We start from the raw sequence: 55,154 nt of genomic DNA, 5'->3' as shown, positions 1-55,154 counted from the left end.
ACACCCATGCCGAGGTCGAGGAAGTGGCTCGCGCCATGAACACCGACCCGCGGCGCCTCGCGGACCGTGCCCGCGAGCTCTCCGAGTTCAATCCGATGCTGGGCTTCCGCGGCTGCCGCATTGCGATCGCGTATCCCGAGATCGCGGAGATGCAGGCCCGCGCGATCTTCGAGGCGGCGGTGGAGGCGCAGAAGCGCACCGGCAAGGCCGTCGGACTCGAGGTGATGGTGCCGCTGATCGCGACCAAGACCGAGCTCGATCTCGTCAAGGCGCGGATCGACGCCACCGCCCAGGCGGTGATGCGCGAGACCAACACCAAGCTGGCCTACCAGGTGGGAACCATGATCGAGCTGCCGCGCGCCTGCCTGCTCGCGGGCCAGATCGCGGAGTCGGCCGAGTTCTTCTCGTTCGGTACCAACGACCTGACGCAGACCACCTACGGCATCAGCCGCGACGATGCGGCGAGCTTCCTCGGCCCCTACGTGGCGAAGGGGATCCTGTCGGTCGACCCCTTCATCTCCCTGGATCAGGAAGGCGTCGGCGAGCTCGTCAAGATCGGCGTCGCGCGCGGCCGCAAGACGCGGGCGAAGCTGAAGGTCGGCATCTGCGGCGAGCACGGCGGCGATCCCGCTTCCGTCGCCTTCTGCCACAATATCGGCCTCGACTACGTCTCCTGCTCGCCCTACCGCGTGCCGATCGCCCGCCTCGCAGCGGCGCAAGCCGCGCTCGGCAAGTCGGTCGCGAGCCAGGCGTAAGAAGAAGCGCAATTGAGTTGAGAGAGGCGGGGGCAAAACCCCGCCTCTTCCAATTTATGCACCGCACTTTCTACGCAGCGTTCGAGTTCGGGGTTGCGCTCGCCACACATTCGATGTCATCGCCCGGCCTCGAGCGGGCGATCCAGTACGCCGAACGGTCCTGATGGAATCGAGACGCCGCGGCGTACTGGATGCCCCGGTCGAGCCGGGGGCAATGACGGCGTTTGTTGTCGTAGCCAGGAACTCACACGTCCCATAGTGATACGTGCGCGCAAGAGTTTCTTCACCATTTGCGTTGACCGATTGTTTACCGCTTCACATCAGGCGGCATTTACCAACGCGCGTCATCGCTCCGTGAAAACACCTGTGTTCGCTTGAGTGTGCCTCGCACGCAACGCGGATTAACGCCCCGGCAACCTAAATTAGATACTCACAATAAAGATCGAATTGCACGGATGTACTGAGTTCGATCGGACCAGCGTAAGTGTAGCGTGAGCGTATCGATGTCTGTGTTGCGTAACCATCCGAAGGGCGCGCGGTTCGCGTCCTTCGGCATCGGTCTCTGCATCTTCGCATTGATGCCGAGAGAGACCGGCTATCAGGATATTGCCTCGTTGCTGGCGCGCCAACCCGGCGTCGCCGAGCGCTGGCAGAAGCAGGTGTTCTCCGCGGCCTCCTCGATCCAGCTCGCCACCTACAGCTTTTCACGCCCCATCGGCACGTCGATGCCGCAGAGCGCGATGGTCCGGCTTGCCAGCCTCGACGGCCGCGACGTCACCGGCGCGATCAACCGCAATCCTGCGCTCCAGGCGCCGCCGCGCTACCAGGCTTCCGACTTTCCCAGTGTCGACCGTTCCCTGAAGGGTGATCGTCTCACAATCGTCGCGCCCACGCAGGTTCCCGAGACGACCGCGCCGGCTGCAGAGCCGGCAAAGGAGGATCCCGCGACGTCGAACAGCTCGGTCTTCGGCGCCAAGTCCGCCGCGTTGCCGCAGGTGATGTCGCCGGAATCCGCCGCCGCGCTTGATCCCGAGCTCCAGGAGGCGCTGCGTGCCCCGCCGCTGTCGCAATATTCCAATCTGCCGCAGGCGAGCGATGCCGCGCGGGCACTCGCAGTGCCGCCGCTGGAAGCGTTGAAGCGGGCCGCGAGCCCGGCCGCGCCTGCGCGCGATCCCTTCAGCGTCAAGACCTCGAGCCTGTTCTTCGGCAGTTCCTCGCTCGGCGGCAATATCGAGACCATGGAGAGCTGGCAGCCCGGCGCCGAGCCGCTGATTGTGACGCCCGATCCCGACATGAAGGTGACGGCCGCGCTGAGCCCGCCGACGGCGGAGATCGCCAAGGATATCGAGAGCGGCGAGAGCGTCGCGCCGAAGGGCGAGGTCAACGCCGACAACCAGCGCGCCAGATCGCCGGCGGAGCGGCTCGCGCTCGACGACAAATCGCGGGCGAAATCGGAAAAGTGCCTTGCCGAAGCGGTCTATTTCGAAGCCCGGGGCGAAGCCGTCCGCGGTCAGATCGCGGTGGCGCAGGTGGTGATGAACCGTGTGTTCTCCGGCAAATATCCCGACAGCGTATGCGGCGCGGTCTACCAGAACAAGCACCGTCACCTGGCCTGCCAGTTCACATTCGCCTGCGACAACAATGCCGACGTGATCCGCGAGCCCGAGATGTGGGAGCGCGCCAGGAAGATCGCCAAGGCGATGCTGGACGGTCAGATCTGGCTGCCCGAGGTCGGCAAGTCCACGCACTATCACGCTTATTGGGTACGCCCGTCCTGGGTCGCCGAGATGAAGAAGATGTACAAGACCGGCGTGCACACCTTCTATCGTCCGCGCAAATGGGGCGACGGCAGCGAAGAGCCGAGCTGGGGCACGCCGGCGCAGACCGCCGCGCTGTCGGCCGAGCTCGCGCAGGAAGCCAAGAGCTCCGCCGAGATGGGTGAGCGGCGATAGCGCCTGCAAGTGATCGTCATGCCCGGGCTCGTCCCGGGCATCCACGTTCTTCGCAGCGCGGGACAAAGACGTGGATGGCCGGACAAGCCCGGCCATGACGCAAGACGCGCCATCACGCCTCGATGTCCAGCGCACAGTCGAAGTTCGGCGCCGAATGCGTCAGTGCGCCGGCCGAGGCGTAATCGACGCCGGTCGCGGCGATTGCGGCGATCGCGTCCAGCGTGACGCCGCCCGATGCCTCGAGCGCGAGGCGGCCCTCGTTGATCGCGACAGCCTCGCGCAGCGTCGCGAGGTCCATGTTGTCGAGCAGCACGGCGTCGGCCGTTCCGGTCGCCAGCACCTCGCGCAATTGCGCCAGCGTATCCACCTCGATCTCGATCTTGACCAAATGGCCGGCATGGGCTCGTGCGCGCTCCAGCACCGGACGGATGCCGCCGGCGACGGCGATGTGATTGTCCTTGATCAGGATGGCGTCGTCGAGCCCGAAGCGATGGTTGAAGCCGCCGCCGCAGCGCACCGCGTATTTCTCCAGCGCGCGCAATCCCGGCGTGGTCTTGCGCGTGCAGCAGATGCGCATCCTGGTGCCCTCGGTGCGCGCCACGTAGTCCGCCGTGAGCGTGGCGATGCCCGACAGGCGGCCGACGAAGTTCAGCGCGGTCCGCTCGGCGGTGAGAATGGCGCGCGCGGGGCCCGAGATCGTCATCACGTGCTGGCCGCGCGCAACCCGCGCGGCATCGCGGACATGTGCGCGCACGTCGATGTCGGGCGACAGCTTCTGCAAGGTCGCTAGCGCCAGCGGCAGGCCGGCGATCACCCCGGACTGGCGCGCGACGAGCACGGCTTGTGCGCGCGTCGCCTCCGGGACCGTCGCGAGCGAGGTGATGTCGCCGGCGCGGCCGAGGTCCTCGTCGAGCGCGCGCTCCACGGCCGTGTCGATCGCGAGCGGCGAGAGAAACGCATCGGGATAGAGCAGTGAGGTCGGGGTGATCATATGGCCTCCGTCAGGCGATCATGGGTTGCGAGCTCCGCGGGCGCGAATGCTCGGTCAGGCTCTCCGCGACCTCGCGCGCTGCGGCGAGGGTGGTCATCGTTCTCTGTGCCGGCCCGGGAGCCTCGGCCGGATGATCCGAACGGAAATGCGCGCCGCGGCTCTCGCGCCTCGTCCAGGCCGCCGCGGCAACGAGCAGAGCCGACGCCGCCATGTTGCGGAGGACGTTGTTTCCGGCCTCCCGCTCGAGCATGGCGAAGTGGTGCACCGCTTCCGCAAGCCCGTCACCGTCGCGCATCACCCCGACACGCGCGCTCATCATCGCACGGAGCCGCTTCACCGTTGCAGCGTCCAGCGGTCCGGCGCGTGACGCCACCCATGCGTCTGGTGAGCGGGCGGGCGAGGGAACAGCGCAACCGGCGATGTCGTCGGCGATGCGCGCGGCATAGACCACCGCCTCGAGCAGCGAATTCGAGGCGAGGCGGTTGGCGCCATGAGCGCCGGTCGCGGACACTTCGCCGCCAGCCCAGAGCCCGTCGATCGAGCTGCGGCCGCGCGCGTCCACCGCGATGCCACCCATGTGGTAATGCGCAGCCGGCGCGATCGGAATCGGTTGCGCAGCCGGATCGATACCGGCTGCGATGCAGCTCGCATGAACCGTCGGGAATTTTTCGGCAAAGCGCGCGCCCAGCGCCTGCCGCGCGTCGAGGAAGGCGCCGCGCCCGGCCGCGATCTCGGCGAACACGCCGCGGGCGACGATGTCGCGTGGCGCGAGCTCGGCGAGCGGGTGGTGCGCCGGCATGAAGCGCTCGCCGTTGCCGTTGATCAGCGTCGCCCCCTCGCCGCGCAGGGCTTCGGTGGCGAGTGGCGCGGGATCGCGGCCGACCATGATTGCGGTCGGGTGGAACTGCACGAATTCGGGGTCGGCGATGACGGCGCCGGCGCGGGCCGCGATCGCGAGGCCCAAGCCGCTCGCTTCAGAAGGATTGGTGGTGACGCCGTAGAGATGGCCGAGCCCGCCGGTCGCCAGCACGATCATGCGCGAGGCGAGCATGACCGGCGGTGCAGCGGGGTATCCGGCCTCGCGCAATTGAAGCCCGGTGACCGCGCCGTCCCCGGTCGACAATGCTTCGGCCACGAAGCCTTCCACCAGGCGGATCGAGACCGTGCGCCGCACCGCCTCGCTCAAGGCTGCGATGATGGCGGCGCCGGCGCCATCGCCGCGCACATGCACGATGCGCCGCGCGGAATGCGCAGCTTCCCGTCCGACGGCAAGCCTGCCTTCGAGGTCGCGATCGAACGGCACGCCATAGGCAAGAAGATCCTCGATGCGCGGCGCCGCCTCGCGCGCGATCCCGAGCGCGACGGCGTCGTCGACGAGGCCGCCGCCGACCGCGATTATATCGGCCGCGTGTGCCTCCGGCGTATCGCCTTCGGCCACCGCCGCGGCGATGCCGCCTTGTGCCCAGGCGGACGACGCGCCCTGTCCGAGCGGTGCCGCCGAGATCAAGGTCACCGGCCGCGGCGCCAGCTTCAGCGCGCAGAACAACCCGGCGAGGCCGCCGCCGACGATGACGACGTCGTCGGTGCAAGCGAGGTCGTGGATGCTGTGTTGCATGTTGTCTTGCTCTCAATTCTTCAGATTGATCATCCGCTCCACCGAGCGCCTGGCGCGCTCTGCCAGCGCGGGATCGATCATCACCTCCTCGCGCAGCGTCAGCAGGCTCTCCAGAATCTTGGCGAGCGTGATGCGCTTCATGTGCGGACAGAGATTGCAAGGGCGCAGCATCTCGACGTCAGGCAGCTCGGCCCTGACATTGTCGGCCATCGAGCATTCGGTGATCATGATTAGCCGCCGCGGCCGCTTTGCGCGGACCCAGTTGATCATGTGTGCGGTCGAACCGGTGAAGTCCGCCTCCGCCAGCACGTCCGGCGGACACTCCGGATGCGCGATGATCTGCACGGTTGGATCGGCCTGGCGATATTGGCGCAGCTCCTCGCCAGTGAAACGCTCATGCACCTCGCAGGCGCCCTTCCAGGCGATGATCTTCACGTCGGTCTTGGAGGCGACGTAGGTCGCCAGATAGCGGTCGGGCAGGAAGATCACGGTCGGCGCATTCAGGCTCTCCACCACCTCCACCGCGTTGGACGAGGTACAGCAGATGTCGACCTCCGCCTTCACCTCTGCCGAGGTGTTGACATAGGCGACGACGGGCACGCCGGGAAATTTTTCGCGGAGCAGCCGCACGTCCGCGCCGGTGATGCTGGCGGCAAGCGAGCAGCCGGCGCGCGAATCCGGGATCAAGACGGTCTTGTCCGGATTGAGCAGCTTCGCGGTCTCCGCCATGAAGTGCACGCCGCACTGGACGATGATGTCGGCCTTCACCTTGGTGGCTTCGACCGCGAGCTGCAGCGAGTCGCCGCCGATGTCGGCGACGCAGTGGAAGATCTCCGGCGCCTGGTAGTTGTGGGCGAGGATGACGGCGCCCCGCGCGCGCTTCAGCTCGTTGATCGCGTGAATCGTCGGCGCCATCAGCGGCCATTCCACCGGCGGGATCACGTGCTTGACGCGCTCATAGAGCGGCGCCGTGGCGCGTTCGATCGCCGGGGTCCACTCCAGGGAGGGCTCTGGCGATCTCGGTCCCGTGGGCACCGGCGCAGCGCGGGGCGGGGTGATGGGTTGGCCCCTCGGCCGATTGGTGAAGTCGTCGGGGCCGTAAATTCCAGAAATGGGCATCGAAGCCTCCCATGCGTGGCTTGTTATGCTCACATTGAGAATATACCTGGCCCGAGAAATCCGGCCGCAAGGCCGGTCCAGGTCAAATATGCTCAGCATGAGTAAATCAAAAATAGCACGGCACCCCGCGTGTGGCTAGGTGCTCCCTCACACATTCCCGTCAACAGGCCGCTAGTCGCATCACCTGAGGTCGCATTGAAACGCAATGCTCCCGCGGCAGCTCTTCGTGAAATGCAATCGTTTTTGATTTGGGATCTTCATGCAGATGCATTAAACGGGCTGTCCGCGGCTGCTGATTTGCGGGCCCGCCAAAGACAGACGAGGAAGACAATGTCGACACAGATCGGCGAGCTCGCTCCGGCCTCCCGTTCCTCCAACTGGCGTACCCCGGCCGTCATCATTCTCTGCGGCTGTGCGATCGGCATGCTTGGCTTCGGCCCGCGCTCGGCGCTCGGGTTCTTCGTGCAGCCGATGAGCCATGAATTCAGCTGGGGCCGCGACGTGTTCGGCCTCGCCATCGCCGTGCAGAATCTGTTGTGGGGACTAGGCCAGCCGTTCGCCGGTGCGGTGGCGGATCGCTTCGGCCTGTTTCGGGTGATGTGCGTCGGCGCGCTGCTCTATGCCGGCGGCCTGCTCCTGATGCGCTATTCCTCGACGCCGCTGTCGCTCAACATCGGCGCCGGCGTGATGATCGGCTTTGGTCTTGCCGGCTGCTCGTTCAACCTGGTGCTGTCGGCCTTCACCAAGCTCTTGCCGGCGGAGAAGCGCGGCCTTGCCCTCGGCGCAGGCACTGCCGCTGGCTCGTTCGGACAGTTCCTGTTCGCACCGATCGGCGTCGCGCTGATCGACAATTTCGGCTGGCAGCAGGCCCTCTCCGTGTTCGGTTTCCTGATGCTGCTGATCATCCCGCTATCGCTGGCGCTCTCGACGCCGCCTGTCGCAAGCACGGCCAATACGGCGCCTGCGGACGAGCAGACCATTACAAAGGCGCTCGCGGAGGCTTTCGGCCACCGCTCCTATGTGCTTTTGGTACTCGGCTTCTTCACCTGCGGCTTTCAGCTCGCCTTCATCACCGTGCATCTGCCGGCCTTCCTGGTCGATCGCGGCATCACCGCGCAAACCGGCGGCTGGGTGATCGCGGCGATCGGCCTGTTCAACATCATCGGATCGCTCAGCGTCGGCTATCTCCAGAACAGCTTGCCCAAGCGCTACATCCTCTCGACCATCTACTTCACGCGCGCGCTTGCGACGCTCGCCTTCATCTCGTTCCCGATCACGCCGTTCTCGGCGATCATGTTCGGCGCGATCTCCGGCCTGACCTGGCTGTCGACGGTGCCGCCGACCTCGGCGCTGGTGGCGCTGATGTTTGGCACTCGCTGGCTCGCCACGCTCTATGGTTTCGCGTTCGTCAGCCACCAGGTCGGTGGCTTCCTCGGAGTCTGGCTCGGGGGCATCGTATTCGAAGCGTACGGTTCCTACACACCGATCTGGTGGCTCTCGATCCTGTTCGGCGTGCTCTCGGCGCTGATCAATCTTCCGATTGTGGAGAAACCCGTCGAGCGAGCGGTTGCGCAGCCGGCCTGATCAGCTAAACAGTCCCGACAACAAGTCAGGGAGTTCAGTCGTGGCCACATTCAAGGCTGTCAGGATCGACAAGGCAGACAAGGGCACCACCGCACAGCTCACGCAGTTCGACGAAGCCGAGCTGATGGAGGGCGACGTCACCGTCCGGGTCGAATGGTCGACGCTGAACTACAAGGACGGCCTCGCGCTCACCGGCAAGGCGCCGGTGGTGCGCCGCTTCCCGATGATCGCCGGCATCGACTTCGCCGGCACGGTCGAGGCCTCCTCGCATCCGCAGTGGAAGGCCGGCGACAAGGTCGTCTGCACCGGCTGGGGCATGGGCGAAACCCATCTCGGCGCCTATGCCGAGAAGGCCCGCGTGAAGGGCGACTGGCTGGTCGCCCTGCCGCAAGGCCTGTCGGCGCGCGACGCCATGGCGATCGGGACAGCCGGCTTCACCGCGATGCTCTCGGTGCTGGCGCTCGAGAAGCACGGCATCTCGCCGAAAAGCGGCCCGGTCGTGGTGACGGGCGCTGCCGGCGGCGTCGGCTCCGTCGCGATCGCGGTGCTCGGCAAGCTCGGCTACCACGTCATCGCTTCGACCGGCCGCGCCGCGGAGGCCGACTACCTGAAGCAGCTGGGAGCCGCCGAGATCATCGACCGCAACGAACTGTCGGGTCCGGCAAAGCCCCTCGCCAAGGAGCGCTGGGCGGGCGGCGTCGACAGCGTCGGCTCGACCACCCTCGCCAACCTGCTCTCGATGACGAAGTATGGCGGGGCCATTGCGGCCTGCGGCCTCGCGGCCGGCATGGACCTGCCGTCCTCGGTGGCGCCGTTTATTTTGCGCGGAGTGTGCCTTCTCGGCATCGATTCCGTGATGTGCCCGATCGAGCCCAGGAAGGCGGCCTGGCAGCGCCTGGCAACCGATCTGGATCCGGCGAAACTGTCTGAAATAACTACAGAAATTTCCTTGTCCGAAGTTTCGGATTGGGGCGCCAAGATCCTGGCCGGCCAGGTCCGCGGCCGCGTCGTGGTAAAAATTGTCTGACGGCGTTCAGACTTTACCAACCAAGCTGCTTCAATCTCGCCATGGTTCGTATGGTAAGCAGCGGGTAAAGAGATAAGGCATCGCCCGCTGCGGGGGTTGGGTTCGGAGTTGAGCATGCTTGCGCGTATTGTGTTGGGGGCTGTCACGGCGGCAGCAACGTTTGCGCCGGCCATTGCGGGAAGCATGAACGCCGACGAGGCGCGCCGCTTCGTCGCCGGCAAGGTATTCGCCTTCACCTGTTTCGACGGCACGCGCGGTGCAGGGCGCATCCTCGACGATCTCGGCGCCGCCGGCGCGGTGCAATTCTCGGGCTCCGGCCCGGTCAAGCATCTCCGATTACCCGGCAACACGCTCCAGATCCGGGGCCAGAACGTTTGCGCCTCGATCAAGGGCATTCCGTTCGAGCCCTGTTTCAATCTGGAAAAGACCGACGATCGCAGCTTCCGCGGTTCGGTGTCGGGCATGGGCTTCGCCTATTGCGACTTCCGTCACCAGGGCGGCAATCAGATGCTGATGGCCCGCGCTGTCGCGCGCCCGCGCTCATTGCACAGGCCGGAGCACACCGGTTCGGTCGCCGCCTCGAACACCGAGGTAGCCGCGCGGGTCGAGACCCCGCGCGTCGAGAGCAGCCGGATCGAGCCGGTGAAGTCCGAGCCCGCGAAGACCGAGGCCCCGTTGGAGCTGCGCCGCTCGACCCAGTGAGCGGCCTGCACGAGGCAGCCCCGCCGCTCCTTCCGCGATCATCCATCGAACCCGAAGCCGCCGCGCCGTAGTCTTACGGACGGCAGCCTTCATGCCTTGGTAGCTGTTCGCGCCTCAGTTTGCGCGGGGCAGGGGGCGGTCCACGCAAGGGTTCGACGATGTCGCTCTACTTCTTTCGCATCAGCACCGGTCGCTATTCCGGTGCGGCCGACCAGCCGTTCGAATTCGAGGATCGCGCGGCAGCCTGGACCGAGATGACCGAAGTCTGCGCCAATCTGCTCGGCAGTATCGCACGCGGCCTGAAGCCGAATGCCAAGTGGTGCATGGAGCTGCTCGACGAGAACAAGCAACCGGTGTTTCGCGTCAGTCTCGTCGGCGAGACGATCGACTGAAAAGCGTCCTAGATCCGACCTGAAGCTGCAATCTGCAACTATGACGAGAGCATTTCCATCTGCGTCGATCATCGGCGCGCGCGAGCCGTAGTTTTACGTAGGTTCCTGTTAACGCCTGTTTGCAATTATGAGCGCAATCTCACGGGATAAGAACCAGCCAGCATCGTTGAACTGACCCCCGCCCGGTCGTCCGTCGTGACGTCTGAGGCGCAGGTGATGTGCGCGTTCACTATCGGGATTTGTCGTTATGTCGAAGTTGTCGATCGTCTTCAAGCTGCTGACCGTGCTGTCGGTGCTCGTGCTCTCGCTCGCCGGTGTCGGCGTGATGGCGATCGGCACGATGCAGAACATCAATGCCCATACGGTCGAAATCGCACAGGGCTGGTTGCCGAGCGTACGTGCGCTCGGGTCGATGCGCGCCGACATCAACGAGTTGCGCGTCGCGCTGCGTCTGCACCTGATGCAGGATACTGCCGAGGGCAAGGAAGCGGCTGAGAAGCGCCTGGCTGGCTTGCGCGAACGGATCGAGAAGACCCGCAAGATCTACGAGCCGCTGATCACGAGCGCCGAGGAGCGCGCGCTCTACGAGCAATGGACCAAGGCCTGGGCCGATTATCTGAATGGCGTGCAGGAGACCATGGCGCTGTCGCGCAAGAGCGTCGGCCGCTTCCCGACCGATGCCAACGAGATGTTGCAGACCAAGGTCGCGAAGATGGCCCAGGCCGCAGATCCCCTGCTCCAGAAGGGCATCGAAATGAACAATCAGGGCGCCGAGATGGAGACGAAGCAGGCGGCCGACAGCTACGCTACGATCTTCCGTGTGCTGGTCGGGATCATCGTGGCCTCCGTCGTGATCGCGATCGCCGCCGCCTACTATCTCGTGCGGGACGTCTCGCGCGGCATCGCCTCGATCATTCGGCCCATGCAGTCGCTCGGCGAGGGCGACCTCTCGGCCGAGGTGCCGCATCGCGGCGAGAAGACCGAGATCGGCGCGATGGCGGACGCGCTCCAGATCTTCAAGGACGCGCTGATCGCGAAGAAGGCTGCCGACGAGGCCGCGGCGCGCGACGCCGAAGCCAAGATCGAACGCGGCCGCCGCGTCGATGCCATCACCCGCAATTTCGAGACCATGATCGGCGAGGTCGTCCAGACCGTGTCGTCGGCCTCCACCGAGCTCGAGGCCTCAGCGGCCACGCTGAGCGGCACCGCGCAGCGCGGCAAGGAGCTCGCAACGGTCGTTGCGGCTGCGTCGGAGGAAGCCTCCACCAACGTCCAGGCGGTGGCGTCCGCCTCCGAGGAGCTGTCGTCCTCCATCACCGAGATCAGCCGCCGCGTGCAGGATTCGGCGCGGATGGCGGCGGAGGCCGTCGAGCAGGCGGCAAGGACCAACGAACGCGTCAACGCGCTGTCGCAGGCCGCCTCCCGCATCGGCGATGTCGTCGAACTCATCAACACCATCGCCGGCCAGACCAATCTGCTGGCGCTGAACGCGACGATCGAAGCGGCGCGCGCAGGGGAAGCCGGCCGCGGCTTTGCGGTGGTCGCCTCCGAGGTCAAGGCGCTGGCCGAGCAGACCGCGAAGGCGACCGGCGAGATCGGGGCGCAGGTGTCCGGGATTCAGGCCGCGACGCAGGAATCGGTCAGCGCCATCCAGGAGATCGGCGGTACCATCGAGCGTCTGTCCGAAGTGTCTGCCGCGATTGCGGCCGCCGTCGAGGAGCAGGGCGCGGCCACACAGGAGATCTCGCGCAACGTTCAGCAGGCCTCGCTCGGCACGCAGGAGGTTTCCTCCAACATCACCAACGTGCAGCGCGGCGCGACCGAGACCGGCTCGGCCTCGGCCGAAGTGCTGTCGGCGGCGAAGTCGCTGGCGACCGACAGCACCCGCCTGAAGGTGGAAGTCGCGCAGTTCCTGGAATCGGTCCGCGCGGCCTGACCTTCACGCGCCCGTCTGCGGCGCGGCCGGCGGCGGCGTAACCTGCCGCCGGAACAGGATGCGTTGGTACAGCCAGCCGATCGCGACCAGCACGACGCCGAGGCACATGAACGAGAGCGCGCGATAGACGCCGGTCAGGGTCGACATGTCGACCACGAAGGCCTTCAGGATCGTCAGCGCGATCACGGCGGCAGAGGCAAGGCGCGCGCGCTCCGAGTTGACGAGGATCCCGACGCCGAGCAGAACGACGCCGAAACCGAGCCAGCCGATCGAATAGGTGTATTGCTCGGCGCTCGTGGTGGATCCTGTGGACAGGATCGGCCCGTGATAGAAGCGGCGGATCTCGAGCGTGACATAAGCGAGCGCGAACACGAGCGCGCCGCCTGCAATCGTATTGGCGTAGACCTTGCCACGCTCGCCGACCACCGCATAGGACAGGAGCAGCATCAGCACGGCCGGCAGCGCATAGCCGAGCAGCAACAGGTTGAACACGAGTCCGCCGACGTCGGTGCGCCACAGCAGCGGATTCTCCAGGATCAACAGGCCGAATACGCTGATGAGCCCGGCGATCACGGTCAGAACGACCGCGCCGGCATTGTGCACGATGCTGCGGCTGCGCAGCCGCAAGCGTTCCAGCCCGATCGCCATCGCCAGCGTGATGCAGACCTGCAGCGCGAATTCGAGCAGCGAGGGGGCCGCGGTCATGCGGCCGCCGGTCGCAAAGTGCCTGATCTCCATGAAGGCGAGCAGGGCGGTGAACAGGATTGCTGCGGTCTCGACCATGCGCAGCGGCGCATCGTCGGCGCGGCGGCGCAGGAAGACGCTCGCGGCCCAGAACGATGCGGCCGGAAGGCCGTAGCCCCACAACAGCCAGTTGAAAATCGGCGTGGTGCCGACGGCGTCGCCGACGATGCGAGGATCGTAGGCGATGCGCGCAGTGACGAGCCCGGCGAAGATCGCGGCGAGCCAGCGCAGGAACGGAATCGGGCGCTGCAACGAGATCCAGGCGGTGCCGAGCGACATCAGCGCAAGCGCGATGGTGAGCCAGCCCTTTTCCAGTGCGAAGGTCAACGCCAGCGCCAGCGCGCCGAGCGTGCCGGTCGCGAACAGGGCGGTGGAAATCATGCCGCCCGGCCGGGTTTCCCGACGCGTCAGGGCTTCGGTCGCGGCGCCGAACGCTGCCGCGAGCAGCACGGCCAGGATCGCGAAGGGGATCGAGCGGTCGAGATGGGCAATGCGCGCATAGAGCGCAACCAGGATCGCGATCGGCGTGGCGACGCCGGCCGCCGACCACACCACCGGAATGATCGCGGAGTTCGAGCGACCCTGCGCGAGGAAGCCCGCAATGCCGAAGCCGGCGGCGAAGATCGCGGCCGTCACGAGATGCAGCGTCACCGCGCTGTCGGTCACGGCCGATCCAATTCCCGCGATGGGGCCGCCCGGCAGCACCAGCATATCAGGATTGGCGCGCACCGCCCATTCGGCGAACACGATGAAGACGGCTGACGCAGCCGCGCCCAGCGCACCGGTCGCCGCCGGCGCGCGCCAGGCGACGAACAGCGTGCCGCCGACGAGAAGTGCAAACGCGATCAGCGCGAGGTCGGCATGCGCGCTCGACAGCACGATCAGCATCGCGCCGAACAGATAGGCGCCGAGCGAACTCGAAGACACCGGCTCGATCTCGCCGTCCTCGATGCCAGGCCCGAACATGAAGCCGCAGACGACGAGCAGCGCCGCCAGCACGAAGCCGGCAATGACGTGGAAGGCGTACGGGGCGACCTGCAGTTCGGCGGCGTCGAGACCCGGGAAGGTCCAGAGCACGGCGAAGACGATGGTCGTGACCGCAAGCCAGCGCCACAGTCGGATACGGGCGAGACCAAAGCTCGCAGCTGTCACGACCGCAAGATAGATATAGAGCGCCCAAAAGTCCGGCTTGTCGCTGGAGACGAGGATCGGCGTCACGAAGGCGCCGACCACGCCGAGGCCGGCGAGCGCAGGGCCGTGCAACAGTGCAGCGGCCAGCGTCCCCATCGCAACGATGCCGAGCAGCACGAAGGCCGTCGCCGGCACGAGGAAGCCGTAGAGCGCGTAGGCCGCGTAGATGGTCGCAAACGCCACCGCGGTGCCCGCTGCGGTGAGGATCGCGGGAATGTTTGCGATCGGCAGCGCCGCAATGCTCGAGATGCTCTCCTTGCGGCGCGTCCATTCGCCGGCGCCTAGCAGCGCGGCTGCGAACAGGCCACCCAGGAATACGCGCACGCCGGGGCCAAGAAGGCCGGCCTCGATCGAATAGCGCACCATGAAGAAGCCGCCGAGCGCGAGCGCAAGGCCGCCGATCCACACCACCCAGCGCGTGCCGAGCCGCTCCTCCAGGCCGGGTGCGGGTGCCGGCAGCGGCGGCGGTGCGCCGGCTTCGAGGCTGGTTTCGAGCGGTGGAGAAGGAGCATCCTCGGCGAGGGGCGGAGGCGGCACCAGTTCAGGTTCGGGCGCAAGCGGCGGCGGCTCCGCGGCGGCGGTTGTGGCGGTGGCCGCGGGTGCCTGCTCCCAAACAGCCGTGAGCGGCGGCGGCTGCACCGGACGCTGCGCATTGAATATCTCTTCGAGCGAGCTCAGCCGTCGCCGCAGCTCGGTCGCCTGGTTCGAGGCCTTGATTGCAATCAGGAAGGCGATGATTGCAATGATCAGCGCAAAGAAATCGAACGGGCCGTCGAACATGAAGCCTCCAGGCCACCGGCGGGCAGGGGCCGGTACCATACTATCAGGATCTAGCGCCGGGAGCGTACGCGCAAGCCCGGCGCGGGCCGCTCCTGGAGCACTTCGCGGCGGAAGCGGTAGAGCGCCGCCGGCCGTCCGCCCGTCTGTGTCGACATCGCCCCGGTCGGTTCGACCAGGGCTTCCATTTCGACCAGGCGGCGGAAATTTTGCTTGTGCAGGTGCCGGCCGGAGATCGCCTCGACCGTGTGCTGCAGTTCGGTAAGTGTGAAGTCGGCGGGCAAAAGTTCAAAGACCACAGGACGATACTTCAGCTTTGCCCGCAGCCGCGCGATTCCCGTGGCGAGAATCCGGCGATGGTCGAACCGCATCGAGGTCCCGAGCGGAGGCAGCGTCTTGCGCGCCAATGCCGCGGGGCGGCCGTCGCGCCGCGCCTCCTCGATCAGCCCGGCCTCGTACAGCAGCTCGTAGCGGTCGAGCACGCGCTCCTCGTCCCAGGGCGCCCCGTCGAGACCGAAATAGAAGCGCACGCGATCCTTGCGCGGCAGCGCGCGCGTGGTCTCCGGTGTATCCTCCTCGGCCCACTTGGTCAGCGCCGGGATGATGTCGCGGGCGATGATCGCCGGCGGCTGCTCGCGCCAGTCTTCCCAGGGGAAGAAGCGGTACCACGGCGCGAAGCTCGCTGCGTTTGCCGCAAGCTCGCCGTCGACAGGGCGCGTTAGCGCGAGATAGCCGATCGACACGATATGGGCGCCGGTGTCGCCGGCCTCGGCATGGCGGCCGCGATCGCCGAACGTGTAGAGCTGCTCGACATAGCCGAGCTGCAGGCCCGCCTGTTGCTCGACCCAGGCGCGCAGGCCGATCTCGAAGGTGCGATGGCTCACAGCGTCGAACGGGCCGAACGGCAGGCCGGCAAGCCCGTCTGCACCGCGCGAGGTGAGGATCTGCGGCTCGTGGCTTTCGATCGCGACGATGGCGGCGGTGAGGCCGATTTCGATCGGGGTGAGCTGCGTGTCGCTCATGCGACGATGATCGCGGGTGTTGCGGAAAGAATATCTTCGTTGTTTGAACAGATCTGGCCGCGGGCTCGTTGTAACCTCTCCCGCTTGCGGGAGAGGTCGGCGCGTAGCGCCGGGCGAGGGCTTTCTCCTCTAGGGGGCTGTCCCAATGCGGAGACACCCTCTCCCCAACCCTCGCCCTCAGGCGGGAGAGGGGGCGCACCTCCATTGTGGCGCCCGGTCATTCGAGCTCGATCACGAAGGGGCGGCTCTCGACCATCATGGCGCCGGGACCCATCTCGTCGAGTGCGCGCAGCATGCGGCCGTTGCGGCCCAAGGCGCGATCGGCGAGGCTGACGATGCGGCGGTTCGGCGAGGCGATCGGCGAGGCCGCGCGGATCTTCCTGGCGATCTCGATTTCGTCGCGGTTTGGATTGAGTGCGCATACGGCTGCGAACGCGCTCGCGGTGGAGCGGCTGATGCCGGCATAGCAATGCACCACCAGCGGGGCGCTGCGGTCCCAGCCGCGCACGAAATTCAGCACCTGGTCGACATGGTCTTCCGACGGCGCAACGAAACCGTCGATCTCCTCGGTGATGTCGTCCATCGACACCTTGAGATGATTGGCCGGCAGCACCGAGACGGGGCGCGCCACCTGCTCGACATTGGCCATCACGGTCAGCACATGGCTAGCTCCGGTGAGGCGGACGGTTTCGGGAAGCGCGGCGAGGGAACAGACGTGGATCATGGCGGTCCTTTTTCTTGACTATAACCGCCGCCGTAGGGTGGGCAAAGCGACATGTCCGCCGTAGCTCAAAGGGCGAAGGCGGATGCATGCCCACCACTCTTGTCGCAACCGCGAAAAGATGGCCGGCACAGTGCAAGAGCGCCTTTGCCCACTCTGCAGGATCTAGGCGAACACCCCGCCAAACCGCTCCAGAAACTGCTTCTCCGCCCGCGCCGCGGTCCAGGGCGTGAGATAGTCGCGCCGGACGCTGTCGGAGAGGCCCGGGTCCTTGCCGAACAGGCGCCGCGCTTCGCTCGCGCTGAAGCCGGCGAGCTCGGTGGCCTCGAGATAAGCCGCGCCGCGATCGGCGGCCTTGATGGCCTGCGTGATGTCATCAGGCAATACCGGTGGTAATCCGAAGCGGATGTGGATGGCGCCGAGCAGGCGCTTCTCCACCGCCTTGTAGTGACCGTCGAGCACCGCCTTGAACGGCGAGATCATGTCGCCGATCACATATTCCGGCGCATCGTGCAGCAGCGCGGCGAGCCGCATGCGCTGGTCCGCTCGCGGCATCTCGTGCCGCAGCACGGTCTCCACCAGCAGCGTGTGCTGCGCGACCGAGAAGATATGCGTGCCGATGGTCTGCCCGTTCCAGCGCGCCACCCGCGCCAGCCCATGCGCGATGTCGGCGATCTCGATGTCGAGCGGGGAGGGATCGAGCAGGTCGAGCCGCCGGCCCGACAGCATGCGCTGCCAGGCGCGGGACGGCGCATCGCGCGCGGTCTTCTTCGCCGTCATTTGGCCTTGAGGCGCGGCTTGCGCTGCGTCTTGCTGCAGCTCGCGTGACAATGGCAGTCGACAAGATGGTCGTTGACCATGCCGGTCGCCTGCATGAAGGCATAGACGATGGTCGGGCCGACGAACTTGAAGCCGCGCGAGGACAGCTCTTTGGAGATCTGCACCGACAGCGGCGTCGAGGCGGGCACGCTTGCGGTGGTCTTGAATTTGTTGACCAGCGGTCTTCCGTCCATGAAGTCCCACAATAGCTTCGAGAAGCCGGGGCCTTTCTCCATGATGTCGAGATAGGATTTCGCGCTCAGGATCGCGCCGTCGATCTTGGCCTTGTTGCGCACGATGCCGGCATCGTTCATCAGCGCATGAACTTTCTTCTCGCTGTAGCGCGCGATCTTCTCCGGCTGGAAATCGTCGAAGGCTTTGCGGAAATTGTCGCGCTTGCGCAGGATCGTGATCCAGGACAGGCCGGCCTGGAAGCCGTCGAGGATCAGCTTTTCGTACAGCGCGCGATCGTCGTACTCGGGCACGCCCCATTCGGTGTCGTGATAGGCGACATAGATCGGATCTTCGCCGGGCCAGGGACATCGTTTCAGGCCGTCGGGATGCAGGCGGGCGGCTCGGCTCATGCGATGGGCTGCTTGGCTGGAATTCGAACGACATCTGGTTCAGCGAGCGTCACAGCCAGCCCACCAGCGGTGAGGGGCTGGCCGGCGTCGAGCGCGTCGGCAACGCGGTCGATGCGCACCAGCGCAATGCCCTTGCCGCCGGCGGTCGAGCCGATGCTGCCGACCGGCTTGTCGCCGGCGAGAATGGTGGCGCCCGGCTCGGGCGAGCCACCGTCGAGCAGCACCTTGACGCTGCGCGTGCGTGCCGTGCCGCGATGCTGCATGCGCGAGACGACCTCCTGGCCGACATAGCAGCCCTTGTCGAAATCGACGCCGGCGAGACGGTCCATGTTGGTCTCGTGCGGGAACGCGTCGTTGTACATGAAATCGAGCCCGCCGCGGGGCACGCCGAGCGCGATGCGGTGCGCTTCGTATTCGGCGGCATCAACCAGCTCGGCACCGATGAGGTCGGACAGTGTCTGCTTGAGGTTTTCCGGGATCAGGATGCGGGTACCGAGCGCCGGGGCGCGCGGGTCAGCGAAGGCAAGGTCCGGCTGCGCCGCCGGCTGGCCGTCCCAGGCCGCGAGCACGCCGAGATCGAGGCTTTCCACGGTGACCTTGGCTCGCAGCTTGTAGAATTTCAGCTTCGTGGCGAGGGTGTCCGCCAGCGCTTTCGGACAATCGATCAGGAACCCACCGCCGTGGCCGGCCGGCACCTCCGTGATCAGGAAGTCCACGATGATCTTGCCCTGCGGCGTCAGCAGGGCGCCGAATCGCCCCAGCCCTGGTTTCAGCCTGTCGACATCTGTGGTGATGAGGCCGTTGAGGAAATTGCGCGCATCCTCGCCTGCGACTTTGACCACACCCCGGTCGGGAAGAAACGCCGATTTCATGCGAAAATCTCTTGCGACATGTTGCTGCGGAACGTAAGCCCGCAACGCATAAACGACAAGACCTCGAGCCCTGCGCTTGGGGATGAGAGAGGGCCTTCTGCCATGAGCCAGCATTTCGACGTGATCCTCAAAGGCGGCACCGTGGTCAACCAGGACGGCGAGGGTGTTCGCGACATCGGCATCATCGGTGGCCGCATCGCCGAGATCGGTGCGTTGTCGCAAGGCAGCGCCGCCGAGGTGATCGACTGCAAGGGCCTGCACATCCTGCCCGGCGTGATGGACACGCAGGTGCATTTCCGCGAACCCGGACTGGAGCAGAAGGAAGACCTCGAGACCGGCTCGCGCAGCGCCGTGATGGGCGGCGTCACCGCCGTGTTCGAGATGCCCAACACGTCTCCCTTGACCGTGACGGAAGCGACCTTCACGGACAAGGTGAAGCGCGCCCATCACCGCATGCATTGCGATTTCGCCTTCTTCATCGGCGGCACCCGCGAGAACGTGCAGGAATTGCCGGTGCTGGAGCGCGCGCCGGGCTGTGCCGGCGTCAAGGTATTCATCGGCTCCTCGACCGGCGCGCTCTTGGTGGAGGACGACGAAAGCCTGCGCCGCATCTTCCAGGTGATCCGCCGCCGTGCCGCCTTCCATGCCGAGGACGAGTATCGGCTCAACGAGCGCAAACCGCTGCGCATCGAAGGCGATGCGCGCTCGCATCCGGTCTGGCGCGACGAGACGGCGGCGCTGACGGCGACCCAGCGCCTCGTCAAGCTCGCGCACGAGACCGGCAAGCGCATCCACGTGCTGCACATCTCGACCAAGGAAGAGATCGAGTTCCTGCGCGACCACAAGGACGTCGCCTCCTGCGAGGCGACGCCGCATCATCTCACGCTGGTTGCGCCCGACTGCTACGAGCGGCTCGGCACGCTCGCGCAGATGAACCCCCCGGTGCGCGGTGCCGATCACCGCGCCGGCATCTGGCGCGGCATCGAGCAGGGCATCATCGACGTGCTCGGCTCCGACCACGCCCCGCACACGCTGGAGGAGAAGTCGAAGACCTATCCGGCCTCGCCTTCGGGCATGACCGGGGTGCAGACGCTGGTGCCGTTGATGCTCGATCACGTCAATGCGGGACGCTTGTCGCTGGCGCGCTTCGTCGATCTCACCAGCGCGGGCCCCGCGCGGCTCTACAACATGGCCTGCAAGGGCCGCATCGCCGCCGGCTACGATGCCGACTTCACCATCGTCGACCTCAAGCGCAGCGAGACCATCACCAACAAATGGGTGGCTTCCAAGGCCGGCTGGACGCCCTATGACGGCGTGCGCGTCACCGGCTGGCCGGTCGGCACCTTCGTCCGCGGCCGCCGCGTGATGTGGCAGGGCGAGCTCGTCACGGCCTCGCAGGGCGAGCCGGTGCGATTTCTGGAGACGCTGAAGCAATAGCGGGCGATTCAACGTCTCACGCGACTGTCATGCTCCGCGAAGGCGGGGCATCCAGTACGCCGCGGCTTCTCGGTAGATCAACGCCGCCTCTAAAATACCGGATTGCCCGCATTCGCGGGCAATGACAGAGTGCGAGGGAACGCAAGCGCAGATTGGGAGAGGCCGACAATGTCCCAGCCAACCGCCCTCATCGCTACCGATCAGCTCGCCGCCATCCTCGACCATCCCGACCTGCGCCTCTACGACTGCACGACCTATCTCGAGCCCGCACCGGAAGGCAGCGACGTGCCCTATCGCGCGGTGCCCGGTGACAAGACGTTCGCAGCCGGCCACATCCCGGGTGCCGATTTCCTCGACCTGCAAGGCGAGTTCTCCGACACCTCGTCGCAACACTTCTTCATGATGCCTGATGTGGCCCAGCTCGAGGCTGCGTTCGGCCGCCACGGGCTCGATGCGGGCAAGACGATCGTGCTCTACAGTATCGGCACGATGATGTGGGCGACGCGCTTGTGGTGGATGTTGCGCTCGCTCGGCGTCGATGCCCGCGTGCTCGACGGCGGCTTCGACAAATGGAAGGAGGAGGGGCGGCCGGTCGAGGCGGGCCCGCCCAGGGGCTATCCGGCCGCCACCTTCAGGGCCACACCGCGGGCAGGCTTCTTCGTCGACAAGAATGTCGTGAAGGCGCGCATCGGAGATCCCGCCACGGTGATCGTCAACGCGCTCGGGCCGCAGTTTCACCGCGGCCTCGAGCCAAGCCGCTACGGCAGGCCGGGCCGCGTGCCCGGCAGCGTCAACCTACCCGCCGCAACGCTGGTCAATGCCGACAAGACGCTGACGAGCCTTGCGGATGCGGAAGCAAAATTCGCCGCACAGGGCGTCACGCGCGACAAGAGCGTGATTCTCTATTGCGGGGGCGGCATCTCGGCGACGATCGATCTGCTGCTGCTGACGCAACTTGGCTATGACAGGCTGGCGCTGTACGATGCGTCGATGGGGGAATGGGCGAAGGATCCGGCCCTGCCGATCGAAACCGATTGAGGCGGGCGTTCCCGGCTGCACCGGGAAGATGTCCCGGCCATCGCGAGACTAATGCTTGTCTAAGTCCGATCGCTTCCGTGCGATAACAGCGGCGGACTTCGCGACGAGCATCGCAGAGTCATTCATCCGTCAACTGGCCCCGCCCCGCGTGGCGGGGTCATTTTCGAGATGGCCTACTGCCTGCAGATGTCGACCGAGAATTCGCCGTTGCGAATGCGGCCGGGAAAGCCCTCGACGAACTTCGCGACCGCGTCCTCGCCATAGGTGCCCACGAGCTCGGCCAGGGCCGCGAACAGGCTCGCCTGCGCCAGGCAGTCGCCATCGACGCCGTCATGGCGCGCCTCCGCCCAGGCCTCGTTGAGATAGCTCAGGGCGGCCTGTTTCTGCTCGTGGTCGGGCAGTGGCGCGCGGGCGGGGGCGTAGGAAATCGGCGGGCTCATGAAACTCGTTCAGGGCTGGGGCGCGATCCAAGGCGATGCGCTGTGCGAAAGGTGTAGCACGGTCGTTAACGACCGCTAGGCCACATCTTTAGGAACGGTTAACGGCTGTGACCAAAGTCGATGACGGGGTTCCAGCGCGCGTCGACCTCAGCCGTCATTCCGGGGCGCGCGTCGCGCGAACCCGGAATCCCTCGTGCGGCAGAGCTGGTGGATGAATGGATTCCGGGCTCTCGCTGCGCGAGCCCGGAATGACGGAGAGAAGGTTCAGTTCGCGTAGCGTGCCGTCAGATCCCGCGAAATCTTCGAGCCTTCGTCGATATAGCGGCGGATCGCCACCGTCGCAGCCGGCGTGCAGCTGCGATAGGTCTGCTGAAAACCGTTATAGCCGCGGTTGAATCCGGCGATCATGCGGGTGCGGCGCTCGCCGGAGGGGGTTTCGGCATCGATCAGCGCCTGCATCTCGTTGCGCCATTTGTTGCCTTCGTTGGCCCCGCAGATGCCGCGCAGATAGTGCAGGCCGCCGAGAATCTCGGCCAGCCGCTGCAGTTCGCCGTCAAACGGCGCCGCCCCGTCCTGGGCCTTTGCAGGCACGCAGGCGCAGGCAAGAATCAGGGCAAGAACGGCCGGAAGTCGCGCGGTCATCGGCGGCTGTATGCCCCCTCGAGCCCGAGGACGCAAGGCGAGCCGTCAGGCCCCGATCAGCCGGTGGGCGGATCGGATGACCTCCTCCAGCCCACTCGTCAGTTTGAGGTGGTCAAGGCTTCCGAGAGCGTCAGGCGCGACCCAGCGGTAATCGTCGAGCTCCTCGTTCAGGGACGGCTCCCTGGCTATCCAACGGGCGGCAAAGGACATGATCAGATAATGGCCGGCGCCCGGTGCGGCCGGCAGCACTTCGCGCCAGCCGGCCAGGCCCACGATCTCGATCTCAAGCCCGGTTTCCTCGTCGATCTCGCGGCTCAGGGCCCGGTGCAGCGATTCGCCGAATTCGACCCGGCCGCCCGGCAGCGAATAGAAGCCCTTGGCGGGAGAGCGGGCGCGGCGGGTCAGCAGCACCTTGCCGTCGCGAAAAACCGCGGCGCTGACGGCGATCTGGGGATGGCTGGGCTGCACGGATGCGGGCAATATCGTCACCGGCCCGGTTCAGTTGGCCATGATGCTGTCGATGTCGTCTTCGGCGCTGCCGTGGATGAGGCCGGCGCAGGCCGAGATCAGTGGCTGTACCCATTGGGTCGCCTGCACGGCCAGCTTGACGCGGGTCTCATCCTTCTGGGCTTCGCGCATGCCCGCACCGACCGCTGACAGGATCGAGTGCAGGTTCTTTGTGAGATGGTCGAATTGCGCCTTAAGCGCCGGATCGGCTTTCTCATAGGCCTCGATGGCGAGGTCCCGCGCCTTGAAGTTCGACGCCGTGAAATGCTCGGCATAAGACAGCGGCGTCCAGGTCAGGAAATCTTCGGCGCATTCCGGCATGTCCGGCACCATTTCCAGCAGCATCACCGCTTCATTGAAATGGTTGAGGTAGTCGGTGGCAAGCCCGGTCCGCGGGTTGATGTTGGCCACGCGCAGCCGTTCGGCCCAGGCGGCCGCCTCAGGGCCCGTCTGTACATGCGACCGCGCGGGTTGGGAGGCCGTTGAGCTCATCCGCCGCAGTGTTAACGTTCGGGGTTAAAAGGACCTGAACGGACCCTATATAGGCCCCAAGCATGTGTGGACGCTTCGTCATAACTTCGGCCCCCGCGGCTTTGCGGCAACTGTTCGGCTATGTCGAGCAGCCGAATTTCCCGCCCCGGTACAATGTGGCTCCGACACAACCGATTCCGGTCGTATGGATCGAGAACGGCGCGCGCCATTTCCGCCTGATGCGCTGGGGCCTACTGCCCGCCTGGGTCAAGGACCCTCGCGGCTTCACGCTCCTGATCAACGCCCGCTCCGAGACTGTGCTGGAGAAGCCCGCCTTCAAGATGGCGATTCGCCGCCGGCGCGGCTTGATCCCGGCCGACGGCTATTACGAATGGAAGTCGGAAGGCGGCCGCAAGCAGCCCTTCTTCATCCACCGCGCCGACGGCGAGCCGCTCGGCTTTGCCGCATTGTTCGAGACCTGGGTCGGGCCGAACGGCGAGGAGCTCGACACGGTCGCGATCGTCACGGCGGCGGCGGGCGAGGACCTCGCCGCGCTGCATGACCGCGTGCCCGTTACCATCAGCCCCCGCGATTTCGAGCGCTGGCTCGATTGCCGCAGCGATGAGGTCGACGCGATCCTGCCGCTGATGAGCCCGCCGCGCGTCGGCGAATTCGCCTGGCATCCCGTCTCCACCCGCGTCAACCGCGTCGCCAACGACGACGAGCAGCTCGTGTTGCCGATCAGTGCGGAGGAGATGGAGGCGGAGGCAGAGGCGGTGAAGCCGAAGAAGGCGGTGCGGAAGATTGCGGCCGCATCATCGGATGACGGGCAGGGGTCGTTGTTCTAGGCGACGCTGTAGGGTGGGCAAAGGCGCAACGCGCCGTGCCCACGACCTCTCTCTTCAACACGCGATGGTGGGCACGCTTCGCTTTGCCCACCCTACGTGAGCGGAGACTAAACAACCTCTCTCGCCCGCAACCTCGCGATCTCCGCCGCATCAAATCCCAGCTCGCCCAGCACCGCCTGCGTATCCGCGCCCAGCTCCGGCGCCATGCGCTCCAGCCTGCCGCCGCCATGCGCGAGCTTGAAGCCGCTGCCGGCAAAGCGCAGGCGGCCGTACGGCGTGTCCAGCTCCTGAATGGAACCTCGCGCGGCAATCTGCGGATGGTCGATGATCTCCTCGACCTTCCAGATGCTGGCGCAGGGCGCGCCGGCGTCTTCCAGAATTGTCTCCCATTCGCGTGCCGGCCTTGCAGCCAGCGCTTCCTCAATGATGGCGCGCAGCGCAGGCTCGTTCTCGTTGCGGGCGAACCAGTCGGCAAAGCGCGGATCACCCAGCGTGTCCTCGCGGCCGAGCGCCGCCATCAGCGCGCGGTACTGCTTCTCGTTGTTGACGGCGAGCAGGATGTGGCCGTCGCCGCATTTGAACAAATTGGCCGTGGCCCTGCGGCTCACTGCCTGGTTGCCCGAAAGTGTCTGGCGATGGCCCGCCACCGACCAGTCCGCGATCTGTCCGGAGAGAAATGCCAGCGTCGCCTCCAGCATGGAGACGTCGATGAGCTGGCCCTTGCCGGTGCGGTCGCGCTGATATAGCGCGCTGGAGACGCCGAACGCGGCCGTCGCGCCCGACAGCACGTCGCACACCGCAAAGCCCGCGCGCGTCGGGCCCGTCTCGGGATGGCCGGTGATGGCCATGATGCCCGACAGCGCCTGCATCTTGCCGTCATAGCCCGGCCGCAAACGATCGGGCCCGGTCTGGCCGAAGCCGGAGACCGCGCAATAGATCAGCCTGGGATTGATCGCCGACAGCGTCTCGTAGCCGATGCCGAGCTTGTCCATCACGCCCGGACGGAAATTCTCCATGACGATGTCGACCTGCGCTGCAAGCTTCTTCACGATCGCGATCGCCTCGGGCTTTTGCAAATCGAGCGTCAGGCTGCGCTTGTTGCCGTTGACGGCCTGGAAGGCCGGCGCGAGCCCGCGCTCGGCCCATTCGCGGGAGAGCGGCGTGCGGCGCATGTCCTCGCCCTCGCGCCGCTCGACCTTGATGACGTCGGCACCCAGCAGAGCGAGTTGATAGCTCGCATAGGGGCCGGCCAGCACCTGCGTGAAATCCAGGATCTTCACGCCCTCGAACGGTCGCGTCACGCCGCTCTCCCTTGATTCATTGTTGCGGAGGCGTCAGGCGGCGCGGTTGCTGCGCGCGATCTCCTTCTGCTTGTCGAATTCGGCGCGGCGTCGGGCCAGCTCTTCAGGGCTGAGCTGCGCGACGTTGTTGTAGTCGAGCTTCCAGGAGGCGTCCTCGCTCCAGTGCAGCGGCGACTGCATGGTCGTCTGCGGCCCGCTCGCGGTCTCCAGCAGCGTAAGCGCGAGCTCCAGCGTCTGTGCCTGCGAGGCGACATCGTGCGGCTTGCCGGCGGAATTGCCGAGCGGGAAATCGCTGAACAGGAACCTGGGAACCGCGGCGTGCTCGATGATGTCCTTGGCGCAGCCCATGATCACGGTCGGAATCCCGTTCCGCTCCAGGTGCCGCGCCACCAGCGCCGTGGTTTGGTGGCACACCGGGCAGTTCGGCACCAGTACGGCGACATCCACCTTGTCGGCCAGGCAGCGCGAGAGAATCTCCGGCGCGTCGGTGTCGAGCGTGACGCGATGGCTGCGGTTGGTGGGTGCGCCGAAGAACCGCGGCGCGACTTCGCCGATGCGGCCCGCAGCACTCGCCTTCAACAGTTGCGGCAGCGGAAACCAGGTGCCGCTGTCGGTCGCCGTGGTGTGCTTGCGGTCGTAGCCGATATGCGAGATGCGCAGATCGTGCTCCCTGGACGTGTCGCCGTCATAGACCTGGTTAAATTTCGCGCCGCCGTTGTAGGCCGCGCCGGGCCCCTGATCGCCCTTGGCGGGATCGTAGGGGGCCGCCGTCGTGATGATGGTGACGCGCGACTTCGCCAGCGGCTTCTTCAGCGCCTGGAACGGCGCCTCCGTGTAATGCGCCCAGCGATAGGGCGTGGTGTAGCCGATCGCCGCGTAGTAGTCGCGCGTGCGCTGCATGTAGGGAACGGGGGCATCGTAGTCGGGCGCAAAGCCGAATTCGTCGTCGCGCGGAGCGGACATGGGCGCGTCTCCAGGTTCTTGGTTGGGCCCAGACTAGAGATAGTCAGGAGTGAGCTCAACCGGGGGAGAGGCGGCGCAGGTCAGAATTGCAGACGAGGATGGAGCGGCGTCTCTTACCCTCCCCTGGAGGGGGAGGGTCGGCTCACATGGAGCGTAGCGAAATGTGAGACGGGGTGGGGTGACGGTCTCTCCACATCCAACAGTGCCCGAGTGGAGGGATCACCCCACCCCGCTCGCGCTGCGCGCGATCGACCCTCCCCCTCCAGGGAGGGTAAAGAGCGCACCTACCTGAACACGTGCAGTGCCGCGTATTGCAGCAGCATGATCGCCTTGGCGTCGATGATGCGGCCGTCGGCGATCATCGCCAAGGCCTCGTCGATCGATAGCTCCAGCACCTCGATGTCCTCGCCCTCGTGTTCGAGGCCGCCGCCGTCGCTCACCCGCATCTCGGGCTCGTATTCGGCAACGAAGAAGTGCAGCTTTTCGGTGATGGCGCCGGGGCTCATGAAGGCCTCGAACACCTTGTGGACGTGGTGCAGGCGATAGCCGGTCTCTTCCTCCGCCTCGGCGCGGATGCGCTCTTCCGGCGAAGCGTTATCCAGCACGCCGGCGGCGGCCTCGATCAGGAGATCGTCATGGCCGCGGATGAAGGCCGGCAGGCGGAACTGGCGCACCAGGATCACGGTGCGCCGCGCGAGATTGTACGGCAGCACGGCGGCGGCGTTGTCGCGCTCATAGGTCTCGCGGTGCTGCGTCTGCCACTCGCCATTAGCGCGCCGGTATTCGAGGGTCGTGTTCTTCAGCGGCGTCCAATTGTTCGAGAGCAGGCGAACGTCCTTGATACGGACACGGTCGGAAATGGTCATGACTCGATCTCAGTTGCTTGGAATGGTGGCGCGGCCGTCGAGCCACTTCTGGAACATGACGGAGGTCGACAGCTCGAAGCCCAGCGCGCCGTAGAAAGCATTGGCCTTTGCATTCTCGCGCCGGACCAGGAGCTGCAGCTTGGAAATGCCCGCCGCGCGCAGCCAGTCCTCGGCCGCTGCCATGATTACCCGGCCGAAGCCGCGCTTCTGGCAATCGGGGTCAACCGCGACGTAATAGACCCAGCCGCGATGGCCGTCGTGGCCGACCATAATGGTCGCGACGATCGCGCCGCTCTCGCGGCCGACCAGCACGGCGGAATTGTCGCGCCGCCGCGCCAGCGCGATGTCGGCATGCGGATCGTTCCAGGGCCGGGTCAGGCCGCAGCGCTGCCACAGCGCGACGACCTTCTCGACATCGGCATCGGTGACCGCGTCGATCACAAGCGACGCACTCACAGCACCTTCCCCGGATTCATGATGGCGTGCGGATCGAGCATCGCCTTGATGGCGCGCATCAGCTCGATCGCGGTCTTGTCCTTGACCTCAGGCAGCTCGTCGCGCTTGAGCACACCGATGCCGTGCTCGGCCGAGATCGAGCCGCCCATGCGCAGCACGATCTCGAACACCACGGCGTTCACCTCGTGCCAGCGCGCGAGGTAATCGGCCGTGTTGGCCCCGATGGGCTGGCTGACATTGTAGTGCAAATTGCCGTCGCCGAGATGGCCGAATGGCACCGGGCGCGCGCCCGGAATCAGCTTCACGACGGCGGCATCGGCCTCGGCGATGAAGGCGGGCACGGCCGCGACCGGCACGGAGATGTCGTGCTTGATCGAGCCGCCCTCCGGCTTCTGCGCCGCAGACATCTCGTCGCGCAGCTTCCAGAACGCACCGCGCTGGGCGAGGCTCGCCGCGATCACGGCGTCGTCGACGATCTCCTCTTCCAAGGCACGGGCAAGGATCGTCTCCAGCGGCGTACGGGCGTCATCGCCGGGAGAAGACAATTCCATCAGCACGTACCAGGGATGCTTCTCGCTAAGCGGATCGCGCACGTCGATGCCGTGCCGCACCGAGAAATCCACCGCCATCTCCGACAGCAGCTCGAAGCTCGTCAATGTATTGGCGGCCTCGCCCTGCGCGATCGTGAGCAATTTGAGGGCCGCCGCCGGCGATTTCAGTCCGACGAACGCCGTCTCGACCGACCGCGGCTTCGGAAACAGCTTCAGCGTTGCCGCCGTGATGATGCCGAGCGTGCCTTCGGCGCCGATAAAGAGGTTGTGCAGATTGTAGCCGGTGTTGTCCTTCTTCAGCTTCGACAGCGTGTTGAGCACGCGGCCGTCGGCGAGCACCACCTCGAGACCCAGCGCCATCTCGCGCGCAACGCCATAGGCGAGCGCGGCGGTGCCGCCGGCATTGGTGGACAGATTGCCGCCGATGGTGCAGCTGCCTTCGGCGCCGAGCGAGAGTGGAAACAGCCGGTCGACATCGGACGCCTTCGCTTGCGCGACCTGCAGCACGACGCCGGCCTCACACGTCATGGTGTTGGACGCGGTGTCGACCTCGCGGATCTTGTCGAGGCGCCGCAGCGACACCACGACCTCACCATTGTGCGGCGTCTGCCCACCAACGAGCCCGGTGTTGCCGCCCTGCGGCACCAGCGCGATGTTGTGCGCGGACGCGAGCTTGCAGATCGCGGAGACCTCCGCCGTCGAGCCCGGGCGCAACACCAGCGGCGAGCGGCCGTGGAACAGATTGCGCTCCTCGGTGACGTAAGGCGCGATGTCGCTCGCATCGGTGATGGCATGGCGTTCGCCGACGATCTTGCGGAATTCCTCGATCAACTCGGGCGCGAGCGGCGGGATGACAGGCTTGTTGATGTTCATTGTCTCTTCCACTCTTATCGCGCCACCGCGGCCCGCCGCAGCCGGTCGTTGATTGCCTCGCCAAGACCATCGTCCGGTATCGGCATCACCGCGATCGTCCTCGGCGTTGTCGCATCCAGGCTGCGAAGATAGCCGAACAGATTGGCGGCGGCTTCATCGAGATCACCGCCGGGCGACAGATTCATGACGGCTGTGGCGGCCTCCATGCCGGGCAGGCGCTCGGAGCCGAATGCCAGCAGCGCTTCGCCCGGCGCCACTTCGCGCACTTCGAGCCGCACATGGGCGCGCGGCGCGTAATGCGACGCCAGCATGCCCGGCGCCAGCGGCTGGCCATCGTCGTCCCCGGCCTCCCCCGGCGGCCGCGCCAGGGGCATGCCGAGCACCGCCTCGATCCGCTCGCGCGACAGCCCGCCAGGCCGCAGCAGCATCGGCGCTTCGAAGCAGCCGACTATGGTGGATTCGACGCCGACCGTGACGGGCCCGCCGTCCACGATGAGGTCGATACGCCCGGCAAGGTCGCTCTCGACATGCGCCGCCAGCGTCGGCGAGACGTGTCCGGAGATATTGGCGGACGGCGCCACCACGGCGCCGCCGAATGCGCGCAGGATCGCCTGCGCGACAGGGTGGGCGGGAATGCGGATTGCCACGGTGTCGAGGCCCGCGGTGGCGAGATCCGCCACCGGGCAGCCCTCCGTCTTGGGCACCACCAGCGTCAGCGGCCCTGGCCAGAACGTTTCCGCAAGCTCGAGCGCCCGCGCATCGAACCGCCCGATCCGCCGGGCAGCCGCGATATTAGGCACGTGCGCGATCAGCGGATTGAACGCCGGCCGCCCCTTGGCGGCATAGAGATGGGCAATCGCCGTGGCGTTGGCGGCGTCGGCCCCGAGCCCATAGACCGTCTCGGTCGGAAACGCGACCAGCCCGCCGGCCGCAAGTCGCCGGGCGGCGGCCTCCGCGCCGGCCTCTCCGGCCGGCAAAATCAGCGTTTCAAGACCCGTTCTCACAGGGATAAAATTCCTCGGCTCGGCCGCTTGCAGTGCGTCAAACCCGACGCTATAAGCCGCCTTCTTGTCGGAGTGTGGCTCAGCCCGGTAGAGCACTGCGTTCGGGACGCAGGGGTCGCAGGTTCGAATCCTGCCACTCCGACCATTATTTCAAGTACTTAGCGTCTAGCACGCTTTCCAGCCTCAGAAATAGCCCCAGAAATAACGACCCTCGACCCCGTCGCTTTATACGCAGGTGTCGCGGGTTCTATTGTCATGCTTCTACGGTAACGAACCGGCGGACGCGCCAAGCGTGTCCGCCGGTTTCGTGTTCAATGACGATGATTAATCGCCTTCGTAGACGAAGCGCCCGCTGCGACCAGGTTGCGCTGCCTTAGGTGTATCCTGCCAGTAGAAGTCAATCGCTACTGGGATCTTTGCGGCCTTCGCGACCTTCACGATCGAACGCCAGCACAGGTTGGCATCGCGCCCCTGCACCGAAATCCCAGCGTCCGGAATGAAGTTGAACTTCTCGTCCGGCCCATCCTTGTAGTTCACATCCAAGTGCGGCTTCAGCTTTGCAATCCCGATCTTCTTGGCTGCACGCCCGATCATTTCGAAAAGGACGGGATTCCAGTACTTGTCGGTGAAGACCTGTCCGTCGATGGATACCGCACTGAGGCTGGTAAAGGTCAGGTTCGGCGGACTGTCGACGGCGAACGTTTTCACCGACAGGTCCTCATCAGCGGCGGAGATGGGCGGCGGCATATCGCCCGTGCTCTTTTCATATGCATCCAATACACGTGATAGGACGCTGTCGAGATCGTCGACGAGCGGGGTTGCGAACTGCTGGAGGCGCTGGAAGTTTGACTGCGAGATATTAACGGTAGGCATCATTATAAGGTCCTGCGTATGTGAAGCATCAATCTGAAAATCTATACGCTTATAGGATTATAAAAGAAAGAACAGAATGTGCCAGCGTACGAAATATATAACGGCTGTTGAATGCGGTAATAGGTAAAGTTTTCTCCGCTCAACGCTGCGCCCGTCAAAATTGGTTCGCTCACGGAGCGCTTGTTAGGGTTGTGTAGAGGCAAGCAACTGAAATGATCGGTTTGGGGGATCGGTGAGAATCGTCCGCGTTCATATTAAAATTTTCGAGGCATCCGGGTTGCCAACATCAACTTCGACGGCACGACGTGCTGTTGGGTGACAACAACACTGGCAAGTCGACAGTTTTTGAAGCGATCGAACTCGCGATCGGCGCTGATCGACTAGCCAGAACCCAGGCCATTGACGAGCATGACTTTCACGGGGCGACTACAGGGGCGGCGGATGGCGACCCCGGAAACAAGATCAAAGTTGAGGTCGCGAGCGCGCGTCTGGACGAGCAGCAACAGACAAAGTTTCGCGCGAAGTTAGAATTTTGGCGACAGGCGGACAGGGCAATTTTAGGGCCCGGAGAAGTTTGGGGTGTTGCCGGACAGGGCGTCGAAAGCGCCTGTACGTATCATTTTTGAAGGCGCTTACGACTCGGACGGAGTCGAGTTTGTCGCAAAAACGTGGTTCGCTATCCCGCGTCAGGACGATGGTGTGCCGATGAGCGAGTGCCGCTCGAGCGACAAGCGTGAGTTTGGCTTTCTCCACCTGCGTGCTTTGCGAACGGGAAGTCGCGCCTTCGATGGAGCGGGGATCACTATTAGATGTGATACTTAGAACCTACGAAGTTCGTACCCGAATGTGGGAGGGATTGCTGGACCGACTTCGCCAGGTCCTGCGATTGTTCCGCCACCCAGCTCACCACGCGTGGGGCATGCGATGCCGGGCGTGATCTGCCGGTGCTCAATCGCTGAGCAAAACAGATGTTCAGCACTGGCGCGATGGGAAACCGGCACTGGCGGTATCACACACCAACGACTTGGAGGACAAGGCACCGAACCATTTGCTCGGCAACGAACCATCATTGTCGACCCACGGGATCGGCGGCAATTGCGGCAGGTAGGATGCATACGGCATGACTTTCGCAAACGTCACCCTGCCCGGGAAGCGCGCGAGAAAAGCGTTGTTCATTCCGCCGTCATATCCGCTGTAAATCGGGGCAACCGGCACGTTGTCTTCGAGCAATTGCGCATACGCGCGCTCGTCGGCGCGCTGTTTCTCCAGCGCCCGCCGCGCGATGTCCGGGTTGACGACAAAGGGAGGGCATTTCTCGACCGGATTGAACACGAGAGGGTGCGGCGAATTCGGGGAAGGTTGCGCATCGAACACATAGCGGCGGTGACACACATCCACCTTGGGTTCGAGTTGTGTCGTCTCGAAATGATCGTTGCCGACCTTGAGCATTTTCCAGAAGGGCAGGTTGGGATTATTTCGATGGCGCGCCAGGTTCGCCGGTGTCAGGCGGAACGGGTAGGCTTGGACCTGGAACGATGTCCGGCCACCGCGGAACGTGTCACGCGCCAGCGCATAGATTTCGCTGATCTGTTCGTCCGTCATGGCGTAGCAACCGCTCGACCAGCAGTCGCCGTGGATCATGAGGAAGCTGCCGTTCCGCTTGTTTGCCCTGTCAAAGCTATTGGGGTAGCCGAGGTTGATCGAGAGATAGAAGTTGGAGTTGGGATTCATCAACTCGGGTGTGATCGTGTAAAATCCTTCCGGAGCCTGTCGGTCGCCCTCATACAATTTCGGCCCGAGATCGCCCGACCATCGGCAGATCGGATAGGTCTTGAGGAATTGGAAGCGGCCGACAGTGTCCTGCTTCCAGACTTCGAGCTCCGCCTCCTCCTTGAAGAGACGCACGAGGATAGGGGAATATTTCGGCATTTTCTTCTGTTCGAGCAGCGCAAGCAACTCGGCCGGCAATTCCTGCGTGGCCTTGGCGGGCAACGGCTTGCTGCTCTCGCCAAAGCATGGGGCAGGTGTCAAGGCGGCGGCGAAAGCCGCCGCCAGAACAATCGCGTGTCGGACCATGGCGCGTATCACTGCTGCATCTCCAGCCCGCCGCGCCGCTATTCCTCGAATCCGACGAACACCGTGGCCTCCTCGACCGACTTCCGCTCGGACACCACCGCATTCGCCGGAAAGGTCTCATCGGGCCAGCCCAGCGCGATGCTTTTCATGATGACCTGATCGTCGGCGATCCCTGCATGCTCGCGCACCACGGGGCTTTGCATGATGCCTTGGCTGTTGATCACGGCGCCTAGCCCGCGAGACCAGGCGGCATTGACCAGGGCAGTGGCCACCGCGCCGCAATCGAAAGGTGTATCGTCGCTGCCGTCGAGCACACGATCATAGGTGATGATCACGCAGACCGGCGCGTCGAATTGGCGGAAGCCGCGCAGGACCCAGTCCTGGCGCCGGTCCTTGTCGTCGCGCGCGATGCCCATCGCGGAGAACAACTGTTTGGCGACGCCGACCTGCCGGTCACGGTGCTTGCCTGCAAAGGGCTGACCGGTGCGGAACTCGCGCGACTGCGGGATACCCGCCACCATCCGTTCGGTGTTGCCGGCGCGGATCCGGTCCAGCGGAGCGCCGGATACGACGTAGAAATTCCAGGGCTGGGTGTTCATCGACGACGGAGCGCGCATCGCAAGACCAATGATTTCCGCGATCAGCGCTTTGGGTACCGGATCAGGCTTGTAGCCGCGGATGCTCCGGCGGCCGAGGATGACGTCATCAAACTGCATCGGTGTGGAATCCCCCGTGATAGGTTCTGAAACAGCCTCGTGGTGTCTGCAACTTCCCGCAAGGGACGGCTACGGTCCAGCCACACGCACCGATATCACGGGCAGGCAGGGTTCAGCGAATTCCGGGACATGAAAATCTACCGCTGATTTGCCCAGTGCCGAGTTCGAGCGCAAGCCGTCGATTTGCCGCGGCCGGCGGCAGCAATGACGTCCATCGCTTCAAGTCCGGCGGCGAGCGATGGCAGGTCGGGACAGGTGGCGTCTTGAGCGGCAAAATCAGGGAACGCGGCGCGATTGATGTGGAGGCGGAGGATCGGCTCTCAGGGCGGGGTATGCCGCCAGTCGATTGGAATAACCGAGGGCCGCGCCGATGGTTCGGGCTGCCTCCATCACGTGAACCGAGTATTCTTTGATCTGCTTGCGCTTGATGCGGCTGTCGGGACCGGACATGCCAATCGCTCCCACCAGCTCCCCGGAACGGCCGAGGATCGCGCAGGCGCAGGCCGCGATGCCCTCGCGCCACTCGCCATGCAGCACGGAGGAGTAGCCCTGCGCGCGTGCAAGTTCGATGTCCTCCCGTAGCTCCTTGATCGTCGTCCGCGTTGCGTCGGTGTAACGCCTAAAATGTGGCCGGAATCTCTCCAAATAGTCATCAGGCATATGTGCGAGCATCGCCTTCCCCGTCGCCATGGTGAAAGCGGGTGCGCGCATGCCTACGCTCGTATGGGCGCGGATATGGTGGGCGCTTTCGATCTTGTCGACGTAGACGACGTCGGTGTCTTCGAGCACTGACAAGTGAATGGTCTCGCCGGTGATCTCGGCAAGCTTCGTCATTGCCGGTCGCGCGACGTTGATGAGATCCATCCGGTGGATGACATGGCTGCCGAGCGCCCAGATCTTGGTGGTGAGCTCGTAGGTGCTGTGCGGGGGGATCTGGCGCACATAGCCTTGAGACTGCAAAGTCATCAGGAGCCGATGCACGTTGCTCTTGGTGAGCTTCAGCTCGCTCGCGAGGTCCGTGACCCCGCGGGGCTGCTCGCTCAGAGCAAGTGCTTCCAGGAGACGCAGTCCCTTGATAAAAGCCTTATCCATCCACCAGCCAAAATAGAATGATCTTTCACTCGATCTAGCATGGACGCGCCAACGGCAATAGCCCGGGCGTGGAATCGGCCCCGGTCCTTCCGGATCGGGGCCGATCGGCCTGCTTACTGGGCGAGCAAGGCGTTGAGCTTCTCCTGCCCGTACTCCTCGTTGGTGGATTTCCCGGCCGGTGAAGCAGCGCCCCAATAATCCGGGCTCCATTCGATCGCTTTCGAGACGTTGTCCGGGTTGTTGGCCCAGTAGCGGGCGAGCTTCTTGTCGGTCGCGGCCTCGAACACGACCTTGGAGGGTAGGGCGACCGGGAAGGTCGAGGTGAGCTGCGCCGCGCGCTTGGGCTCGAGCCGCCAGGACAGCAGTTTCAGCGCGTTGTCGTAGTTCGGCGCTCCCTTCGGGATCGAGAAGAAGTCGTAGTAGATGAAACCCTGGTTGAAGGTCAGTTCGATCGGAGCGCCCTCCAAAGCGAGCTTGCTCATTGAGCCGGTGTAGGCCATGCACATGTCGGCCTCGCCGTCGAGGAGAAGCTGCGGCGGCTGTGCCGATGTCGTCCACCATTTGGCAATGTGCGGCTTGATCTCCTTGACCTTCTTCAGCGCCCGCTCCATGTCGATCGGGTAGAGTTTGCTCTTCTCGACGCCGTCGGCCATCAGCGCCGCTTCGAACACGAAACGCGGCCAGGCGGGCATGCAGCGCCGGCCGGGAAACTTCTTCACGTCCCAGAAGTCAGCCCAGGTGGTCGGTACGTTCTCGCCCTTGTACTTGTCCTTGTTGTAGACGAGGCCGACGCCGATCACCTGCAGCGCCACGCCCTTCTTGCGCTTCAGGTTGTCCGGCATCGCTGCCAGCGTTTGCTTTGCCCCGTCGGACAGCTTGGAATAGTCGATGTCGGCCAGGCAGCAGTCACCGAGCAGCTTCGTCTCCTGGTCGAAGATGAACGTCAGGTCCCATTGCGCCTTGCCGGCCTCGGCCTGAGCTTTGATGCGCGGGCCGCTACGGGCCTCCTGGACGGTGACCACCTTGATGCCGGTCTCCTTCTCGAACGGGTCGTACATGACCTTGCGCAATGCATCGCCATACCCGCCGCCCGGATCCTGCATGATCACGACGTTGCTCTGCGCTTGAGCCAGACCCGTTCCCATCGCGACGAGCAGGGCTGAGGCCAATACGGAAGCCGACAGTCGCCAGTGTTTCATTCCCAGCATTTTTCTTTCCTCCAGTTGAAATTGATCTGCGTCACGTCGCCTTCCGTGACGTGGCGAGCACGGGTCGGGCAAGGACGAGCCCTACGAGCACCAGAAGCACCTCCAGCGTCGAGACCACGGCCAGCACCGGATTGAGCCGGTAGTTGACGTCACCCCACAACATGAGCGGGAGCGTCTTCAGCTCCGCGCTCGACAGGAACAGCGTCAGCACCAGTTCGTCGAACGAGTGCAGGAAGGCGAAGAATGTCGCGGCAGCCAGGCCCGGCATGATGGCCGGCAACGTCACCAGGCGAAACACCGTCAGGGACGATGCGCCATGGACGGCCGCGGCCTGTTCGAGCCGGGCGTCGACGCCCTGAAGCGATGCGCACAGGATCACCACGACGAGAGGAAGGCCGCCGATCGCATGCGCCGCGGCGAGGCCGAAGATGGAGCCGACCATATCGAAGCGCAGGAACAAGCTGTAGAGCGACAGGCCGAGCACGACCGGAGGGACGATGATCGGACTTACGAGAAGCAGCATGATGGTAGACTTGCCGCGGATGCTGCTCCTGACGATGCCGAGAGCGGCCGACGCGCCCAGCACGATCGCGATTCCCGCCGACATCGCCGCGACGACCAGGGATGTCCAGAACGCCCGCATCCAGTTCGAATCGGAGAAGAACTGCTCGTACCAGCGCAGCGAGAAGCCCGGCGGCGGGAAAGTCAGATAGCTCGCGCTGCTGAAGGAAATGATCATCACCACGATGATCGGCAGGATGAGAATGGCAATGACCAGACCGCCCATGAGACGAACGGTCCAGGTCCCGAAACTCGCCGGCAGCCGCCCGAACAGCCTCAGAAGCGGCCAGCCGATCACGTCGGCAGCGGAGGTGCCGATACTGCGGCGGCCGGCATCGGCGGCGCGGCGGTCGGTCGTCGTTGGTGTGGCCTCGGTGAGCTTGCGGCCGCCCCAGATGAATTCGAAGCCGAGGAAACGTCCGGCCACCGCGACCACCGCCAGTGTGATCGTCAGCAGCACCACGCCCAAGGCTTGCAGAAATCCTTCCGACGTGACCGAGTCTGCCTGCTGCGTGATATGCATGGCGAACATCTGGTCGCCGGGTCCTCCGAGCAGCGTGGGCGTTATGAAGAAGCCGATCGCGGCGACGAAGACCAGCAGGAAGCCGGCGCCCATGCCGGGCAGGGTCAGCGGCAGCAACACGCGCCAGAACGCGGCAATGGGCCCGGCGCCGCTGGCGAGCGCCGCGCGGGTCAGGCTTTGATCGAGGCGCGCCACGCTGGAATAGATCGTCAGCACCATCAGCGGCAGTAGCACCGCGGTCATGCCGAGAAGCACCGTGCCGCGATTGAAGAGAAGTTGTGCGGGCTCGCTTAATATTCCGATCGAAACCAGCAGCTTGTTGATCGGCCCGTTGCGACCGAGCAGGACCATCCAGGCGTAGGTCCGGATCAGGATGGCGATGAAATAGGGCAGCACGATCGCGGTTGCGATAAGGGCCTGCGTAATGCCGCGGCTGCGGTGAATGAGCAGCGCCGTCGGATATCCGAACAGCAGGCAGAGGACCGCGACCATGACCGAGATCTGCATCGTGCGGACGAGCGAATCCCAATAGAGCGGTATGGCGAACACCCGCTCGAAGTAGGACGACCACGACGGCCCGCTCACGCTGATCCGGATGAGATCGATCAAGGGCAGGAGGTAGATGAACGCCAGGAAGGCGAGCGCGGGCAGGAGCAGCAGCGCGGGATCCTTCAATCTCCTGACGAGGTCGAGATCCGCCGGACGATCCGCCTGGGCGCCGATCGATGCCGAGGTCATGCAAGCACCCAGCAGTCGGCGGCGCCCCAGCTCACGTGCAGACGATCGCCGACGGTCGGCAGCGGCCGGTCGGCCATGTCGGTGCACCTGATCAGGAGCGGCTCCCCGCCTTCCATCTGCGCCTCGATCCGCAGGATCTCGCCGAGGAAGATCGCAGAGGTAACGTTGACAGGCGTGGAATTCGCGGTGGGCTCATTCGATACGGCGATGCGTTCCGGACGCACAAGCACGGTTGCGCGCCCGACGTCGATCGTGTCCCGGCTTTCCGCGCTGAACACGTATCCTGCACGGCTCTTCATCGTGAGTGTCGAGCCGCGCTTTTGCAGAATCTCTGCCTCGATCAGGTTGCTCTCGCCGACGAACGAGGCGACGAAGCGGTCGCTCGGATGCCGATAGATGTCCACCGGGCGGCCGATCTGAACGATCTTGCCGGCGTTGAGCACCGCGATGCGGTCGCTCATGGTCAGGGCTTCGCCCTGGTCATGGGTGACGAACAGGATTGTGCTGCCGATGGTTCGGTGAAGATCGCGGATCTCGATCTGGATCTGCTCGCGCAGCCGCCGGTCCAGGGCGCTGAGGGGTTCGTCCATCAGCACGACCTTGGGCCTTCTGACGATCGCGCGAGCGATGGCGACGCGCTGCTGCTGCCCGCCGGACATTTGCGAAGGAGACTTCGCGGCATGCTCCGTCAGCCGCATGATCTCCAGCGTTTCGGCGACACGACGCTCCGCGGTCGCCCGGTCGACGCCCGCCATGCGAAGCGGAAACGCGACGTTCTGGCTGACCGTCATGTTGGGAAACAGCGCGTAGCTCTGGAACACCATGCCGAAGCCACGCTTGTGCGTGGGCACGTTGTGGACAGGCTTGCCGTCGACGAGGATTTCGCCGCTGTCGAGGCTCTGGAAGCCGGCCACGAGGTTGAGCAACGTCGTCTTTCCGCTGCCGGAAGGGCCAAGCAGCGTGATGAACTCGCCGGGCTCGATGTCGATGCTGATGCGGTCGACCGCGTGGAAGCTGCCGTATCTCTTCACCGCGTCGCGGACGGCGATGCTCGATCCGATGGCGTCGCGTTCCCGGAGGCGGCCGGTCGGCGGCGTCCGAGCGTTCGCATCGCCGGAGCGCATTGCGCGCAGAGCCGCGGGCTCACCCATTCTCTCCTCCCAAATTGTTCTATATTGTAGAACGCTATTCCAATTATTGTTGGCCCAGCGGGCCCTCTTGTCAAGTCGAGACACCCGATCGCGGTGCAATGGCGCGCCGCTGTGATCCCCGCGGAGGCTCGATCCCCTGCAAACAAAGGCTCCATCCGTGAAGCCAGATTGACAGGGTCGTCCCGATCCGCCTAACATAAATGTGGAATAGCGTTCTATAATATAGAACATATCGCAGGGAGGATGATGGTGTTGAGCGAGCCTCGCGCAATGGCGAAGCACATCGAGCCGGGCATGCGCGTGGCGCTGCCGGTCGACTACGCCGGCGTCTCCATGGCCATGACGCGGCCCATCATCGAGCATGGCGCGGGCGATCTCGATCTCGTCTGCGTGCCCACCGGCGGATTGCAGGTCGACCAGCTCATCGGCGCAGGTCTGGTCCGGACGGTGGAAACCAGCGCCGTCTCGCTGGGCGAAGCGGGTGGAGCGCCCCGCTTCAACGCCGCCGTCAAGGAAGGCGCGGTTCGATTGAAGGATGCGACGTGCCCTGCCATCCATGCCGGCCTGGTTGCGGCGCAGAAGGGCAGCCCTTTCATGCCGCTCCGGGGGTTGATCGGAACGGATCTGCTCCGCCATCGTGACGATTGGCGCGTGATCGACAATCCGCTGGCGGACGGCGGCGATCCGATCGTGCTGATTCCCGCCATCAAGCCGGACGTCACGATCTTCCATGTGCCGATGGCTGATCGCTTCGGCAATGTCTGGATCGGACGGCGTCGCGAGCTTGCCGCCATGGCCTACGCCTCGCACACCGTTTTCGTCACGGTGGAGCGCATCGTCGAGGAAAACCTGCTTGCTGACGAGATGAGTGCTGCCGGCGTGCTGCCGGCGCTCTACGTCACGGCCGTCGCGCGCGCTCCAAAGGGCGCATGGCCCTACGGTCTGTGGGGCGAGTATCCGGCCGACAGCGCAGAGATCGCACGTTATGCGAAGGCCGCGCGAACGGCGGACGGCTTCTCCGCCTATATGGCGCAGGCGCAGATGGAGCCCGCGTGATGGCCGATGTCCTCCCCCGCGAAGTGCTGATCTGCACGATCGCGCGGCTGCTCGACGGTGTCAGGCACGTGGCCGTAGGCGCCTCATCTCCGATTCCCGCCGCCGGCGCGATGCTGCTGCGGGCCATGAAGGAGGCGGACGGCACCGTCGGTCCACGCATTTCCATCCTCGGTTCTGTCGAGCATAATTTCTTCACCAACGGTTCGGCCGAGCTGTTCGATTGTGCAGGTCAAGGCCGGATCGACGCGTTCTTCCTCGGTGGCGGCCAGATCGACGGCCTCGGCAACGTGAACCTCGTCGGCACCGGCGATTATCCGCGCTCCAGCGTGCGCTGGCCCGGCTCGTTCGGGTCGGCCTATCTCTACTTCGTCGTGCCGCGGGTCATCCTGTTCCGCGAGGAGCATACGCCGCGCGTCTTCGTCGAGAAGGTGGACTTCATCAGTGCCCCTGGCGTCAGTCCCGAGGGAGTGTTTCGCAGCGGCGGCCCCGTTGCTCTCCTGACCGGCAAGGGTCTCTTTCGCTTCGACAAGACGCGGCCGGGATTCGAACTCGAGAGCGTTCACCCCGGGCACGATCTCGCCGAGATCAAGCAGGCGACCGGCTTTCAGTTTGCGCATGACGCCGAGCCGCGGCAGACCCAGCTCCCAGACCGACCGACGCTGGACCTGCTCCGCGGCCGCGTGTTCGACGAACTCGCCGAGACCTATCCGGAATTCGCCGCGCAGATGCGTCGCGAGCTTGGAGCGGTCGACGCATGAGCAGGATCAAGCGGGTCCCGCATTGCAGCCATTGGGGTGCCTACACGATCCTCGTCGAGGATAATCGCATCGTCGGCGTCGAGCCGTTCGAGCACGACCCGGCGCCGTCCCCGATCATCCATTCCATCGCCGAATGGGCCAATCCCGAGCGGCGCGTGCTGCGGCCGATGGTTCGCTCGGGCTGGCTCGACAAGCGCGAGAAGAGCGATCGCCGCGGACGTGGCCGCGAGAAATTCGTGCCGGTCAGCTGGGACGAGGCGACGACGCTGGTCGCGGACGAAGTGCGCCGCGTGGCCGGCACGTTCGGCAGTGCGTCGATCTTCGCGGGCTCCTATGGCTGGACCAATTCCGGCCGCCTGCATCATGCCTCGTCGCTGCTGAAACGCATGCTCAATCTGGTTGGCGGCTTCACCAGGCACGTCGACACCTATTCCATCGCTGCGGGTCCCGTGATCCTGCGGCATTCGCTCGGCAACGACGATGCATGCGGCGGCCGCGCCAATACGCTCGACACCATCGCGCAGCACACCGAGACGCTGGTGGTGTTCGGCGCTCTGTCGCCGCGAACCGCGCAGAACGAAGCCGGAGGCATCGGCAGCCATCGGCTCGAGACCTATCTCAGGCAGATCGTCGAACGCGGGGTCAAGATCATCCACGTCTCGCCGCTGAAGGATGATCTGCCCGACTGGGTCGATGCCGAATGGTGGCCGATCCGGCCGAACACGGACACGGCGCTGATGCTCGGCCTTGCCGGCGAGATCGTGAAGGCGGGGCGGCACGATGCCGATTTCCTCGCGCGCTGCACCAGCGGCGCGGATCGCCTGCTCGGCTATCTCGAAGGCAAGATTGATGGCGTGCGCAAGGACGCCGCATGGGCCGCGAACATCTGCGGCCTCGATGCGGACAGGATCGCGACGCTCTCTGGCCGCCTGGTCGGCACGCGGAGCATGCTGACGGTGAGCTGGAGCCTGCAGCGCGCCCATCACGGCGAACAGCCGTTCTGGGCGGCGCTCGGACTTGCATCGGTGGTCGGCCAGATCGGATTGCCGGGCGGCGGCGTCGGCTACGGCTACGCGTCCCTCGGCGGCGTCGGGGCTCCGATCAACCTCGGCAAGTCTCCCGCCATTTCGCAGCTGACGAGGCCGATCGACAGCTTCATTCCGGTGGCGCGGATCAGCGACATGCTGCTCAATCCCGGCGGGTCGTTCAGCTATGAAGGCGAGGTCCGCACCTATCCGGATACGCGGCTGGTCTATTGGGCGGGCGGCAATCCCTACCACCATCATCAGGACCTCAACCGGCTGTCGGAAGCCTGGACGAGGCCCGAGACGATCATCGTGCAGGACCCGATGTTTACCGCGACGGCCCAGCGCGCCGACATCGTGCTGCCGGCCACGACGTCGATCGAGCGCAACGATCTTGCCGGCAACAGGCGCTCCGACTTCATCCTGGCGATGAAGCAGGCCATCGAGCCGCTGGGCGAATCCCGCTCCGACTTCGCGATCTTCGACGCGATCGCAGCCAAGCTCGGGGTGGCCGATCGGTTCAACGAGGGCCGGGACGAGATGGGCTGGGTCCGCCATCTCTACGAAGCCTGCCGCAGCGATGCCTCGCAGCGCTTCGACTTTGAGATGCCGGATTTCGACGCCTTCTGGGAAGCCGGCTATGCCCGCTGCCCGGTCGAGTCAGACCATACCTACTTGGCCGACTTTCGAAGCAAGCCGGAGGCGCACGCGCTCAAGACCGAGAGCGGGAAGATCGTGCTCGGCAGCGAGACCCTGGCCAGGCTGGACTATGCCGACTGCCGCTCGCATCCCGCCTGGATCGAGCCGGCTGAATGGCTCGGCAACGCCGCCGACGCCGGCCAGATGCACCTCATCTCGCACCAGCCGGAGGGCCGTCTTCACAGTCAGCTCGAAACCGGCGCATCGAGCCGGGCCATGAAGCGCAATGGCCGCGAACAGGCTCGTCTTCATCCTGGTGACGCGGCTGTTCTCGGCATCGAAGATGGCCAGACCATCCGCATCTGGAATAGCCGTGGCGAGTGCCTTGCGACGGCGGAGATCACCGACAGGGTCCGTCAAGGTGTGCTCGTGCTTCCGACCGGTGCCTGGTTTACACCGACCGGCAACAGCGGCCTCGAGGTCGCGGGCAATCCGAACGTGCTCACGCTCGATATCGGCACCTCTCAATTCGGCCAGGGCTGCTCGGCCCATACCTGCCTCGTGCGAGTCGAGCCGCACGCCGCCGATCGGCGCGATGCGTTCGAGGCCTATCAGGAAACGCTCGTCGCGCTCGCGGCAGTCTAACAGGAGCTTGGAACATGTCTGCGCCCGCCATCAGCCGCTTTCCCGTCCCCGACATCGCAACCCTGCCGCAGGACATCCGCTCGCGGATCGAGGCGGTTCAGGAGAAATCCGGCTTCGTCCCCAACGTCTTCCTGACACTGGCGCATCGTCCTGACGAGTTCCGGGCGTTCTTCGCCTATCACGATGCTCTGATGGACAAGCCCGGGCCGATCACCAAGGCCGAGCGCGAGATGATCGTGGTCGCGACCAGCAGCGCCAATCAATGCCAGTATTGCGTCGTCGCGCACGGCGCCATCCTGCGCGTGCGCGCGAAGAATCCGCTGATCGCGGACCAGGTCGCCGTCAATTACCGCAAGGCCGATATCACTCCCCGGCAGAGGGCGATGCTCGATTTCGCGATGAAGGTCTCGGCACGCGCCTATGAGGTGGAAGATTCCGACATCGTCGATCTCAAGGGGCATGGATTCACCGAGGAAGACGTCTGGGACATTGCGGCCATCGCAGCCTTCTTCGGCATGTCGAACCGCCTTGCCAACGTCACCAGCATGCGTCCGAACGACGAGTTCTTCGCGATGGGACGCTGAGCGCTGCGCACGAGAACTGCCATGGCATCGTTGGTCATCGACAGACGCTTTCGAGGCCCGCCCAACTCCGGCAACGGAGGTTATGTATGCGGATGTCTCGCAAAGCACATCGTCGGCGACGCCGAAGTGACGTTGCGCGCCCCGCCGCCGCTGGAGCGGCCGCTCGACGTGCTGACGAGCAGCGACGGCGGGATTGAGTTACACGAAAGCGACAGGCTGCTCGCGACCGCGCGTGCAACAAGCGTCGATGTGACGGACGTTCCCAGGGTCAGCTACGCGGCGGCCGAAGAGGCGGTCGGCAGAACGCCCTACGACGAACAGACCCACGACCTTCCGGGATGCTTCGTCTGCGGTCCCGCACGTGGTCATGGCGACGGTCTCCGGATCTTCGCAGGTCCGCTGCAGGCGGGGGCCGTCCCGGGCAAGCCCGTCGTGTTCGCGGCGTCCTGGGTGCCCCATGGCGATCTGTCCGGCGAGGAGGGTCGTGTCGCGCCCGAATTCGTCTGGGCCGCCCTCGATTGCCCGACCGGCTATTGCAGCGTGGCCGCCCGTCACCTCGGACTGAATGGTGACGAGACGGCCCTGCTCGGACGCATGGCCGCGCGGATCGATCGCTTGCCGCGTCCCGGAGATCGATGCGTGGTGGTGGCGTGGCCGACCGGGCGGGAAGGTCGCAAGCTCTTTGCCGAAAGCGCGTTGCTCGATGCCGAGCAGGAGGTGCTGGCGACCGCGCGAGCCACCTGGCTGTTGGTCGACCGCCAGGTCCAGCTCGGAGCAGGTGCATGAACGAGGGTGGGAGCAGGGTATGACCGGCCGCGAAGCAGAGCTCGAACTCCGTCAATCCGTCATCGACGCGTGCCGCGAGATGGCGGCACAAGGCATCAACCAGGGCACGTCCGGAAACATCAGCGTTCGGACCGATGACGGCATCCTGCTGACGCCGTCCGGTCTTCCCTACGACCGCATGAAGCCCGAAGACATCGTGGCGATGAAGTGGGATGGCTCGTGGACCGCGTCGGCCGGCAATGTTCCGTCGACGGAATGGCGCTTTCACCTCGACATCCTGAAGTCGAAGCCGGAGGTTGGCGCCGTGGTTCACGCCCATCCGATCTTCTGCACGATCATTGCGATCATGAATCGCCCGATCCCCGCGATTCACTACATGATCGCGGCGGCCGGCGGAAACGACATTCCCTGTGCGCCCTACGCTCAATACGGCACGGCGGAGCTGTCGCAGGCAGCCCTGAACGCGCTCCGCTATCGCCGCGCCTGCCTGCTCGCACATCACGGGTTGATCGCCGTCGGCCCCAATTTGCGCAAGGCCATGTGGCTCGCGGTGGAGGTCGAGGTGCTCGCCAAGCAGTACCACGGCTGTCTTCAGCTTGGTTCTCCTCCGCTGCTGCCGGACGAGGAAATCGACAGCATTTTGAAGCGATGGGGGCAATACGGCCTGCGCGATAGCGAGGGCGCGCCCAAGATCCCCCAGCGTTCGAGCTAGATCACGATCAAACCACCATCCTGCGAGAACCCATGGCTCACTCTCACGACGTCAGCGTCTGCGGCACTTATATTCTGGATATTCTGGGAGTCCCGGTGACGGAGATTCCGCCCGGTGGCGGCCGCTTGCTGATCGAAGAGATACGGCTCGCGGTCGCGGGCACCGCCGGCGGAACGGTCGTCCCTTGCGCGCGCCTCGGTCTGAAGGCGCTCGCGGTGGGCGCCGTCGGCTCCGACGAGAAGGCCGACTGGATGTTGAACGCGCTGCAGCGTGAAGGCATCGACATCTCTCTTATGGAGCGGATGGCCGACAGTCCGACCTCGGCCACGATCCTGCCGATCAGGCCCGACGGCTCGCGTCCGGTCATGCACGCAAGGGGCGCGTCCGCCCGCTGGCGCATCGCGCCCGAAACGCAGACCGCCGCCTGCCGAAGCAGAATTCTCCATCTCGGCGGGGTCGGCTCCTTGCTTGCGATGGATGGAGCGCCGTCCGTCGCATTGCTGCGCGAGGCGAAGGCGGCCGGCTGTACCACGACGCTCGATCTCATCCAGGCGCGGCGTGAAACGCTGGCGCTGGTCGAGCCGCTGCTGCCCTATGTCGACTTCTTCATGCCGAGCATCGATGAGACCAATGCGATGGTCGGAACCGACGATCCTGCCGCGTGCGCGCGGTTCTTCATCGAGAGGGGCGCGGGGGCCTGCGCCATCTCACTTGGCGCCGATGGCTCGTTCGTGATGACGCGTGACGGACGCCAGTTCACCGTGCCGGCGTTCGAGGTCGCGGTCCGCGACACCTCGGGATGTGGCGATTCCTACACAGGCGGCTTCATCGCCGGTCTGGTTCGCGACTGGGACCTGCTCGACTGCGCCAGGCTTGCGACCGCGACGGCTGCGATCGTCGCGACGGGGCTGGGTTCGGGCGCCAATCTCGTCTCGTTCGAGGAGACCGTGAAGGCCATGAACACCTTGCCCCTCCGCAAGCCTGCTCGCGCCTGATCCATTCACAATCGTCAACAAGCATTCATCCGAACAACAGGGGAGAACGCAACATGGCCCGACATGCGATCGTCACGGGAGCAAGCCGCGGAATTGGTCGCGCGATAGCCCTCGGCCTCGCCAAGCGCGGCTACGATCTCGCGCTGACCGACATCGCTGCGCAGGAGAAGGTCCTTCTCGAGACCGTTGGGGAGGTCAAGGAACTCGGCCGCCGCTGCATCGCGGTCCTCGGCGACGTCAGCGCGGTCGGCGATTGCAGGCGGGCCGTGGCCGAGGCCGTCCAGGGTCTCGGTCACGTCGACGTCCTCGTCAACAATGCGGGAATCCTCAGGCTGGCGACCATCGACGAACTGACGACCGACACCTGGGATCAGACCTTCGCCGTCAACACGCGCGGTGTCTTCCAGATGACCCAGGCCGTGGTGGCGCATATGAAGGAACGCAAATACGGACGGATCGTCAACATCGCTTCGCTGGCGGCCCGAACGGGCGGTCCGGGACAGTCCCACTACGCTGCATCGAAGTCGGCCGTGGTCGGCTTCACGCGCGTCTCGTCCATGGAGTTCGGAGGCCACGGCATCACCGTCAATGCCGTATGCCCAGGCATCATCGTCACGGAGATGGGGATGAACAATCTTCGTGATCCCGAGCGCGTCGCCTATTTCGAGAAGGTCACCGACTTGCACCGGCTTGGACAGCCGGAGGATGTCGTCGGTCCCGTCGCGTTCTTTGCGTCGGACGATTCTGCGTTCGTGACCGGTCAGGCCCTCAATGTGGACGGAGGCATTTTCTACAGCTAGCGACAAGCCGGTCGCCGGAAGAGCTCGCCGTTGGCGGGAGGCCTTCACCTTCGCAGAGCGGATTTCGGCATCCGCCATACATCCGCATGCCGTCCTCAATCTGCGATCATCCGGGCGGCGGCGATGTAGAGCGGGATGCCCAGAATCAGGTTGAAGGGAAAGGTCAGTCCGAGCGAGAGCGTGAGAGCGATCGCCGGATTTGCCGCGGGCAACGCAAGCCGCATCGCAGCCGGCACGGCGATGTAGGAAGCGGATGCCCCTAACGTCATCAGGATAGCGGTGCTGCCAGCCGACAGGCCGATGAGCCAAGCGGAGAGTGCCGCGAACGCTGCGCCGATCAGCGGCATCACCAAGGCGAAGCCTGCGACGGCAGGAGACAGCGATCTCCACCCGTCCCGGAGGCCGCGCCCGGCGATCAAACCCATATCGAGCAGGAACACGCACAGGAAGCCGGGGAATGCATCGAGCAGAAAGGGCTTGAGCGAGGTCATGCCGCGCTCGCCGGTGAGATAGCCCACGGCAAATGCACCGAGCAACGCCACGATCGAGCCGTTGAGTGCGATCTCGCGCAGGAATCCTCCGGATAGTTCTCTCGCGGTTCTTGCTTGCCCGCTGCGCGCGATGAGGAGCGCCGAGAAGATCGCAGGCGTCTCCATCGCGGCTGCAACTGCGATCATGTAGCCGTCAAACGGTAGCGCCAGCTGGGTGAGCACCCCGGTGACGGCAACGAACGTCACGGCCGATATCGATCCGTAGTGAGCGGCCACCGCGGCGGCGTTGATGTGGTCGAGGCCCGCTCCGTAGCGCAGCAAGGCGTAGGCGATGAACGGCAAGCCGGCCGACAACACGACCCCCGCCACCAGGGCCAGTGCAAGCGTCGGCGTCAGGCCCTGGTGGGCAACCTCGGCGCCGCCCCGGAAGCCGATCGAGATCAGGAGATAGAGCGAGAGGAAGCGCGCAATGGCCTCCGGCACGGAGAGGTCCGAGCGGCCGAGGGATGCGCCGAGGCCGATGCCGAAGAACAGCACCGGGGGCGAGACGAGGTTCTGGACGGCGAGCGCGAGCAAAGGACCTCCATTTGCCTGGGACGAAATGCACGGGCTGCATAGCTTTTCGGTGGTGTTTGCTGAAATTAATTGTATCAAGTGTCATCATTAAAAATGGCAATGATGATGCCCCGGCCGCGCCTGAACCTCGACATCGACTTGATCAGATCCTTCGTGACGATTGTCTCGCTCGGAAACTTCACGCGCGCCGCACTGGCGCTCGGTTTGCAGCAGTCGACCATATCCCTGCAGATCCGCCGCCTCGAGCAATTGGTCGGCGGCAAGCTGCTCGAGCGGTCGCCGCAAGCAGTGACGTTGACCCCGGAAGGCGACACGTTCTTCGACTATGCGCGGCGCATGCTGGATCTGAACGACGAAATGGTTGCGCGCATCCAGGAGCCCGCGATGCGGGGCCTCGTTCGCCTGGGTGCGCCCGAGGATTTCGCAACGCGCCATCTTCCCGACGTGCTTGCCCGGTTTGCCCATGCCTATCCCCAGGTCGATCTCGAAGTGACCTGCGATCTGACGATGAATCTCGTCGAGCGCTTCCGCAAAGGCGCCTTCGATCTGGCGTTGATCAAGCGCGAGCGGTCGATCGAGATTCCCGGCACCCGTGTCTGGCGCGAACCGTTGGTCTGGGTCACGGGCGGCGTCGATCTCAGGCAAGGCGTGCTGCCGCTGGCCGTCTCGCCCAAGCCCTGCGTCTATCGCAAGCGCGCTACCGAGGCGCTCGACCGTGCCAAGCGATCGTGGCGGGTCGCGTACACCTGCGGGTCGTTGGCAGGAACGCTCGCAGCGGTGCGCGCCCGGCTTGGCGTGACGGTACTCCCGAAGGACATGGTACCCCCCGATCTCCACGTCGTGGACGGAAAGCCGATGCCCGACCTCAAGGACACGGAGATTGCGATCCTCGAGCGCGACCGTCTTCCGTTGCCGGCGCAGCGGCTCAAGGACTTCGTCATCAAGGCCCTGAGCTGAATTCATCGTCGGGGAAATCGACCCATCCGGTGGATTTTCGAACGGGACGGTGATCCGGCCTTCACGGCGCTTCGTTTCGTATGGGTTGATCGAAACTGATCGGGCGATGGGTGCGCCATCTCGGGCGCATCCACCGCGTTGGCATGCATTGAATCACATCTGGAGAACCTGATGACGCCCGCAATTCGTTCGCTCGTGGCCGGCGCGGCCATGCTCGCCGGCCTGGTCGGCCCTTCCGTCGCGCGCGCTGCCGACATCGTGGATACCGCGGTTTCCGCCGGCTCGTTCAAGACGCTGGTGACGGCTGTGAAAGCCGCCGGTCTCGTGAAGACACTCAAGAGCAAGGGCCCGTTTACGGTGTTCGCGCCAAACGATGCCGCCTTCGCCAAGCTGCCGCCCGGAACGGTCGAATCGCTGTTGAAGAACAAGGCCAAGCTCGCGGCCGTGCTGAAGTACCACGTCATTCCGGGCCGCGTGAAGGCGGCCGACGTCGCCGGCAAGTCGCTGAACGTCGCAACCGTTCAAGGTCAGCCCGTCAGCGTCGACGGCCGTTTCGGTGTCCGCGTCAATGACGCGCACGTCATCCAGCCCGACATCGAGGCGTCCAACGGTGTGATTCACGTCATCGATACGGTGCTGCTGCCGCCGGCACGTGCAAAGAAGATGCATCACTGAGACTGTCCACGGCCGCATACTCGGCCGCTGCGGCGGTCGGGTATGCTGCTAGGGGCGGAGGAAAGATTGCGCTCCTTGATCGCGGAGCGTCATCGCCGCGCCACCACCACCCCGACCAGGAACGCCACTATCAGCGCCGGCAGCGGGGCCTCGCGCACCATGCCGCGCACGATGTCCGGCCAGTGCTGCCCCGGGACCAGTTTCGGCGATCGCACCTTCGGCGTCGGTTCGATGCCCCAGTTCGAGGCGAGCTCGGCGATCTCGCTTTGCGCGAGACGCACGCCGTCGCGGACGCGGAAGATCGCGGCCTCGTATCGTTCGGGCGGCGCGAGCAGCATCAAGGTCTCGACGGCGGTGCGCAACGTCATCTCGCCGTAGCCCTGCAGCCTCACCGATTCCTCGGGATCGGATGTCATGCGAAATCCCTCACAACGCGAACGGGCGCGATGGCGATGGCTGCCGGCGCGCACGGGACCAGCGTGGATACGGCGCCGCGTGCGGCATCGGCGCGCGTGGGGTGCCTGGTCATGATCTTGCTCCATGCTGAGCATGGAAATGGCGGCGAGGGACGTTGGTTCCCCGGCAAAGCTGAATGGTCTCGCCGACTACTTCCGCAACAACTCGCTCAGGGCCGCGGTAGCCTCGGCACAGCGGATGTCGTCGATTTCTCGCGACAGGCTGAGCGCACCCGATTTCAGCTCTTCCAGCTTGCTGCTGTCCGGGTGCCGGCTCTCGAGCTCCCCAAGGCGCTTGTTCAGATCGTCCAGTTTCGACTGAAGCTGCCCGACGCTGGCCGCTCCATTCACTTTCCATACGCGTTGTGCACGCATCCTGGTGGTTCCCCTGCTAGTCTCACGGCCTTGTGAGAGTGGTTCGTGGCCGGAATGGGAGTTTGTTTTGTCCAGCTTCAGACCGTGGGGAACCGTTGCAGTTTGGCAACGAAAGTTCCGAAAGGCGGCGCGACTGACGCAGGATTATACCGGCGGCACGGAATTTGATTGGGCCGTCCGCGACGAAGGGCGGAGCGGCCTATGCGTCCGTTGGACTGCTCGGTAGGCTCGACGCATTGGGGTGATGAGGGAGAACACGTGGCGAGATTCGTGACTGTTGCGGCCGGTCAGCTCGGTCCTGTTGCAAGGCGCGAGACGAGGGCGGAGGTGGTGACGCGGCTGAAGGCGCTGATGCGCCAGGCGCACGCGAACGGCTGCGACTTGATCGTCTATCCCGAGCTCGCGTTGACCACGTTCTTTCCACGCTGGTACTTCGAGGATCAGGCCGAGATCGACGGCTTTTTCGAGCGCGAGATGCCGGGCCCCGACACGCAGGCGTTGTTCGATCTCGGCCGCGAGCTCGGGATCGGCTTCTGCCTCGGCTATGCCGAGCTCGTGGTCGAGGCGGGCATCGTCAGGCGCTACAACACGTCCATTCTCGTCGACAAGGGCGGCGCGATCGTCCTGAAATATCGCAAGGTCCATCTGCCGGGTCATGCCGAGCACGAACCGTGGCGCGAGTTTCAGCATCTGGAGAAGCGGTACTTCGAGCCGGGCAATGGCTTCGGCGTCGTCGATGCCTTCGGCGGCGTGATGGGGATGGCGATCTGCAACGACCGGCGCTGGAGCGAGACCTATCGGGTGATGGGCCTGCAGGGCGTCGAGATGGTGATGATCGGCTACAACACGCCGGTGCACAATCCGCCCGCGCCGGAGCATGACGATCTCTCGCTGTTCCACAACCACCTGGTGATGCAGTCCGGTGCGTACCAGAACGGGACCTTCGTGGTCGGCGTTGCCAAGGCCGGCATCGAGGAGGGCGTCGATCACATCGGCGGCAGCTGCATCGTCGCGCCCTCGGGCGAGATCGTCGCGCGATGCACGACCAAGGGCGACGAGATCGCGTTCGCCCGCTGCGATCTCGATCTCTGCAATTCCTACAAGCGCACCACCTTCAATTTCGACGTCCACCGCCAGCCGCAGGCTTATGGGATGATCGTCGAGCGCAAGGGCATGACGACGATGGCGGATGGAACGCCGGCGCCGCGCAAGGGGTGACACTCTCCCCCTGTCATTCCGGGGCGATGCGCAGCATCGAACCCGGAATCCATCAAGCCGCACGACAGGCGGTTAAATGGATTCCGGGCTCGCCGCTTTGCGGCGCCGCGGAATGACACCGGGAAGCTCGGTGTTTCGCGCCGGTGTCAACCCGTCGTCGCGAAAATATTCTGCTTTGCCGAAATTCGGAAATGGCGTATGTGTCGCTCATCCCGGCTCATCCTCGATGGGGCGATCGTGAGGTCGTCATGTTCGCGAGCCGGGCTTGCGGTGGACGCGGCAGCGTCGGGCGCGATGGTAGCGGGTAGGGAGGGTAGTCCCCGGTGAGCTCGCGGCCGCGCGCGGACGAACGGCGCTGCTAGGTTCGTCTCGTCTGTAAGTTTCCGGCTTCGTCGACGAGGTTGGGAATACTGCGGGCGAAATGGCGAGCCGTGCGTACGGCAAAACCGTGTGGTCCTGGCCGTCGTTGCTACGGTCAAGCTCTTGCGGAGGCGGCAATCGCGTCAACCGGCGCGGCGGCCGGTGAATTCCGTGAGGGCGAGGGAGGCCAGAGGGAAAGTTCGGCTCCCAGGAGAGCGCGGCATAAGCCGTCCGACCATCGCGCAGGGAAGGCCGAGTGATCGGCACCACCTGTATGCTGCTGTGCGGTTCTTCTGCGTGTGCCTATTGCGCAGCAGACCGCGGGTGCGTTGTCAGCACCCGGCCTTCCCTGCGCCCTCTTGGTTTTGGAGGGGCGAAGGATGAAGCAAAGCTCGGGCGAATTGCGCCGCGAGGCTGCGAAGGCGTATCTGCGAGCTGGACTGCGTGCCCAATCTCGATCTCGTAGGGTGGGCAAAGCGCAGCGTGCCCACGCTGCTGTACCCGTATCGCAAAGTTGGTGGGCACGGCGCGACGCGCCTTTGCCCACCCTACGGACACGGGCGACAGCCGCAGCGTCAGCCCCAGCGAATCCTCTTCCCGACCCATTCACAACCACGTGTCTTTATTCGGGAACGATCATTTCCTAATATGCCGCAATGCAAAAAGCCGCCCGCCGCTCCCGGCCTCTCGCCCGTCGTCCCGGCCGCCCCCGGGAGTTCGACATGGACACCGCGCTCGACCGCGCCGTTCGCGTGTTTCGCGAGCGCGGCTATCATGCCACCTCGATCGGCGATCTCACGACGGCGATGCGGCTCGCCACGGGAAGCGTATACAAGGCGTTTCGCGACAAGCATGCGGTGTTTCTCGCCGCCTTCGAGCGCTACACGGCGCTGCGCCAGCAGCAGACCCGCAGCGCGGCGACGCGAGGCGCAAACGGCCGCGAGCAGATCCGCAACGTGCTGCTGTCCTATGTCGAGCACTCCGAGGGTGTCGAGGGACGGCGCGGCTGCCTCGTGGTCGGCAGCGCGGTCGAGTTGTCCGCGCGTGACGCGATGGTCGCGGCCCGCGTCAGGGCGCAGCTTGCGACCAACGAGAGCTTCATCGCAGGCCTCATCCGCGCGGGGCAGGCCGACGGCTCGATCCCCCGCCATGTCGCAGCCGACGACACCGCCCGGCTGATGCTGTGCATCACGCAAGGGATGCGGGTCGTCGGCAAGGCGCGTCTGCCGCTCGACGGGGAGCGCCTCGTCGGCGCCGCGATGAAGCTGCTCGCCTGAATTCTTTGTCAGAATAGGGAATGGGCATTCCCGATACCCTACCTGATGGCCATACGTGCGCCTGACCTGGAGACCATGCGAATGACGATGAACGCCACGATCGAGACAGCGCCCGGGCCGGATGCGGTGTCGCAGCGCCTGACCGTCGTGCTCGCCGCGGCCTGTGGCATGATCGCCGCCAACATCTACTATGCCCAGCCGCTGATCGCCCCGATCAGCGCCGCGCTCGGCCTGTCGCATGCCGCGGCGGGGCTGATCGTCACCATGACGCAGATCGGCTACGGCACCGGGCTGCTGCTGATCGTGCCGCTCGGCGATCTCGTCGAGAACCGCGCCTTGATCTGCTCGGTGATCACGCTCGGCGCAGCGGCGCTGCTTGCCGCCGCGTTCGCCACCCATGCGCTGCCGTTCCTGCTCGCCGCGCTGTTCATCGGCCTCGGCTCGGTCGCCGTGCAGATTATCATTCCCTATGCGGCGCATCTGGCGCCCGAAGCCATCCGCGGCCGCGTCGTCGGCAATGTCTCGACCGGCCTGATGCTCGGCATCATGCTGGCACGTCCGGTGTCGAGCTTCGTCACCGCGGCCCTGTCGTGGCACGCGGTGTTCTTCTGCTCCGCAGCGCTGATGATCGTGCTCGCCGCCGGGCTCTGGATGACGCTGCCGAAGCGCAGACCGGTGACCCGGATGCACTACGGTGAATTGCTGCTGTCGATGCCGGATCTGGTGCGGACGACACCGCTGCTGCGGTGTCGCGCGCTCTACCAGGCGAGCCTGTTCGGCGCCTTCACCCTGTTCTGGACGGTGGCCCCGCTCCAGCTCGCCGCCGAATTCGGCTTCACCCAGCGCGGCATTGCGCTGTTCGCGCTGGCCGGCGTCGCCGGCGTGTTCGCCGCACCGATCGCCGGACGCCTCGCCGACCACGGCCATAGCCGCATCGCGACGCTGGTCGCGATGCTGCTCGCGGCCGGCGGCTTCCTCGTGACCTATGTCGGCGCGCCCGGCTCGATGCTGAATCTCGCCTGCCTGGTAGCGGCCGCGGTCGCCATCGACGTCGGTGTCCAGGGCAACGTCGTGCTGGGCTTCCGCGCCATCTTCGCGCTCGGGCACGAGCACCGCAGCCGCCTCAACGGCCTCTACATGGCGACGTTCTTTGCAGCCGGCGCGGCCGGCTCCGCGGTCGGAGCCTTCGCCTTCGCGCAAGGCGGCTGGGTGCTGGCATCGGCCATTGGCCTTGCGCTGCCCCTGATGGGGCTGCTCTATGCGGCCACCGAATAGCCATGCCCTGCTTGCCAGCCTCCGCAGTAAATCCCACAGCGCGCGTTGCGCCCGCGCAACAGTCCGGCAACCATCCGCGAACATGCCGCGCGCCGCTAACTTTTCGAAAAAGATTTGGCCGCAGTTTCTCCCGCGGGAATGACGAGGGAGTTTTCGGAGATGAACGGTTACGCCATCCTGGAGAACGTGCGCCGCTATCGCGGCATCGCATCGCTCTATCGCCAGACCGCAGCGTTCCGCCCGGGCCAGAGCTGGTCGCTGCTGGAGCAGGCGAGCGAGTGGGAAGCGCGGGCGTTGTCGGAATTGGAAGCCTATTTCGCGACACGCACGGACCACGCCGCGCTCGCGGCCTGATCG

General features: G+C 65.2%; 54 protein-coding genes and 1 tRNA gene (1 of these 55 only partly in view). 26 read left to right on the top strand and 29 right to left on the bottom strand.

Going from position 1 to position 55,154, the window contains the following annotated elements:
* Positions 1-755: the 3' portion of a pyruvate, phosphate dikinase gene (ppdK, locus tag AC3WLX_RS10335; RefSeq protein ID WP_492335752.1), read on the top strand. 2,200 nt of this gene lie to the left of the window's left edge; the window shows 755 of its 2,955 coding nt (coding positions 2,201-2,955); its start codon lies beyond the left edge, outside the window; its stop codon occupies positions 753-755.
* Positions 756-1,258: 503 nt separating this feature from the next.
* Positions 1,259-2,707, top strand: coding sequence for a cell wall hydrolase (locus tag AC3WLX_RS10330; protein ID WP_492335751.1), 1,449 nt, complete (start codon positions 1,259-1,261; stop codon positions 2,705-2,707).
* 112 nt (positions 2,708-2,819) lie between these two features.
* Here the strand turns inward: AC3WLX_RS10330 and nadC are convergent, their stop codons facing one another.
* From nadC to nadA, 3 genes are read right to left on the bottom strand one after another with little or no spacing between them, the layout of a single operon-like run.
* Positions 2,820-3,698: a carboxylating nicotinate-nucleotide diphosphorylase gene (nadC, locus tag AC3WLX_RS10325; RefSeq protein ID WP_492335750.1), complete on the bottom strand. Its 879-nt coding sequence runs from the start codon at positions 3,696-3,698 to the stop codon at positions 2,820-2,822.
* Positions 3,699-3,708: 10 nt separating this feature from the next.
* On the bottom strand, positions 3,709-5,313 hold the full coding sequence (locus AC3WLX_RS10320) for an L-aspartate oxidase (RefSeq protein WP_492335749.1): 1,605 nt from the start codon (positions 5,311-5,313) through the stop codon (positions 3,709-3,711).
* A gap of 12 nt (positions 5,314-5,325) precedes the next feature.
* Positions 5,326-6,432 carry a quinolinate synthase NadA gene (gene nadA, locus AC3WLX_RS10315; protein WP_492335748.1) on the bottom strand — a complete coding sequence of 369 codons (1,107 nt, stop codon included), beginning with the start codon at positions 6,430-6,432 and terminating at the stop codon, positions 5,326-5,328.
* Positions 6,433-6,762: 330 nt separating this feature from the next.
* Here nadA and AC3WLX_RS10310 point away from each other — a divergent pair, with 330 nt between their 5' ends.
* The 5 genes from AC3WLX_RS10310 (at position 6,763) to AC3WLX_RS10290 (ending at position 12,073) form a co-directional block, all read left to right on the top strand.
* Complete coding sequence (locus AC3WLX_RS10310; RefSeq protein ID WP_492335747.1) at positions 6,763-8,016, top strand: MFS transporter; 1,254 nt, start codon at positions 6,763-6,765, stop codon at positions 8,014-8,016.
* Between the two features lie 40 nt (positions 8,017-8,056).
* Entirely contained in the window at positions 8,057-9,043 is a 987-nt protein-coding gene (gene acuI, locus AC3WLX_RS10305) for an acrylyl-CoA reductase (NADPH) (protein ID WP_492335746.1), read from the top strand.
* A gap of 114 nt (positions 9,044-9,157) precedes the next feature.
* The gene (locus tag AC3WLX_RS10300; protein ID WP_291629637.1) at positions 9,158-9,745 is read left to right on the top strand and encodes a hypothetical protein; all 588 of its coding nucleotides are present in this window, start codon (positions 9,158-9,160) and stop codon (positions 9,743-9,745) included.
* A 158-nt stretch (positions 9,746-9,903) separates the two neighbouring features.
* A complete protein-coding gene (locus AC3WLX_RS10295) occupies positions 9,904-10,137 on the top strand; it encodes a DUF6894 family protein (RefSeq protein WP_291629638.1) in 234 nt (77 codons plus the stop codon).
* 247 nt (positions 10,138-10,384) lie between these two features.
* A complete protein-coding gene (locus AC3WLX_RS10290; protein ID WP_492335745.1) occupies positions 10,385-12,073 on the top strand; it encodes a methyl-accepting chemotaxis protein in 1,689 nt (562 codons plus the stop codon).
* Between the two features lie 3 nt (positions 12,074-12,076).
* Here the strand turns inward: AC3WLX_RS10290 and AC3WLX_RS10285 are convergent, their stop codons facing one another.
* The 6 genes from AC3WLX_RS10285 to ygfZ form a co-directional block, all read right to left on the bottom strand.
* Positions 12,077-14,788, bottom strand: coding sequence for a DUF2339 domain-containing protein (locus AC3WLX_RS10285; protein WP_492335744.1), 2,712 nt, complete (start codon positions 14,786-14,788; stop codon positions 12,077-12,079).
* A 50-nt stretch (positions 14,789-14,838) separates the two neighbouring features.
* Positions 14,839-15,807, bottom strand: a complete 969-nt coding sequence (locus AC3WLX_RS10280; RefSeq protein WP_492335743.1) for an NUDIX hydrolase — start codon at positions 15,805-15,807, stop codon at positions 14,839-14,841.
* A gap of 217 nt (positions 15,808-16,024) precedes the next feature.
* Positions 16,025-16,531, bottom strand: coding sequence for a tyrosine phosphatase family protein (locus AC3WLX_RS10275; RefSeq protein WP_492335742.1), 507 nt, complete (start codon positions 16,529-16,531; stop codon positions 16,025-16,027).
* Positions 16,532-16,693: 162 nt separating this feature from the next.
* Positions 16,694-17,308, bottom strand: coding sequence for a YfbR-like 5'-deoxynucleotidase (locus tag AC3WLX_RS10270; RefSeq protein WP_291629941.1), 615 nt, complete (start codon positions 17,306-17,308; stop codon positions 16,694-16,696).
* Complete coding sequence (locus AC3WLX_RS10265) at positions 17,305-17,931, bottom strand: DNA-3-methyladenine glycosylase I (RefSeq protein WP_291629939.1); 627 nt, start codon at positions 17,929-17,931, stop codon at positions 17,305-17,307. Before AC3WLX_RS10265 ends, AC3WLX_RS10270 begins: the two co-directional genes overlap by 4 nt.
* Entirely contained in the window at positions 17,928-18,803 is an 876-nt protein-coding gene (ygfZ, locus tag AC3WLX_RS10260) for a CAF17-like 4Fe-4S cluster assembly/insertion protein YgfZ (RefSeq protein WP_492335741.1), read from the bottom strand. The genes AC3WLX_RS10265 and ygfZ overlap by 4 nt, the downstream gene beginning before the upstream one ends.
* Before the next feature lie 102 nt (positions 18,804-18,905).
* Here ygfZ and AC3WLX_RS10255 point away from each other — a divergent pair, with 102 nt between their 5' ends.
* Positions 18,906-20,240 (top strand): dihydroorotase, encoded by a 1,335-nt coding sequence (locus tag AC3WLX_RS10255; RefSeq protein WP_492335740.1) that lies wholly within the window; start codon positions 18,906-18,908, stop codon positions 20,238-20,240.
* A gap of 168 nt (positions 20,241-20,408) precedes the next feature.
* Positions 20,409-21,278 carry a sulfurtransferase gene (locus AC3WLX_RS10250; RefSeq protein ID WP_492335739.1) on the top strand — a complete coding sequence of 290 codons (870 nt, stop codon included), beginning with the start codon at positions 20,409-20,411 and terminating at the stop codon, positions 21,276-21,278.
* A gap of 173 nt (positions 21,279-21,451) precedes the next feature.
* Here the strand turns inward: AC3WLX_RS10250 and AC3WLX_RS10245 are convergent, their stop codons facing one another.
* From AC3WLX_RS10245 to AC3WLX_RS10230, 4 genes are all read right to left on the bottom strand, one after another.
* A complete protein-coding gene (locus AC3WLX_RS10245; RefSeq protein WP_291624690.1) occupies positions 21,452-21,718 on the bottom strand; it encodes a hypothetical protein in 267 nt (88 codons plus the stop codon).
* Positions 21,719-21,982: 264 nt separating this feature from the next.
* Complete coding sequence (locus AC3WLX_RS10240) at positions 21,983-22,360, bottom strand: TIGR02301 family protein (protein WP_291624691.1); 378 nt, start codon at positions 22,358-22,360, stop codon at positions 21,983-21,985.
* 45 nt (positions 22,361-22,405) lie between these two features.
* Entirely contained in the window at positions 22,406-22,840 is a 435-nt protein-coding gene (locus AC3WLX_RS10235) for an NUDIX hydrolase (RefSeq protein WP_492335738.1), read from the bottom strand.
* Positions 22,841-22,858: 18 nt separating this feature from the next.
* A complete protein-coding gene (locus AC3WLX_RS10230; RefSeq protein WP_492335737.1) occupies positions 22,859-23,359 on the bottom strand; it encodes a hypothetical protein in 501 nt (166 codons plus the stop codon).
* Between the two features lie 62 nt (positions 23,360-23,421).
* On the opposite strand from AC3WLX_RS10230, the gene AC3WLX_RS10225 reads away from it, so the two are divergent.
* Positions 23,422-24,186, top strand: a complete 765-nt coding sequence (locus tag AC3WLX_RS10225; RefSeq protein WP_492335736.1) for an SOS response-associated peptidase — start codon at positions 23,422-23,424, stop codon at positions 24,184-24,186.
* A gap of 107 nt (positions 24,187-24,293) precedes the next feature.
* On the opposite strand, the gene AC3WLX_RS10220 is transcribed toward AC3WLX_RS10225, so the two are convergent.
* The 6 genes from AC3WLX_RS10220 to AC3WLX_RS10195 all read right to left on the bottom strand — a co-directional run bounded on the left by AC3WLX_RS10220 (position 24,294) and on the right by AC3WLX_RS10195 (position 30,200).
* The gene (locus AC3WLX_RS10220; RefSeq protein ID WP_492335735.1) at positions 24,294-25,487 is read right to left on the bottom strand and encodes a CaiB/BaiF CoA transferase family protein; all 1,194 of its coding nucleotides are present in this window, start codon (positions 25,485-25,487) and stop codon (positions 24,294-24,296) included.
* A 33-nt stretch (positions 25,488-25,520) separates the two neighbouring features.
* Complete coding sequence (locus tag AC3WLX_RS10215; protein WP_492335734.1) at positions 25,521-26,450, bottom strand: glycine reductase; 930 nt, start codon at positions 26,448-26,450, stop codon at positions 25,521-25,523.
* A 284-nt stretch (positions 26,451-26,734) separates the two neighbouring features.
* Positions 26,735-27,316: a GDP-mannose pyrophosphatase gene (locus AC3WLX_RS10210; protein WP_492335733.1), complete on the bottom strand. Its 582-nt coding sequence runs from the start codon at positions 27,314-27,316 to the stop codon at positions 26,735-26,737.
* Between the two features lie 9 nt (positions 27,317-27,325).
* The gene (locus AC3WLX_RS10205; RefSeq protein WP_492335732.1) at positions 27,326-27,772 is read right to left on the bottom strand and encodes a GNAT family acetyltransferase; all 447 of its coding nucleotides are present in this window, start codon (positions 27,770-27,772) and stop codon (positions 27,326-27,328) included.
* A complete protein-coding gene (locus AC3WLX_RS10200) occupies positions 27,769-29,196 on the bottom strand; it encodes an FAD-binding oxidoreductase (RefSeq protein ID WP_492335731.1) in 1,428 nt (475 codons plus the stop codon). The genes AC3WLX_RS10205 and AC3WLX_RS10200 overlap by 4 nt, the downstream gene beginning before the upstream one ends.
* A gap of 14 nt (positions 29,197-29,210) precedes the next feature.
* Positions 29,211-30,200, bottom strand: coding sequence for an L-threonylcarbamoyladenylate synthase (locus AC3WLX_RS10195; protein WP_492335730.1), 990 nt, complete (start codon positions 30,198-30,200; stop codon positions 29,211-29,213).
* Between the two features lie 68 nt (positions 30,201-30,268).
* On the opposite strand from AC3WLX_RS10195, the gene AC3WLX_RS10190 reads away from it, so the two are divergent.
* A tRNA-Pro gene (locus tag AC3WLX_RS10190) sits at positions 30,269-30,345 on the top strand.
* A gap of 179 nt (positions 30,346-30,524) precedes the next feature.
* On the opposite strand, the gene AC3WLX_RS10185 is transcribed toward AC3WLX_RS10190, so the two are convergent.
* Positions 30,525-31,076 carry a T4SS efffector SepA family protein gene (locus AC3WLX_RS10185; protein WP_492335729.1) on the bottom strand — a complete coding sequence of 184 codons (552 nt, stop codon included), beginning with the start codon at positions 31,074-31,076 and terminating at the stop codon, positions 30,525-30,527.
* A 308-nt stretch (positions 31,077-31,384) separates the two neighbouring features.
* Between AC3WLX_RS10185 and AC3WLX_RS10180 the strand changes: the two genes are divergently transcribed.
* Positions 31,385-31,699: a hypothetical protein gene (locus AC3WLX_RS10180; RefSeq protein ID WP_492335728.1), complete on the top strand. Its 315-nt coding sequence runs from the start codon at positions 31,385-31,387 to the stop codon at positions 31,697-31,699.
* A gap of 346 nt (positions 31,700-32,045) precedes the next feature.
* Here the strand turns inward: AC3WLX_RS10180 and AC3WLX_RS10175 are convergent, their stop codons facing one another.
* The 6 genes from AC3WLX_RS10175 to AC3WLX_RS10150 all read right to left on the bottom strand — a co-directional run bounded on the left by AC3WLX_RS10175 (position 32,046) and on the right by AC3WLX_RS10150 (position 39,138).
* Positions 32,046-33,161, bottom strand: coding sequence for a L,D-transpeptidase family protein (locus AC3WLX_RS10175; protein ID WP_492335727.1), 1,116 nt, complete (start codon positions 33,159-33,161; stop codon positions 32,046-32,048).
* Between the two features lie 26 nt (positions 33,162-33,187).
* Complete coding sequence (locus tag AC3WLX_RS10170) at positions 33,188-33,865, bottom strand: nitroreductase (protein ID WP_492335726.1); 678 nt, start codon at positions 33,863-33,865, stop codon at positions 33,188-33,190.
* A gap of 276 nt (positions 33,866-34,141) precedes the next feature.
* Complete coding sequence (locus AC3WLX_RS10165) at positions 34,142-34,957, bottom strand: IclR family transcriptional regulator (RefSeq protein ID WP_492335725.1); 816 nt, start codon at positions 34,955-34,957, stop codon at positions 34,142-34,144.
* Between the two features lie 113 nt (positions 34,958-35,070).
* Complete coding sequence (locus AC3WLX_RS10160) at positions 35,071-36,165, bottom strand: extracellular solute-binding protein (protein ID WP_291621943.1); 1,095 nt, start codon at positions 36,163-36,165, stop codon at positions 35,071-35,073.
* 31 nt (positions 36,166-36,196) lie between these two features.
* Entirely contained in the window at positions 36,197-37,987 is a 1,791-nt protein-coding gene (locus AC3WLX_RS10155; RefSeq protein WP_492335724.1) for an ABC transporter permease subunit, read from the bottom strand.
* The gene (locus AC3WLX_RS10150) at positions 37,984-39,138 is read right to left on the bottom strand and encodes an ABC transporter ATP-binding protein (RefSeq protein ID WP_291621939.1); all 1,155 of its coding nucleotides are present in this window, start codon (positions 39,136-39,138) and stop codon (positions 37,984-37,986) included. The genes AC3WLX_RS10155 and AC3WLX_RS10150 overlap by 4 nt, the downstream gene beginning before the upstream one ends.
* A 270-nt stretch (positions 39,139-39,408) precedes the next feature.
* On the opposite strand from AC3WLX_RS10150, the gene AC3WLX_RS10145 reads away from it, so the two are divergent.
* Genes AC3WLX_RS10145 through AC3WLX_RS10110 form a run of 8 tightly spaced genes read left to right on the top strand, consistent with a single transcriptional unit; the run spans position 39,409 to position 47,138 of the window.
* Positions 39,409-40,194, top strand: a complete 786-nt coding sequence (locus tag AC3WLX_RS10145) for a CoA transferase subunit A (protein ID WP_291621937.1) — start codon at positions 39,409-39,411, stop codon at positions 40,192-40,194.
* Positions 40,194-40,952, top strand: a complete 759-nt coding sequence (locus tag AC3WLX_RS10140) for a CoA transferase (RefSeq protein WP_291621935.1) — start codon at positions 40,194-40,196, stop codon at positions 40,950-40,952. Before AC3WLX_RS10145 ends, AC3WLX_RS10140 begins: the two co-directional genes overlap by 1 nt.
* Positions 40,949-43,261 carry a molybdopterin-dependent oxidoreductase gene (locus tag AC3WLX_RS10135; RefSeq protein ID WP_492335723.1) on the top strand — a complete coding sequence of 771 codons (2,313 nt, stop codon included), beginning with the start codon at positions 40,949-40,951 and terminating at the stop codon, positions 43,259-43,261. Before AC3WLX_RS10140 ends, AC3WLX_RS10135 begins: the two co-directional genes overlap by 4 nt.
* 14 nt (positions 43,262-43,275) lie before the next feature.
* Complete coding sequence (locus tag AC3WLX_RS10130) at positions 43,276-43,845, top strand: peroxidase-related enzyme (protein WP_492335722.1); 570 nt, start codon at positions 43,276-43,278, stop codon at positions 43,843-43,845.
* Between the two features lie 21 nt (positions 43,846-43,866).
* Positions 43,867-44,631 (top strand): hypothetical protein, encoded by a 765-nt coding sequence (locus tag AC3WLX_RS10125; protein WP_492335721.1) that lies wholly within the window; start codon positions 43,867-43,869, stop codon positions 44,629-44,631.
* A 19-nt stretch (positions 44,632-44,650) separates the two neighbouring features.
* A complete protein-coding gene (locus AC3WLX_RS10120; RefSeq protein WP_492335720.1) occupies positions 44,651-45,343 on the top strand; it encodes an L-fuculose-phosphate aldolase in 693 nt (230 codons plus the stop codon).
* A 32-nt stretch (positions 45,344-45,375) separates the two neighbouring features.
* The gene (locus AC3WLX_RS10115) at positions 45,376-46,338 is read left to right on the top strand and encodes a carbohydrate kinase family protein (protein WP_492335719.1); all 963 of its coding nucleotides are present in this window, start codon (positions 45,376-45,378) and stop codon (positions 46,336-46,338) included.
* Between the two features lie 53 nt (positions 46,339-46,391).
* Positions 46,392-47,138: an SDR family NAD(P)-dependent oxidoreductase gene (locus tag AC3WLX_RS10110; protein WP_492335718.1), complete on the top strand. Its 747-nt coding sequence runs from the start codon at positions 46,392-46,394 to the stop codon at positions 47,136-47,138.
* 95 nt (positions 47,139-47,233) lie between these two features.
* On the opposite strand, the gene AC3WLX_RS10105 is transcribed toward AC3WLX_RS10110, so the two are convergent.
* Complete coding sequence (locus AC3WLX_RS10105; RefSeq protein WP_492335717.1) at positions 47,234-48,205, bottom strand: sodium-dependent bicarbonate transport family permease; 972 nt, start codon at positions 48,203-48,205, stop codon at positions 47,234-47,236.
* A gap of 99 nt (positions 48,206-48,304) precedes the next feature.
* Between AC3WLX_RS10105 and AC3WLX_RS10100 the strand changes: the two genes are divergently transcribed.
* Positions 48,305-49,162, top strand: coding sequence for a LysR substrate-binding domain-containing protein (locus tag AC3WLX_RS10100; protein WP_492335716.1), 858 nt, complete (start codon positions 48,305-48,307; stop codon positions 49,160-49,162).
* A gap of 210 nt (positions 49,163-49,372) precedes the next feature.
* On the top strand, positions 49,373-49,837 hold the full coding sequence (locus tag AC3WLX_RS10095) for a fasciclin domain-containing protein (RefSeq protein WP_366864282.1): 465 nt from the start codon (positions 49,373-49,375) through the stop codon (positions 49,835-49,837).
* A gap of 89 nt (positions 49,838-49,926) precedes the next feature.
* Here AC3WLX_RS10095 and AC3WLX_RS10090 read toward each other — a convergent pair whose 3' ends face one another.
* Positions 49,927-50,253 carry a hypothetical protein gene (locus AC3WLX_RS10090; RefSeq protein WP_291621916.1) on the bottom strand — a complete coding sequence of 109 codons (327 nt, stop codon included), beginning with the start codon at positions 50,251-50,253 and terminating at the stop codon, positions 49,927-49,929.
* 189 nt (positions 50,254-50,442) lie between these two features.
* Positions 50,443-50,667 carry a hypothetical protein gene (locus AC3WLX_RS10085; RefSeq protein ID WP_291621915.1) on the bottom strand — a complete coding sequence of 75 codons (225 nt, stop codon included), beginning with the start codon at positions 50,665-50,667 and terminating at the stop codon, positions 50,443-50,445.
* 258 nt (positions 50,668-50,925) lie between these two features.
* On the opposite strand from AC3WLX_RS10085, the gene AC3WLX_RS10080 reads away from it, so the two are divergent.
* The 4 genes from AC3WLX_RS10080 (at position 50,926) to AC3WLX_RS10065 (ending at position 55,151) form a co-directional block, all read left to right on the top strand.
* On the top strand, positions 50,926-51,885 hold the full coding sequence (locus AC3WLX_RS10080) for an N-carbamoyl-D-amino-acid hydrolase (protein ID WP_291621913.1): 960 nt from the start codon (positions 50,926-50,928) through the stop codon (positions 51,883-51,885).
* 1,016 nt (positions 51,886-52,901) lie between these two features.
* On the top strand, positions 52,902-53,522 hold the full coding sequence (locus tag AC3WLX_RS10075; RefSeq protein ID WP_492335715.1) for a TetR/AcrR family transcriptional regulator: 621 nt from the start codon (positions 52,902-52,904) through the stop codon (positions 53,520-53,522).
* An 81-nt stretch (positions 53,523-53,603) separates the two neighbouring features.
* Positions 53,604-54,797, top strand: a complete 1,194-nt coding sequence (locus AC3WLX_RS10070; RefSeq protein WP_492335714.1) for an MFS transporter — start codon at positions 53,604-53,606, stop codon at positions 54,795-54,797.
* A 159-nt stretch (positions 54,798-54,956) separates the two neighbouring features.
* Positions 54,957-55,151, top strand: coding sequence for a hypothetical protein (locus AC3WLX_RS10065; RefSeq protein ID WP_291623253.1), 195 nt, complete (start codon positions 54,957-54,959; stop codon positions 55,149-55,151).
* Positions 55,152-55,154: the final 3 nt, after the last annotated feature.

This window comes from Bradyrhizobium sp. FW305-F6 (genome assembly GCF_058782905.1).
This window is presented reverse-complemented; position numbering and strand designations above follow the sequence as displayed.

Excerpts from the sequence above, each read along its gene's own strand:
- AC3WLX_RS10165 (WP_492335725.1), bottom strand. The coding sequence starts at position 34,957 with ATGGATAAGGCTTTTATCAAGGGACTGCGTCTCCTGGAAGCACTTGCT.
- nadC (WP_492335750.1), bottom strand. The coding sequence starts at position 3,698 with ATGATCACCCCGACCTCACTGCTCTATCCCGATGCGTTTCTCTCGCCG.
- AC3WLX_RS10090 (WP_291621916.1), bottom strand. The coding sequence starts at position 50,253 with ATGACATCCGATCCCGAGGAATCGGTGAGGCTGCAGGGCTACGGCGAG.
- AC3WLX_RS10085 (WP_291621915.1), bottom strand. The coding sequence starts at position 50,667 with ATGCGTGCACAACGCGTATGGAAAGTGAATGGAGCGGCCAGCGTCGGG.
- AC3WLX_RS10255 (WP_492335740.1), top strand. The coding sequence starts at position 18,906 with ATGAGCCAGCATTTCGACGTGATCCTCAAAGGCGGCACCGTGGTCAAC.
- nadA (WP_492335748.1), bottom strand. The coding sequence starts at position 6,432 with ATGCCCATTTCTGGAATTTACGGCCCCGACGACTTCACCAATCGGCCG.
- AC3WLX_RS10120 (WP_492335720.1), top strand. The coding sequence starts at position 44,651 with ATGACCGGCCGCGAAGCAGAGCTCGAACTCCGTCAATCCGTCATCGAC.
- AC3WLX_RS10270 (WP_291629941.1), bottom strand. The coding sequence starts at position 17,308 with ATGACGGCGAAGAAGACCGCGCGCGATGCGCCGTCCCGCGCCTGGCAG.
- AC3WLX_RS10065 (WP_291623253.1), top strand. The coding sequence starts at position 54,957 with ATGAACGGTTACGCCATCCTGGAGAACGTGCGCCGCTATCGCGGCATC.
- AC3WLX_RS10125 (WP_492335721.1), top strand. The coding sequence starts at position 43,867 with ATGGCATCGTTGGTCATCGACAGACGCTTTCGAGGCCCGCCCAACTCC.
- AC3WLX_RS10290 (WP_492335745.1), top strand. The coding sequence starts at position 10,385 with ATGTCGAAGTTGTCGATCGTCTTCAAGCTGCTGACCGTGCTGTCGGTG.
- AC3WLX_RS10250 (WP_492335739.1), top strand. The coding sequence starts at position 20,409 with ATGTCCCAGCCAACCGCCCTCATCGCTACCGATCAGCTCGCCGCCATC.
- AC3WLX_RS10225 (WP_492335736.1), top strand. The coding sequence starts at position 23,422 with ATGTGTGGACGCTTCGTCATAACTTCGGCCCCCGCGGCTTTGCGGCAA.
- ygfZ (WP_492335741.1), bottom strand. The coding sequence starts at position 18,803 with ATGAAATCGGCGTTTCTTCCCGACCGGGGTGTGGTCAAAGTCGCAGGC.
- AC3WLX_RS10070 (WP_492335714.1), top strand. The coding sequence starts at position 53,604 with ATGACGATGAACGCCACGATCGAGACAGCGCCCGGGCCGGATGCGGTG.
- AC3WLX_RS10110 (WP_492335718.1), top strand. The coding sequence starts at position 46,392 with ATGGCCCGACATGCGATCGTCACGGGAGCAAGCCGCGGAATTGGTCGC.
- AC3WLX_RS10295 (WP_291629638.1), top strand. The coding sequence starts at position 9,904 with ATGTCGCTCTACTTCTTTCGCATCAGCACCGGTCGCTATTCCGGTGCG.
- AC3WLX_RS10130 (WP_492335722.1), top strand. The coding sequence starts at position 43,276 with ATGTCTGCGCCCGCCATCAGCCGCTTTCCCGTCCCCGACATCGCAACC.
- AC3WLX_RS10265 (WP_291629939.1), bottom strand. The coding sequence starts at position 17,931 with ATGAGCCGAGCCGCCCGCCTGCATCCCGACGGCCTGAAACGATGTCCC.
- AC3WLX_RS10310 (WP_492335747.1), top strand. The coding sequence starts at position 6,763 with ATGTCGACACAGATCGGCGAGCTCGCTCCGGCCTCCCGTTCCTCCAAC.
- AC3WLX_RS10275 (WP_492335742.1), bottom strand. The coding sequence starts at position 16,531 with ATGATCCACGTCTGTTCCCTCGCCGCGCTTCCCGAAACCGTCCGCCTC.
- AC3WLX_RS10160 (WP_291621943.1), bottom strand. The coding sequence starts at position 36,165 with ATGCTGGGAATGAAACACTGGCGACTGTCGGCTTCCGTATTGGCCTCA.
- AC3WLX_RS10145 (WP_291621937.1), top strand. The coding sequence starts at position 39,409 with ATGGCGAAGCACATCGAGCCGGGCATGCGCGTGGCGCTGCCGGTCGAC.
- AC3WLX_RS10230 (WP_492335737.1), bottom strand. The coding sequence starts at position 23,359 with ATGAGCTCAACGGCCTCCCAACCCGCGCGGTCGCATGTACAGACGGGC.
- AC3WLX_RS10115 (WP_492335719.1), top strand. The coding sequence starts at position 45,376 with ATGGCTCACTCTCACGACGTCAGCGTCTGCGGCACTTATATTCTGGAT.
- AC3WLX_RS10330 (WP_492335751.1), top strand. The coding sequence starts at position 1,259 with ATGTCTGTGTTGCGTAACCATCCGAAGGGCGCGCGGTTCGCGTCCTTC.
- AC3WLX_RS10200 (WP_492335731.1), bottom strand. The coding sequence starts at position 29,196 with ATGAACATCAACAAGCCTGTCATCCCGCCGCTCGCGCCCGAGTTGATC.
- AC3WLX_RS10280 (WP_492335743.1), bottom strand. The coding sequence starts at position 15,807 with ATGAGCGACACGCAGCTCACCCCGATCGAAATCGGCCTCACCGCCGCC.
- AC3WLX_RS10135 (WP_492335723.1), top strand. The coding sequence starts at position 40,949 with ATGAGCAGGATCAAGCGGGTCCCGCATTGCAGCCATTGGGGTGCCTAC.
- AC3WLX_RS10150 (WP_291621939.1), bottom strand. The coding sequence starts at position 39,138 with ATGGGTGAGCCCGCGGCTCTGCGCGCAATGCGCTCCGGCGATGCGAAC.
- AC3WLX_RS10155 (WP_492335724.1), bottom strand. The coding sequence starts at position 37,987 with ATGACCTCGGCATCGATCGGCGCCCAGGCGGATCGTCCGGCGGATCTC.
- AC3WLX_RS10140 (WP_291621935.1), top strand. The coding sequence starts at position 40,194 with ATGGCCGATGTCCTCCCCCGCGAAGTGCTGATCTGCACGATCGCGCGG.
- AC3WLX_RS10095 (WP_366864282.1), top strand. The coding sequence starts at position 49,373 with ATGCTCGCCGGCCTGGTCGGCCCTTCCGTCGCGCGCGCTGCCGACATC.
- AC3WLX_RS10245 (WP_291624690.1), bottom strand. The coding sequence starts at position 21,718 with ATGAGCCCGCCGATTTCCTACGCCCCCGCCCGCGCGCCACTGCCCGAC.
- AC3WLX_RS10240 (WP_291624691.1), bottom strand. The coding sequence starts at position 22,360 with ATGACCGCGCGACTTCCGGCCGTTCTTGCCCTGATTCTTGCCTGCGCC.
- AC3WLX_RS10170 (WP_492335726.1), bottom strand. The coding sequence starts at position 33,865 with ATGCAGTTTGATGACGTCATCCTCGGCCGCCGGAGCATCCGCGGCTAC.
- AC3WLX_RS10185 (WP_492335729.1), bottom strand. The coding sequence starts at position 31,076 with ATGATGCCTACCGTTAATATCTCGCAGTCAAACTTCCAGCGCCTCCAG.
- AC3WLX_RS10285 (WP_492335744.1), bottom strand. The coding sequence starts at position 14,788 with ATGTTCGACGGCCCGTTCGATTTCTTTGCGCTGATCATTGCAATCATC.
- AC3WLX_RS10075 (WP_492335715.1), top strand. The coding sequence starts at position 52,902 with ATGCAAAAAGCCGCCCGCCGCTCCCGGCCTCTCGCCCGTCGTCCCGGC.
- AC3WLX_RS10210 (WP_492335733.1), bottom strand. The coding sequence starts at position 27,316 with ATGACCATTTCCGACCGTGTCCGTATCAAGGACGTTCGCCTGCTCTCG.
- AC3WLX_RS10320 (WP_492335749.1), bottom strand. The coding sequence starts at position 5,313 with ATGCAACACAGCATCCACGACCTCGCTTGCACCGACGACGTCGTCATC.
- AC3WLX_RS10100 (WP_492335716.1), top strand. The coding sequence starts at position 48,305 with ATGATGATGCCCCGGCCGCGCCTGAACCTCGACATCGACTTGATCAGA.
- AC3WLX_RS10215 (WP_492335734.1), bottom strand. The coding sequence starts at position 26,450 with ATGTCCGCTCCGCGCGACGACGAATTCGGCTTTGCGCCCGACTACGAT.
- AC3WLX_RS10300 (WP_291629637.1), top strand. The coding sequence starts at position 9,158 with ATGCTTGCGCGTATTGTGTTGGGGGCTGTCACGGCGGCAGCAACGTTT.